The sequence below is a fragment of the Nocardiopsis sp. LDBS0036 genome, assembly GCF_041228755.1.
GTDB classification, from domain to species: Bacteria; Actinomycetota; Actinomycetes; order Streptosporangiales; family Streptosporangiaceae; genus Nocardiopsis; species Nocardiopsis dassonvillei.
On record NZ_CP141103.1, the window covers coordinates 1,026,989 to 1,082,622 of the forward strand.

Annotated in this window: 53 protein-coding genes (1 of these 53 cut by a window edge); 28 read left to right on the plus strand and 25 right to left on the minus strand. The window is 74.3% G+C overall.

What is annotated here, in order from left to right:
- Positions 1-55: 55 nt before the first annotated feature.
- Positions 56-553, plus strand: a complete 498-nt coding sequence (locus tag UIS43_RS04280; RefSeq protein ID WP_013153153.1) for a MarR family winged helix-turn-helix transcriptional regulator — start codon at positions 56-58, stop codon at positions 551-553.
- A 108-nt stretch (positions 554-661) separates the two neighbouring features.
- Here UIS43_RS04280 and UIS43_RS04285 read toward each other — a convergent pair whose 3' ends face one another.
- Positions 662-850, minus strand: coding sequence for a hypothetical protein (locus UIS43_RS04285; protein WP_370012528.1), 189 nt, complete (start codon positions 848-850; stop codon positions 662-664).
- Positions 851-957: 107 nt separating this feature from the next.
- Here UIS43_RS04285 and UIS43_RS04290 point away from each other — a divergent pair, with 107 nt between their 5' ends.
- The 3 genes from UIS43_RS04290 to UIS43_RS04300 all read left to right on the plus strand — a co-directional run bounded on the left by UIS43_RS04290 (position 958) and on the right by UIS43_RS04300 (position 4,141).
- Complete coding sequence (locus UIS43_RS04290; RefSeq protein ID WP_071622106.1) at positions 958-1,545, plus strand: TetR/AcrR family transcriptional regulator; 588 nt, start codon at positions 958-960, stop codon at positions 1,543-1,545.
- 239 nt (positions 1,546-1,784) lie between these two features.
- Positions 1,785-3,062: an MFS transporter gene (locus UIS43_RS04295; protein ID WP_370012531.1), complete on the plus strand. Its 1,278-nt coding sequence runs from the start codon at positions 1,785-1,787 to the stop codon at positions 3,060-3,062.
- A gap of 287 nt (positions 3,063-3,349) precedes the next feature.
- Positions 3,350-4,141: an alpha/beta fold hydrolase gene (locus tag UIS43_RS04300; RefSeq protein WP_013153157.1), complete on the plus strand. Its 792-nt coding sequence runs from the start codon at positions 3,350-3,352 to the stop codon at positions 4,139-4,141.
- Positions 4,142-4,204: 63 nt separating this feature from the next.
- On the opposite strand, the gene UIS43_RS04305 is transcribed toward UIS43_RS04300, so the two are convergent.
- Positions 4,205-5,077, minus strand: a complete 873-nt coding sequence (locus UIS43_RS04305) for a helix-turn-helix domain-containing protein (protein ID WP_013153158.1) — start codon at positions 5,075-5,077, stop codon at positions 4,205-4,207.
- Positions 5,078-5,353: 276 nt separating this feature from the next.
- Here UIS43_RS04305 and UIS43_RS04310 point away from each other — a divergent pair, with 276 nt between their 5' ends.
- Positions 5,354-6,502 carry a hypothetical protein gene (locus tag UIS43_RS04310; protein ID WP_013153159.1) on the plus strand — a complete coding sequence of 383 codons (1,149 nt, stop codon included), beginning with the start codon at positions 5,354-5,356 and terminating at the stop codon, positions 6,500-6,502.
- 159 nt (positions 6,503-6,661) lie between these two features.
- On the opposite strand, the gene UIS43_RS04315 is transcribed toward UIS43_RS04310, so the two are convergent.
- Positions 6,662-7,669, minus strand: a complete 1,008-nt coding sequence (locus tag UIS43_RS04315) for an exonuclease domain-containing protein (RefSeq protein WP_071622109.1) — start codon at positions 7,667-7,669, stop codon at positions 6,662-6,664.
- A 237-nt stretch (positions 7,670-7,906) separates the two neighbouring features.
- Between UIS43_RS04315 and UIS43_RS04320 the strand changes: the two genes are divergently transcribed.
- From UIS43_RS04320 to UIS43_RS04335, 4 genes are read left to right on the plus strand one after another with little or no spacing between them, the layout of a single operon-like run.
- Positions 7,907-8,824: an ATP-binding cassette domain-containing protein gene (locus UIS43_RS04320; RefSeq protein ID WP_370012533.1), complete on the plus strand. Its 918-nt coding sequence runs from the start codon at positions 7,907-7,909 to the stop codon at positions 8,822-8,824.
- Positions 8,821-9,687, plus strand: coding sequence for an ABC transporter permease (locus UIS43_RS04325; protein WP_370012534.1), 867 nt, complete (start codon positions 8,821-8,823; stop codon positions 9,685-9,687). Before UIS43_RS04320 ends, UIS43_RS04325 begins: the two co-directional genes overlap by 4 nt.
- A 44-nt stretch (positions 9,688-9,731) precedes the next feature.
- Positions 9,732-10,997: a sensor histidine kinase gene (locus tag UIS43_RS04330; protein WP_370012535.1), complete on the plus strand. Its 1,266-nt coding sequence runs from the start codon at positions 9,732-9,734 to the stop codon at positions 10,995-10,997.
- Positions 10,978-11,622 carry a response regulator transcription factor gene (locus tag UIS43_RS04335; protein ID WP_013153164.1) on the plus strand — a complete coding sequence of 215 codons (645 nt, stop codon included), beginning with the start codon at positions 10,978-10,980 and terminating at the stop codon, positions 11,620-11,622. The genes UIS43_RS04330 and UIS43_RS04335 overlap by 20 nt, the downstream gene beginning before the upstream one ends.
- Before the next feature lie 101 nt (positions 11,623-11,723).
- Here the strand turns inward: UIS43_RS04335 and UIS43_RS04340 are convergent, their stop codons facing one another.
- The 4 genes from UIS43_RS04340 to UIS43_RS04355 all read right to left on the minus strand — a co-directional run bounded on the left by UIS43_RS04340 (position 11,724) and on the right by UIS43_RS04355 (position 16,076).
- Positions 11,724-13,418: a serine/threonine-protein kinase gene (locus UIS43_RS04340; RefSeq protein ID WP_013153165.1), complete on the minus strand. Its 1,695-nt coding sequence runs from the start codon at positions 13,416-13,418 to the stop codon at positions 11,724-11,726.
- A 211-nt stretch (positions 13,419-13,629) separates the two neighbouring features.
- On the minus strand, positions 13,630-14,916 hold the full coding sequence (locus UIS43_RS04345; protein ID WP_370012536.1) for an RNA polymerase sigma factor: 1,287 nt from the start codon (positions 14,914-14,916) through the stop codon (positions 13,630-13,632).
- A gap of 15 nt (positions 14,917-14,931) precedes the next feature.
- A complete protein-coding gene (locus tag UIS43_RS04350; protein WP_013153167.1) occupies positions 14,932-15,351 on the minus strand; it encodes a YciI family protein in 420 nt (139 codons plus the stop codon).
- Positions 15,352-15,536: 185 nt separating this feature from the next.
- Positions 15,537-16,076: a TetR/AcrR family transcriptional regulator gene (locus UIS43_RS04355; RefSeq protein ID WP_370013227.1), complete on the minus strand. Its 540-nt coding sequence runs from the start codon at positions 16,074-16,076 to the stop codon at positions 15,537-15,539.
- Between the two features lie 68 nt (positions 16,077-16,144).
- On the opposite strand from UIS43_RS04355, the gene UIS43_RS04360 reads away from it, so the two are divergent.
- Positions 16,145-16,441: a hypothetical protein gene (locus tag UIS43_RS04360; protein ID WP_370012537.1), complete on the plus strand. Its 297-nt coding sequence runs from the start codon at positions 16,145-16,147 to the stop codon at positions 16,439-16,441.
- Between the two features lie 22 nt (positions 16,442-16,463).
- Here the strand turns inward: UIS43_RS04360 and UIS43_RS04365 are convergent, their stop codons facing one another.
- Positions 16,464-17,342, minus strand: coding sequence for an alpha/beta fold hydrolase (locus tag UIS43_RS04365; RefSeq protein WP_117198945.1), 879 nt, complete (start codon positions 17,340-17,342; stop codon positions 16,464-16,466).
- Positions 17,343-17,502: 160 nt separating this feature from the next.
- Here UIS43_RS04365 and UIS43_RS04370 point away from each other — a divergent pair, with 160 nt between their 5' ends.
- The 4 genes from UIS43_RS04370 (at position 17,503) to UIS43_RS04385 (ending at position 23,723) form a co-directional block, all read left to right on the plus strand.
- A complete protein-coding gene (locus tag UIS43_RS04370; RefSeq protein ID WP_370012540.1) occupies positions 17,503-20,964 on the plus strand; it encodes a BTAD domain-containing putative transcriptional regulator in 3,462 nt (1,153 codons plus the stop codon).
- Positions 20,965-21,130: 166 nt separating this feature from the next.
- On the plus strand, positions 21,131-22,078 hold the full coding sequence (locus UIS43_RS04375; RefSeq protein WP_013153170.1) for a metal ABC transporter substrate-binding protein: 948 nt from the start codon (positions 21,131-21,133) through the stop codon (positions 22,076-22,078).
- On the plus strand, positions 22,075-22,821 hold the full coding sequence (locus UIS43_RS04380) for a metal ABC transporter ATP-binding protein (RefSeq protein ID WP_013153171.1): 747 nt from the start codon (positions 22,075-22,077) through the stop codon (positions 22,819-22,821). The genes UIS43_RS04375 and UIS43_RS04380 overlap by 4 nt, the downstream gene beginning before the upstream one ends.
- A complete protein-coding gene (locus tag UIS43_RS04385) occupies positions 22,809-23,723 on the plus strand; it encodes a metal ABC transporter permease (RefSeq protein WP_370012541.1) in 915 nt (304 codons plus the stop codon). Before UIS43_RS04380 ends, UIS43_RS04385 begins: the two co-directional genes overlap by 13 nt.
- A 39-nt stretch (positions 23,724-23,762) precedes the next feature.
- Here the strand turns inward: UIS43_RS04385 and UIS43_RS04390 are convergent, their stop codons facing one another.
- The gene (locus UIS43_RS04390; RefSeq protein WP_013153173.1) at positions 23,763-24,719 is read right to left on the minus strand and encodes an NAD(P)-dependent alcohol dehydrogenase; all 957 of its coding nucleotides are present in this window, start codon (positions 24,717-24,719) and stop codon (positions 23,763-23,765) included.
- Between the two features lie 104 nt (positions 24,720-24,823).
- Here UIS43_RS04390 and UIS43_RS04395 point away from each other — a divergent pair, with 104 nt between their 5' ends.
- A complete protein-coding gene (locus UIS43_RS04395) occupies positions 24,824-25,432 on the plus strand; it encodes a TetR/AcrR family transcriptional regulator (RefSeq protein WP_071622117.1) in 609 nt (202 codons plus the stop codon).
- Positions 25,433-25,626: 194 nt separating this feature from the next.
- Here UIS43_RS04395 and UIS43_RS04400 read toward each other — a convergent pair whose 3' ends face one another.
- From UIS43_RS04400 to UIS43_RS04410, 3 genes are read right to left on the minus strand one after another with little or no spacing between them, the layout of a single operon-like run.
- A complete protein-coding gene (locus UIS43_RS04400; RefSeq protein ID WP_013153175.1) occupies positions 25,627-27,180 on the minus strand; it encodes a tripartite tricarboxylate transporter permease in 1,554 nt (517 codons plus the stop codon).
- Complete coding sequence (locus UIS43_RS04405) at positions 27,181-27,777, minus strand: tripartite tricarboxylate transporter TctB family protein (protein ID WP_370012544.1); 597 nt, start codon at positions 27,775-27,777, stop codon at positions 27,181-27,183. It lies immediately after the preceding gene.
- Complete coding sequence (locus UIS43_RS04410) at positions 27,774-28,766, minus strand: tripartite tricarboxylate transporter substrate binding protein (RefSeq protein ID WP_013153177.1); 993 nt, start codon at positions 28,764-28,766, stop codon at positions 27,774-27,776. The genes UIS43_RS04405 and UIS43_RS04410 overlap by 4 nt, the downstream gene beginning before the upstream one ends.
- Before the next feature lie 446 nt (positions 28,767-29,212).
- Here UIS43_RS04410 and UIS43_RS04415 point away from each other — a divergent pair, with 446 nt between their 5' ends.
- Positions 29,213-29,956, plus strand: a complete 744-nt coding sequence (locus UIS43_RS04415) for a metallophosphoesterase (protein ID WP_013153178.1) — start codon at positions 29,213-29,215, stop codon at positions 29,954-29,956.
- 185 nt (positions 29,957-30,141) lie between these two features.
- Here UIS43_RS04415 and UIS43_RS04420 read toward each other — a convergent pair whose 3' ends face one another.
- On the minus strand, positions 30,142-30,954 hold the full coding sequence (locus tag UIS43_RS04420) for a thioesterase family protein (RefSeq protein ID WP_370012545.1): 813 nt from the start codon (positions 30,952-30,954) through the stop codon (positions 30,142-30,144).
- Positions 30,955-31,091: 137 nt separating this feature from the next.
- On the opposite strand from UIS43_RS04420, the gene UIS43_RS04425 reads away from it, so the two are divergent.
- Positions 31,092-31,853: a MerR family transcriptional regulator gene (locus UIS43_RS04425; RefSeq protein ID WP_370012547.1), complete on the plus strand. Its 762-nt coding sequence runs from the start codon at positions 31,092-31,094 to the stop codon at positions 31,851-31,853.
- Positions 31,854-31,955: 102 nt separating this feature from the next.
- On the opposite strand, the gene UIS43_RS04430 is transcribed toward UIS43_RS04425, so the two are convergent.
- Positions 31,956-32,492 carry a hypothetical protein gene (locus tag UIS43_RS04430; RefSeq protein WP_013153181.1) on the minus strand — a complete coding sequence of 179 codons (537 nt, stop codon included), beginning with the start codon at positions 32,490-32,492 and terminating at the stop codon, positions 31,956-31,958.
- Between the two features lie 459 nt (positions 32,493-32,951).
- Here UIS43_RS04430 and UIS43_RS04435 point away from each other — a divergent pair, with 459 nt between their 5' ends.
- Together UIS43_RS04435 and UIS43_RS04440 are read left to right on the plus strand one after the other, a co-directional pair.
- Positions 32,952-33,482, plus strand: coding sequence for an NUDIX hydrolase (locus tag UIS43_RS04435; protein ID WP_013153182.1), 531 nt, complete (start codon positions 32,952-32,954; stop codon positions 33,480-33,482).
- A gap of 291 nt (positions 33,483-33,773) precedes the next feature.
- Positions 33,774-35,462, plus strand: a complete 1,689-nt coding sequence (locus tag UIS43_RS04440; RefSeq protein ID WP_358169129.1) for an ABC-F family ATP-binding cassette domain-containing protein — start codon at positions 33,774-33,776, stop codon at positions 35,460-35,462.
- 68 nt (positions 35,463-35,530) lie between these two features.
- Here UIS43_RS04440 and UIS43_RS04445 read toward each other — a convergent pair whose 3' ends face one another.
- Positions 35,531-36,505: a YafY family protein gene (locus UIS43_RS04445; protein WP_071622121.1), complete on the minus strand. Its 975-nt coding sequence runs from the start codon at positions 36,503-36,505 to the stop codon at positions 35,531-35,533.
- Between the two features lie 137 nt (positions 36,506-36,642).
- On the opposite strand from UIS43_RS04445, the gene UIS43_RS04450 reads away from it, so the two are divergent.
- On the plus strand, positions 36,643-37,038 hold the full coding sequence (locus tag UIS43_RS04450; RefSeq protein ID WP_013153185.1) for a RidA family protein: 396 nt from the start codon (positions 36,643-36,645) through the stop codon (positions 37,036-37,038).
- Between the two features lie 237 nt (positions 37,039-37,275).
- Positions 37,276-37,830, plus strand: coding sequence for a hypothetical protein (locus tag UIS43_RS04455; protein WP_013153186.1), 555 nt, complete (start codon positions 37,276-37,278; stop codon positions 37,828-37,830).
- Between the two features lie 169 nt (positions 37,831-37,999).
- Here the strand turns inward: UIS43_RS04455 and UIS43_RS04460 are convergent, their stop codons facing one another.
- Positions 38,000-38,410 (minus strand): DUF2000 domain-containing protein, encoded by a 411-nt coding sequence (locus tag UIS43_RS04460; protein ID WP_013153187.1) that lies wholly within the window; start codon positions 38,408-38,410, stop codon positions 38,000-38,002.
- 107 nt (positions 38,411-38,517) lie between these two features.
- Here UIS43_RS04460 and UIS43_RS04465 point away from each other — a divergent pair, with 107 nt between their 5' ends.
- Together UIS43_RS04465 and UIS43_RS04470 are read left to right on the plus strand one after the other, a co-directional pair.
- Positions 38,518-38,982, plus strand: coding sequence for an Lrp/AsnC family transcriptional regulator (locus UIS43_RS04465; RefSeq protein ID WP_036552214.1), 465 nt, complete (start codon positions 38,518-38,520; stop codon positions 38,980-38,982).
- Positions 38,983-39,058: 76 nt separating this feature from the next.
- Positions 39,059-39,232, plus strand: coding sequence for a hypothetical protein (locus UIS43_RS04470; RefSeq protein ID WP_013153189.1), 174 nt, complete (start codon positions 39,059-39,061; stop codon positions 39,230-39,232).
- A gap of 103 nt (positions 39,233-39,335) precedes the next feature.
- Here UIS43_RS04470 and UIS43_RS04475 read toward each other — a convergent pair whose 3' ends face one another.
- Entirely contained in the window at positions 39,336-39,998 is a 663-nt protein-coding gene (locus UIS43_RS04475; RefSeq protein ID WP_370012550.1) for a hypothetical protein, read from the minus strand.
- A 230-nt stretch (positions 39,999-40,228) separates the two neighbouring features.
- On the opposite strand from UIS43_RS04475, the gene UIS43_RS04480 reads away from it, so the two are divergent.
- Positions 40,229-41,236, plus strand: coding sequence for a MerR family transcriptional regulator (locus tag UIS43_RS04480; RefSeq protein ID WP_041552683.1), 1,008 nt, complete (start codon positions 40,229-40,231; stop codon positions 41,234-41,236).
- A 157-nt stretch (positions 41,237-41,393) separates the two neighbouring features.
- Here the strand turns inward: UIS43_RS04480 and UIS43_RS04485 are convergent, their stop codons facing one another.
- On the minus strand, positions 41,394-42,227 hold the full coding sequence (locus UIS43_RS04485) for a class I SAM-dependent methyltransferase (RefSeq protein WP_071622123.1): 834 nt from the start codon (positions 42,225-42,227) through the stop codon (positions 41,394-41,396).
- Positions 42,228-42,303: 76 nt separating this feature from the next.
- On the opposite strand from UIS43_RS04485, the gene UIS43_RS04490 reads away from it, so the two are divergent.
- Entirely contained in the window at positions 42,304-42,903 is a 600-nt protein-coding gene (locus UIS43_RS04490) for a TetR/AcrR family transcriptional regulator (protein WP_013153193.1), read from the plus strand.
- Between the two features lie 30 nt (positions 42,904-42,933).
- Here UIS43_RS04490 and UIS43_RS04495 read toward each other — a convergent pair whose 3' ends face one another.
- Positions 42,934-43,803, minus strand: a complete 870-nt coding sequence (locus UIS43_RS04495; RefSeq protein ID WP_117198276.1) for an NAD(P)H-binding protein — start codon at positions 43,801-43,803, stop codon at positions 42,934-42,936.
- Between the two features lie 404 nt (positions 43,804-44,207).
- Here UIS43_RS04495 and UIS43_RS04500 point away from each other — a divergent pair, with 404 nt between their 5' ends.
- From UIS43_RS04500 to UIS43_RS04510, 3 genes are read left to right on the plus strand one after another with little or no spacing between them, the layout of a single operon-like run.
- Positions 44,208-45,593 carry an MFS transporter gene (locus tag UIS43_RS04500; protein ID WP_071622125.1) on the plus strand — a complete coding sequence of 462 codons (1,386 nt, stop codon included), beginning with the start codon at positions 44,208-44,210 and terminating at the stop codon, positions 45,591-45,593.
- Positions 45,590-47,686, plus strand: coding sequence for a molybdopterin oxidoreductase family protein (locus tag UIS43_RS04505; RefSeq protein WP_013153196.1), 2,097 nt, complete (start codon positions 45,590-45,592; stop codon positions 47,684-47,686). The genes UIS43_RS04500 and UIS43_RS04505 overlap by 4 nt, the downstream gene beginning before the upstream one ends.
- Positions 47,683-49,134: an FAD-dependent oxidoreductase gene (locus UIS43_RS04510; protein WP_013153197.1), complete on the plus strand. Its 1,452-nt coding sequence runs from the start codon at positions 47,683-47,685 to the stop codon at positions 49,132-49,134. Before UIS43_RS04505 ends, UIS43_RS04510 begins: the two co-directional genes overlap by 4 nt.
- Before the next feature lie 111 nt (positions 49,135-49,245).
- Here UIS43_RS04510 and UIS43_RS04515 read toward each other — a convergent pair whose 3' ends face one another.
- The 6 genes from UIS43_RS04515 to UIS43_RS04540 form a co-directional block, all read right to left on the minus strand.
- On the minus strand, positions 49,246-49,809 hold the full coding sequence (locus UIS43_RS04515) for a DinB family protein (RefSeq protein ID WP_370012551.1): 564 nt from the start codon (positions 49,807-49,809) through the stop codon (positions 49,246-49,248).
- A gap of 130 nt (positions 49,810-49,939) precedes the next feature.
- Positions 49,940-50,422, minus strand: a complete 483-nt coding sequence (locus UIS43_RS04520; RefSeq protein WP_041552689.1) for a DUF1772 domain-containing protein — start codon at positions 50,420-50,422, stop codon at positions 49,940-49,942.
- A gap of 256 nt (positions 50,423-50,678) precedes the next feature.
- Entirely contained in the window at positions 50,679-51,848 is a 1,170-nt protein-coding gene (locus tag UIS43_RS04525) for a PP2C family protein-serine/threonine phosphatase (RefSeq protein WP_013153200.1), read from the minus strand.
- A 195-nt stretch (positions 51,849-52,043) separates the two neighbouring features.
- The gene (locus tag UIS43_RS04530) at positions 52,044-53,498 is read right to left on the minus strand and encodes an MFS transporter (protein WP_071622126.1); all 1,455 of its coding nucleotides are present in this window, start codon (positions 53,496-53,498) and stop codon (positions 52,044-52,046) included.
- 265 nt (positions 53,499-53,763) lie between these two features.
- On the minus strand, positions 53,764-54,924 hold the full coding sequence (locus UIS43_RS04535; RefSeq protein ID WP_013153202.1) for a hypothetical protein: 1,161 nt from the start codon (positions 54,922-54,924) through the stop codon (positions 53,764-53,766).
- A gap of 161 nt (positions 54,925-55,085) precedes the next feature.
- On the minus strand, positions 55,086-55,634 hold the 3' portion of the coding sequence (locus UIS43_RS04540; RefSeq protein ID WP_041552692.1) for a DsbA family oxidoreductase. 93 nt of this gene lie beyond the right edge of the window; the window shows 549 of its 642 coding nt (coding positions 94-642); its start codon lies beyond the right edge, outside the window; it ends in the stop codon at positions 55,086-55,088.

A 55,634-nucleotide genomic window follows, 5' to 3' on the forward strand; every position in this document is an offset into this window, starting at 1 on the left:
GTGCGCTTGAGTGGCTTCCCGATCCAACAGCAACAACCCCCGGTAGCATCGGCGCATGGAGCAGGGGGCGGGCCGGCAAGAGGCCGACGACACGCGCGTTCCGGACCGCGCGGCGGTGGAGGGGGCACTGCGCTTCGTGCCCCTGATCGAGACCTACTACCGCCGCGCCCACGCCGAGATGCCCGCCGAACTGCGGCGGCTGTTCACCGACCACCACCTGACCGCCCGACACGGCGCGGTGCTGTCCCAGCTCGTCCACGGCCAGGAACTCGGCATGGGCGAACTCTCCTCCCGTCTGGGGGTGGGCCCCTCCACCGTCAGCGAACTGGTCGGCGACCTGTCCCGGGTGGGGCTGGTGGTGCGCCGCGAGGACCCCGCCAACCGGCGGCGCGCCCTGGTGTCGCTGGCCGACGAGCACCGCGAGCTCATGCGCGCGTTCGTGGCCAGTCGAGCCCGGACCCTGCTGCGGGCCTTCGACCGGCTCTCTCCGGAGCAACGGGAGGGGTTCGCCGCCGGGCTGGAGGCCTGGGCCCGCGAGCTGCACGGGATCTGACCCGCGCCCCCTCCGGGGACGTCCGCTTTGCCAGGGGGCTCCCGGCGCTCACGTGCGGTCGCGCACGAGCCCGCGCGCTCCCCCTGGCCCCCACGGGGCGGTCGGGGCTCAGCGGACGCCGCCCGGCTTGGGCAGCGGCCTGGCGCGCCGCACCGAACGGGGCTTGGGGATCTCGTCGCGGTACCTGCGCCGGGGCTGGGGCTGGGGCTGGGGAGGGGTGAAGGGCAGGGTGATCTTCGGGCGGACCTCGGCGGACGGCGCGGCGGTCAGGTCCAGGCGGAGGGAATCGGCACGCATGGGGTTTCCTCTCAGTTCTACTCACTCCGTAGTACTCTGTGTGGAGTGGTAAGAACATAGTACTACGCTCGAAGTGGTGTCAACTTCGTTCTGAGGAGAGAACCGACATGAGGCAGAATCCGGCACGCCGGGCGGCCCTGCTCGACGCGGCCATCGAGGTGCTCGCCCGCGAGGGCGCGCGGGGGCTGACCTTCCGGGCCGTGGACACCGAGGCGGCCGTCCCCAACGGCACGGCGTCCAACTACTTCAACAACCGCGACGACCTGCTCACCCAGGTCGGCCACCGCTTCTACGAGCGTCTGGACCCCGACAACAACGTGATCGCCGCGGCCCAGGCGGGACCGCGCGACCGCGACAGGGTCGCCGAGCTGATGCACGAGATGGTGGGGCGCCTCACCGACTTCCCCTCCGGCTACCTGGCCCTGCTGGAACTGCGGCTGGAGGCCACCCGCCGACCGGAGCTGCGCCAGTTGCTCACCGAGCGCGTCCGCGCCGACCTGGACGCCAACATCGCCTTCCACACCGAGTCCGGCATGCCCGGCGACGCGTCCACCGTCGTCCTGCTCTACCTGGCGCTGAACTGGCTCATCCTGGAGCGGCTCACCCTGCCCGACCTCTTCTCCCAGGACCGGTTTCACGACCTGGTGACCGACGTGGTCGAGCGCATCGTCCCCGGCCCCGGCCGCGCGGACTGACGGCTGCGAGCGCGGGGCCGCGGGTGCGGGCACTCGGGCCCGCTCGGCGGCCCCGCGCACCCGTGCACGACGTCCGTGACCGGGTTGTCCACACCCCCTGTCGCTGCGGCTGGCGCACCCCTATCCTGGAGGCATGTTCCAGCGACATTAAGTCCCCAGCCGGTCCTCGGTCCGAGCACGCGGTCCACCCCGGGCGGTCCCCGCCCCGGTGCCCGTCTCCGCTCGACCGAAAGACCTCCATGACCACTCTGTCCCCGCGTGCCCCCGGCATGCGTGCGTCCCATCTGACCCGACCCCTGTACGCCTACGCGGCCCTGGGGGAGTTCGTCCTCCTCTACCCGCTGTACGCGCTGCTGTTCGACGAGACCGGCCTGACCGTCGCCCAGATCAGCTCCCTGTTCGTGATCTGGTCACTGTCCTCGGTCCTCGCGTCCGTCCCCGCCGGGGCCTGGGCCGACGTGGTGCCGAGGCGCTACCTGCTGGCCGCCGCGCCGCTCCTGGCCGCGTGCGCGTTCGTGCTGTGGCTGCTGTGGCCCGGCTACTGGACCTTCGCGCTCGGCTTCGTCCTGTGGGGCGCGGGCGGCGCGCTGTCCTCGGGCTCCCTCGAAGCCCTCGTCTACACCGAACTCGCCCGCCGCGACGCGTCCGACCGCTACGCCCGGGTCATGGGCGTGACCCGCGCCCTGGACGTGGCCGCCGTCGGCGCCGCCACCCTGCTGGCCATCCCCGTCATGGCCCACGGCGGCTACGCGGCGGTCGGCGCGGCCAGCGTCGCCGTCTGCGTGCTGTGCGCCCTGGCGGCCCTGGCCCTGCCCGAGCACCGCGCCGCCGAGGGCGGCCCCGCCTCCGCCGACGGCGCCGCGGAGGCCGGGGAAGCGGAGGAGGGGCCCTCCGGCTACCTGGACGCCCTGCGCGGCGGACTGGCCGAGGCCCGCTCCAGCCGGCGGGTGCGCGGCGCGATCGTGCTGGTGGTCGCGGTGACCGCGTTCTGGGAGGCGCTGGACGAGTACGTCCCCCTGCTCGTCGCCGAGTCCGGCGTCCCCGCCGCCACCGTTCCCGTGGCGGTCCTGGTGGTGTGGGCCTTCGTGCTCCTGGGCGGGCTGCTGGCCGGGCCCGCCTCCCGGCTGCCCGTGCGGGCCCTGGCCGTCCTGGTGGGCCTGGCCGCGCCCGCCATCGCCGCCGGAGCCCTGCTGGACGGCCCGGTGGGATGGGTGCTGATCGGCGTGGGCTTCGGCCTGTGCCAGACCGCGGGCGTGGTCGCCGACGCCCGCCTGCAGGACCGCATCACCGGGTCGAGCCGGGCCACGGTCACCTCCCTGGCAGGTCTGGGCACCGACGCCCTCACCACGGCCTCCTACCTGCTGTACGCGGGGGTGTTCGCGGTGACCGGGCACGCCCTGGCGTTCGCCCTGTTCGCACTGCCCTACCTGGTGGCGGCGCTCTTCCTGGGCCGCGGTACCCGCAGGGCCCGTCCGGTCCGCCGCTCCCCTGACCGGAAGGGGGAGGCGCGGCGGTGAACCGCGTCCGAACCCGACGGCGTCCGGGCGCGTCTTCCCCGTAGCCGGACGCTCCGCGTCCGGCGCCGTGTGGCGGGCGCGCCCGCCACGCCGTACCGCGCCCGAGAACGGCGGGACGCGGTACCACCCGCGGGCCGTAGGTGTCGAGGGACCACCTACGGCCCGGCCGTGACCCGGCTCTGGGGGACCCTCGGTGGCCAGGGCCCTTGCACGCCTGAATAGCATCGGTTCCTGTGGCACATCAGACGACGAACACGGCGAGCAGTGAAGGCCCGGGCATCGCCTCCGTGCGCGGGATCAACGTCACCTACACCGACCGCGGCGCCGGGTACCCCACCCTCCTGATCCACGGTCACCCCTTCGACCGCACCATGTGGGAACCCCAGGTCAGGGCCCTGGCGGGACGCGGTTACCGGGTGATCGCCCCCGACCTGCGCGGGTACGGGAGCAGCACCGTCGTCCCCGGGACCACGACCCTGGACACCTTCGCCCGCGACCTGGACGCGCTCCTGGACCACCTGGGCCTGGACGTGGTGAGCGTGGTGGGGCTGTCGATGGGCGGCCAGATCGCCCTGGAGCTGTACCGGCTCTTCCCCGACCGCGTCGACTCGCTGACCCTGGCGGCCACCAACCCCAGCGCCGAGACCGAGCGGGGCCGTGCCGCCCGCGTGGCGCTGGCCGAGCGGCTGCGCGCCGAGGGCATGCGCGGCTACGGCGACGAGGTGCTCGTGGGCATGATGACCGCCGACAACGTGCGCGAACTGCCCGCGGTGGCCGACCACGTGCGCGCGATGATGTACGCCGCCCCGCCCGAGGGCGCGGCGGCCGCCCTGCTGGGCCGCGCCAGACGCCAGGACTACGCGCCCCTGCTGCGCCGGGTGTCCGCGCCGACCCTGTTGGTGGGGGGCCAGCACGACGTGTTCACCCCGCCCGATCTCACCGAGTCCATGCACGTGCTGGTGCCGGACTCGGTCGTGGAGATCATCGAGGGCGCCGGGCACCTGCCCAACCTGGAGCGGCCCGAGCGGTTCAACGAGGTGCTGCGCCGCTTCCTGGACCGCTGCCGCACCCGCGTCTAGGAAACGGCCGCCACGGCCGGTCCCGTCAGCGGCCGCGCGCCCTCGCTGGGCCGCGGGGGCGCGTCAGAGGCGCTCGACGGGCAGCCACAGCTCGGCCTCGGCGGTGGCGCCGTCCTCGGTGTAGGAGACCCGCAGGATCTCCGGCCCCTCGGTGACCCGGTAGGCCGTGTTGGAGGGGAACCACCGGCCGAAGGCGTCCGCCCACATGTGCTGCAACCCCTCGGGGCACCGCTCCACGGGCACCGACTTGGGGAAGACCACCCAGGTACCGCTCGGCACCTCCAGCGCCTCCATGCCCTCCGCGCCACGGGCGGAGGTCGCCGCGGCCTCGTAGTAGTCGATCAGGCTCCCCTCCCCGCGGTCGGGGGACAGCGCGGCGGTGACGCCCAGGACACCGCGCGGTTCCTGGTCGGAGAGCTCCGCGACGCGCGCCCGGACCCCCTTGTCCAGGCTCCTGACGAACTCCTCCATGGCGTGGTTGCGGCCCTCGTGGACGATCGGCACCCGTGCCTTGGGGCCCACGAGGCGGAAGGCCTCCTTGTCCACGATCCGGTAACGCATGGTGGTACTCCCCTCGACGGTCAGGCGGAAGGACATCCTCGGTTGCGAGACGAGCACCGCGCCGGTCCGGCGCGCCTCGCCCGGCCCCACACCGTGCATGGCGCGAAAGGCCCGGGCGAAGGCCTCGGCCGACCCGTAGCCGTGGCGCACCGCGATGTCGAGCAGGCTGTCGCCGCCCCCGAGCACCTCGGCCCCGGCGAGGGTGAGCCTGCGCCGCCGAACGTACTCCGACAGGGGCATCCCCGCCAGCGCCGAGAACAGGCGGCGCAGGTGGTGCTCGGAGGTGAGCGCGATCCGCGCCATCTCCGCCACGTCCACCGGCCGCCCGGTGTCCTCCTCGACCTTCTCCAGGGCCCGGTTGAGCCGGTCCAGCATGGTGCCCTCCTCTGCTGCGTCACCGACGCTAGCGACGCGGGTCCCCTCCGCGCCCGACAGCCGGCGACCCTCTTCTGTGAGTTCGTTGTCCCTCTCCGCCCATGTCCGGCGGCCGACGGGGTAGGGGGCCCGTCCAAGGACAGGAAATCCTTGGGCAAGAAGCGCGTCTGTGCCGACGTGGCGTGCCCCGAGGCAAGCATCACGGGCCCGAGGATGGCCCGCAGACCGACCCCGAGAAGGAGGTGGGCGGGGCGGGGACACACGCCCCGCGGACACATGGACCTGGGTTTTCTGCGACCTCTGTACGAGAGCGACGCTCCGGTGGCCTCGGTGCACCTGGACACCAGCCGCGACAGGACCGACGCCGGCAAGGAACTCGAACTGCGCTGGCGCCACCTGCGGGACGAACTCTCCTCGCTGGGCACCGACAAGGCGACCCTGGACGTGCTGGAACAGGCGGTCAGGGACGGGTCCTCCCGGGCCTTCGGCAGTCACGGCCACTCCCTGTTCGCCTCCGAGGGGCGCCTGCTCGGCGCGTACACGCTCTCCGAACCGCCCGCGCAGAGCCGCGCCCTGCGCATGCCGGTTCCCGATCCCCTTCCCGTGGTCGTGGACCGGGGGCGCTACCTGCCCTACGTCCTGGTGGCGCTGGACCGGGTCAACGCCAAGGTGTTCTCCTACACCGGCCACCCCTCCAGCGAACCGGCCTCCGAGAAGGACTTCTCCGGTGCCGACCTGCGCAACATCGACCCGATGGGCCGCGGCGGGCCCGGTGTCCTGAGCGGGTACAACGGCCGCTTCGACGGCAAGCACTACCCCATGGAGACCTGGCGGGAGAACACCGCCCGGATCGCCCAGCAGGTGCGCGAGGCCGTCGCCGAGGTGGACGCCCGGATCATCTTCGTCGGCGGTGACGAGGAGGCCATCGCCTACCTGCGCGACAACCTGGGCGAGCGCAAGCTGAGCATCCCGATCAGGCTGGTGGCCGGCGGACGGGGCGGCCCCGACGCCGAGGAGCGCCTGCACGCGGCCGCGGCGGAGGCGCTGCGCGACTTCGTCATCGACGGCCATGACGACATCATCGCCGACTACCACCAGAAACTCGCCAACGACCAGGCGGTGCGCGGCACCGAGCCCACCCTGCCGATGCTGTCGGAGGCGCGGGTGCGCACCCTGCTGCTGGGCGCCGACCGCGACGGCGAACCCGAGCTGTGGGGCTCACCGGGCGAGCCGGTGCTGGTGTCGAAGAACCCGGCGGACCTGGACGACCCCGACGCGGCGTTCCGGGCACCGGCCAGCGCGCTGATGCTGCGTTCGGCGATGGCCGCCGACGCCGGTTTCGGCGAGGTCCTCGACCACGGCCACACCAGCAACGAGAACGGCGCCATCCTGCGCTTTCCCACGTCGCCGAACGAGAGGGTCTGACCGACTCCACGGGGCCGCCCGCGTCCGTCCCGGGGCGCGGGCGGCCCCGTGCGCACGGACCGGCGCGGCGCGGCACCCGGCGTCAGGCGGCCCCGGCCGGAAAGCGCACGTCGGTGACCACCGCCGTCCTCAGGCCCGCGGACGCGGGGCGCGCCCCGGTCAGGGGCGGGTGGTCATCCCCAGCAGGGCCAGCAGTTCGGCCTCGGTGACCAGGTCGATGCGCTGGCCTCGCTCGCGGTAGGTCTCGGCCCGCAGGTGCTTGGCGGTCTTTCCGGGGCCGCCGTGGCCCCCGAGGACGAGCATGTCGGTCTTCCTGGTGACGTTCTTGGCGGGCCGCCCGCCCGCCTCGGCCACGCGCCGCCACACCTCGGGCTTGTCCATGGACTCCAGGTCGCCGGAGACGCACACGGTGCGCCCGTACAGCGGCCCGGTGGGGTCGGCGTCCGGGGAGGGCTCGGGCAGCGGCGTCCGGGCGTCGCGCTGCCACCGTCCGAACCGGTCCTCGGGCGCGGCAGCCGCGGCGGACGCGGCGAGCAGCGCGGGCTGGACGGGCGCGGCGGCGGCCGGGACCGGGGCGGGCACCGCGCTCCCGGGCGAGGCCTCCACCCGGCGCAGGTCCGTCCGCGCGGCACGGGTCAGGTCGGCCAGCGACGGGGTGCCGTAGCGCTCCATGGCGGCGATCACGATGCGCGCGGCGGCCTCGGCGTCGGCGTCGGCGCGGTGGTGGTGCGTCACCCGGTGCCCGATGTGGGCGCACACGGTCGGCAGCTTGTGGTCGGGCAGCCCGCTCCAGGTGCGCCGGGACAGCGCCAGCGTGCACGCGTACTCCCACGCCGGGTGGGACAGCCCGGTGTGTCCGCAGGCCTGGCGCAGCACCCCCATGTCGAAGGCGGCGTTGTGCGCCACCAGGGGGCCGCCGTCGGCGAACTCCACGATGCGCGCGTGCGCCTGTTCCCAGGAGGGGGCGTCGGCGACGTCGGCCGCGGTGATGCCGTGCACGGCGATGTTGTGGCGGGAGAAGAAGTCCACCTGCCTCGGCGGCCGGATCAGCGTGGTGTACCGGTCCACGACCGCGCCGTCGCGCACCCGCACCAGGCCGACCGCGCACGCGCTGCCGCGGTCGTGGTTGGCGGTCTCGAAGTCGATCGCGGTCCAGGTCCGGGACACCGCGCACCTCCTGCAAACGGGGAACGGACCGAGGCTATCCGGGCCCGAACGCCTTCGGGGACGAAACGGCCCCACCGGTCCGGCGGCGACGGCGCGGCCTCGTCCCCTCCCTGAGGAAAACCCCACCCCCGCCCTGGCGCGCACCGCACCCGACCTGGCGGTACGCACCATGGCCCGGCCGGGGTCCGGGTTCCTAACGTGGTCACCGCCGCACGAACGACGAGACGAGGGCCGCACATGATCACCCTGCGGGGACTGACCAAGCGCTACGGGGAGACGCTCGCCGTGGACTCGCTGGACCTGGAGGTCCGCCCCGGCCGGGTGACCGGCTTCTTGGGTCCCAACGGCGCGGGCAAGACCACGACGATGCGGATGGTGCTGGGCCTGGACCGGCCCACTGCCGGACAGGCCCTGGTCGGGGGCCGCCCCTACCGGGAGCTGGACCGGCCCCTGCACCACGTGGGCGCCGTCCTGGACGCCCGCGCGGTGCACCCCGGACGCAGCGCCCGCTCCCACCTGCTGGGGCTGGCCCGCACCCACCGCATCCCCGACCGCCGCGTGGACGAGGTGCTGGAGGCCGTGGGGCTGGCCGAGGCGGCGCGCAGGCGCGCGGGGGCCTTCTCCCTGGGTATGAGCCAGCGCCTGGGCATCGCCGCCGCCCTGCTGGGCGATCCGGGTCTGCTGCTGTTCGACGAGCCCGTCAACGGCCTGGACCCCGACGGCGTGCGCTGGATCCGCGACCTGATGCGCTCCCTCGCGGACGAGGGGCGCACGGTGTTCGTCTCCAGCCACCTGATGAGCGAGATGCAGCTGACCGCCGACCACCTGGTGGTGCTCGGCCGGGGGAGGCTCATCACCGACGCGCCCCTGGCCGATGTGCTGGGCAACAGCGCGTGGACGGCCGTGCTGGTGCGCGCGCCCCACCCCGAGGACCTGGTCACCGCGCTGGAGGCGGAGGGGGCCGGGGTGGAGCGCCCCGGCCCGGGCGAACTGGTGGTCACCGGCGTACCCGTCGAACGGGTCGGGGAACTGGCCCACCGGGCGGGGGTGGCCCTGCACCGGCTGAGCACGCGCGACGCGTCCCTGGAGCAGGCCTACCGGGAGCTGACCGCCGACAGCGTGCAGTACACCACCGCGAACAGGAGCCGACCGTGACGACCTCCACCACGACCGGGCAGCCCCCGGCCCCCTCCGCCGACCGCGCCCCCGGCCCGGCCCGGGCCCTGTCCGACCTGGCCGCGGCCGCCTCGGCCGAGTGGGTCAAGCTCCGCTCGGTGCGCTCCACCTGGTGGGGCCTGGCCGCGGCCCTGCTGCTCATGGCCGTGGTGGCGCAGGGCGCGGCGGTCTCGACCGTCGGCAACATGCAGAACGGGAACCTGCCGACCGCCGAGGTCCCGGCGTCGGAGATGGCGGTCTACGCCGCCGTGTGGGCCGTGCAGTTCGCCGTCATCGCCGTGGCGCTTCCGGTGATCACCTCCGAGTACTCCTCCCGCTCCATCCACCCCACCCTCCAGGCGGTCCCGGTGCGGGTGCGCGTGCTCGCGGCGAAGGCCCTGGCCGTGGCCGCCACCGTGTTCGCGGCGTCGCTGGTGACGGGGGCGGTCGGTACGCTTCTGGCGCACCTGGTGATGCGGCACCCCTACCTGGAGGGGTACGGCACCCTGGACCCGGGGCAGGCCGCCGCGGACGTGGTGCGCACGGCCGTGTACCTGACCGCCGTGGCCGTGGCCACCGTGGGGGTCGGCTCCGCGCTGCGGTCGGCCGCCGCGGCGCTGACCACGGTGTTCATGCTGATTCTGGGCCTGCCGGTGATGTTGTTGCTGATGGGCAGCGAGGTGGGTGTCTACCTCGCCGGGCGCATGCCGTTCCTCGCCGGGATCTCGTTCGTGGACAGCGCCTTCGTGATCGGGCGGTTCGACCACGCGCTCACGCCCGCCGCGGGCGGCGCGGTGCTCGTGTACTGGACCGCGGCGAGCCTGGCGGCGGGCGCCCTGGTGCTCCGGCTCCGGGGCGCCTGAGGCGGCGGATGCGGACGGTCGGAAGGGAAGAGGGGGAGGGGCGGATGGCCGAGTGGGCCGGGGACGGGGACGGTCCCCGCGCCTGGGCGCGTGCGGCGGCCGCGCCGCTGGCACGGGCCGGGCGCGAGTTGACGGGCACCCTGCTGGGGCTGTGCACCGCCGTGCTCACGCTGGTGTGGGTCCTCGCGGCGGCCGCGGCGCTGGTGTGCGCCCCGTTCCTGACCTCCCGGGCCCGGCACCGGTTCCGCGGCGTGGTGACCCGGTGGGCGGTGCGCCTGGGCGACGCGGACCTGGCCCGCCTGGCCCGGTGGTCGGGGGGCGGCGTGGCCGGCCCGGGGGTCGAGGCCGCCCCGCGCGTGGCCTACCTGCTGCTGCGCCTTCCGGCGGCGCTGCTGTGCGGCTACCTGGCGCCCACGGCGCTGATGCTGGTGGTGGTCTTCGTCGGCGGGGCCGCACTGGAGCTGTTCACCGGGGGCGGCACCCACGTGCCGGTGCTCATGCCCGGCGCGCGGGTACACGTCTCCAGCATCAGCGTGGGCCTGCTCATGGGCCTGGTCGTCCTGGCGGCGACGTGGCTGGTGGTGGCGGTGGCCTCGGCCGCCGACCGCGCCCTGGCCCGCCGTCTGGTGGGTCCCAGCAGCGAGGACCTGCTGCACCGGCGCATCGACGAGCTGACCTCCACCCGGTCGGGCATCGTGCGGGCGGTGGACGAGGAGCGGCGGCGCATCGAACGCGACCTGCACGACGGGGTCCAGCAGCGCGTGGTGGCGCTGGCCATGCTGCTGGGGCGGGCCCAGCGCGGCCACGACCCCGAGCGCGCGGCGCGGCTGGTCCACCAGGCGCACACCGAGACCCGGGTACTGCTGGACGAGCTGCGGGAGGTGGCCTGGCGGGTCTACCCCACCGCGCTGGACACCCTGGGCCTGGAGGCGGCGCTGACCGAGGTGGCCGAACGCAGCCCGCTGCCGGTGCGGGTGCGCGCGCGCCTGTCGGCCCCGCCGCCCCGCGAACTGGCCACGGCGGTGTACTTCGTGGCGCGCGAGGCCATCACCAACGCCGTCAAGCACGCCGGGGCCGAGGTGGTGATCCTGCACCTGGACGACGCCGACGGCGTCCTGGACCTGCGGGTGCTCGACGACGGCCGCGGCGGCGCCGACCCCGCTGGCGGCGGACTGACCGGCCTGGCCAGGCGGGTGCGGGCCCTGGACGGCACACTGGCGGTACACAGTCCCCGGGGCGGTCCGACCACGGTACGCGCCGCGCTGCCCCTGACCACGATACGGAGCCCCCATGCGCCTGGTGATCGCTGACGACTCGGTCCTGCTCAGGGAGGGCCTGGTGCGGTTGTTGGAGGAGGAGGGCCACGAGGTGGCGGCGGCGGTCGGCGACGCCGACGCGCTGCTGGCCGCGGTCGCCGAGCACGCGCCCGACGCCGCCGTGGTGGACGTGCGGATGCCGCCCACCCACACCGACGAGGGGCTGCGGGCGGCGCTGCGCATCCGCGCCGAGCACGGGAGGGTCGCGGTGCTGGTGCTGTCGCAGTACGTGGAGCAGCGCTACGCCGCCGAACTGCTGGCCGGGGCCTCGGGAGGGGTGGGCTACCTGCTCAAGGACCGGGTGTCGGAGGTGGGGGAGTTCCTGGAGGCCCTGGAGCGGGTGCGCGCGGGCGGGGCGGCCTTCGACCCCGAGGTGGTGCGCCAGCTGCTGGCGCGCACCACCCACACCGACCCGCTGGCCCGGCTCACCCCGCGCGAGCGCGACGTCCTGGAGCACATGGCGCAGGGGCTGAGCAACGCCTCGATCGCCGAGCGGCTGTACGTGTCGCTGAGCGCGGTGGAGAAGCACGTCAACGCGATCTTCGACAAGCTGGGTCTGGGGCACGCCTCCGGTTACAGCCGCCGGGTGCTGGCGGTGCTGCGCTACCTGGGCAGCTGAGCGCGGCCGCGTCGCCGCTCCCGCCGACCCCGCACCACGGCGCCGGAGTCCGGGGAGCGGGGCGGGCGGACCGGACCGCGGTGGTGCGGGCCGGAGCGGGATCAGGCCGGGCCGAAGGACTCCATGGCGGCGGTGCGCTGGGCGCCCTGGTCGGCCCACGAGGCGTCGGTGGAGGCCCAGGCCAGCGCGTAGTACACCCCGGGCGCCACCGCGATGTTGCGGGTCAGCACGCGGCGCGTCTCGCCGGTCTCGTCCCGCCAGGTGAACTCCCACTCGGCGGCCGAGTGGAAGCCGGTGTCGTCGGTGACGTCGGTGATCCGCACCCGCTCGTAGCCCGGCAGCCGCCCCGAGTCGTACACGCCCTGCTCCTGGTCCAGGACGTGCTGGTACTCGTCGTCGGTGGGGTGCTCGGCCATGTCGATCTGGAGGTAGTCGGCGTTGTCGGGGGACTCGAAGAAGACGCTGCTGCCGTCCACCCGGCGGATCCAGCCCTCGGGGACGCTCAGACCGAAGCCCTCGGGGTCCTCGGTCCAGGTCGTCCCGGGCACGGGGGCGCCGTCGGCGCCGCCCTCCTGGGGCGTGCCGGTCTCCTCCGGGGCGGTGGCGTCCCCCTCGTTCCCGCCCCCGGCCTGCTGCTCTCCGGCACCGGGTTCGGGGGACTCCTCCGTGCCCGTCCCGGAGGCGGCGGCACCGGTGTCGGACCCCCACGGGTCGAGCACCACCACCAGCGCCGCCACCGCCACCAGCGAGGCCAGGCCCAGGGTGAGCACCACCATCGGCCAGGACAGCCGTCCGCCCCGCCGCGGTTCCGGCGCCGCCGTGACCGTGGTCTGCGGCGGGACCGCCGCGGGGCCCCGCGGAACCGGTCCCGGGGATCCGGGCGGGACCGGCCCCGGGGTGACCGCGCGTGCGGGCGCGCTCAACGGCCGTGTCGGCACGGACACGGTCGTGGCCGAGGGGGCCGCGGCGGCGGTGCCCGCCTCCGCCTCTGCGGTCAGCAGCGCGCGGCAGCGGTCGGCGTCGATCCGCCCGGCCGGGTCCTTCACCAGCAGGCCCCGTACCGCCTGGCCCAGCGGGCCCCGGCCCAGGACGTCGGGCGGCTCCTCGGAGGTGACGGCGTGCAGTGTGGCGGGGATGCCCTCGCGGCGGAACGGGGAGGTGCCGGTGGCCATGTGGTACAGGGTGGCGCCCAGGGACCACAGGTCGCTCGCCGGGGTCGCCGGACTCATCGCCAGCCGCTCGGGGGCCAGGTAGGCGGGGGAGCCCATCACCCCGGCCGTCTGGGTGACGGAGGAGGTGTCGGCGATGGTGGCGATGCCGAAGTCGGTGAGCACCACCCGCCCGGCGTCGGTGACCATGACGTTCTCGGGTTTGACGTCGCGGTGGGTGATCCCCTGCCCGTGCGCGGTGCTCAGCGCGCTGAGCAGGTCGAGCCCCCACCGGGCGGTCACGCGGGCGCCGCGCGGGCCCTCCTGGCGGACCAGCGCGTGCAGGGAGCGCCCGCTGAGGAACTCCATGACGATCCACGGGCGCCCGTCGTCCTGGACGATGTCGTGCACGGTGACGATGTTGGGGTGGCCGCCCATCGCGGTGGCCTGCGCCTCGCGCCGGGCCCTGGCGGCCATCCGGTCGCGCTCGTGGTCGTCCAGGCCCGGGCCCAGGAGGATCTCCTTGACCGCGACGGTGCGGTTGAGCTCGGTGTCGTGGGCGCGCCAGACCCGGCCCATCCCGCCCCGGCCGATCTCGGCCAGCAGCTGGTAGCGGCCACGCAGTGTGCGGTGCGGCTCGGCCCCCATCGGACTCCCTTGCGGTGCGGGCCGTCGTGACCCCGTGGACGTCGAAAAGCCCGCAGGGACAGCGGTCCTCCATGCGAGCGGAGCGACCATAGTACTGAGGTACGACGGTGCTCCGGCCTCGTGGGAGCCCCGTCCCTGGTCAGTCCGCAGCGCCGGAGTCCCGGGGCCGGCGCGGGCCGCGGCGCGGTGCTCCCCGGGGGGTGTGGAACGGTCAGCCCAGGTCGGCGAGTTTGCGCTCCAGCACCTCCCGCTCGCGCTCGTTGCCGCACCGGCGCACGGCCAGCTCCAGTTCGGTGCGCGCCTCACCGGTGCGCCCCAGGCGCACGAGCAGCTCCCCGCGCACGTTCGGCAGCAGGTGCGAGTCCGCCAGCGCCCCGGCCGCCGCCAGCTCGTCCACGATCCGCAGCGCCTCGGCCGGTCCCCGGGCCATGGAGACCGCCACCGCCCGGTTGAGGTCCACCACCGGGGAGGGCGCCAGACGGCCGAGCGCCTCGTAGAGCAGCACGATCCGCTCCCAGTCCGTCTCCCGCACCGAGGGGGCGAGCGCGTGGCACTCGGCGATCGCGGCCTGGAGGCCGTAGGCGCCCAGCCCCCGGCCGGTCCTCCCCGCGCGGGCCAGGGCGGCCCGTCCCCGGCGGATCGCGGCGCGGTCCCAGCGGCGGCGGTCCTGGTGCTCCAGCAGCACCGGCCGCCCGTCAGCCCCGGTCCGGGCGGGGAAGCGCGCCGCGGTCAGCTCCAGCAGCGCCAGCAGGCCGTGGACCTCGGGCTGGTCGGGGACCAGACGGGCCAGCACCCGGGCCAGGCGCTGGGCCTCGCCCGCGAGGTCGAGCCGGAGCAGGTCGCCGCCGGAGCTGGCCGAGGAGCCCTCGGTGAAGATCAGGTAGACCACGTTGAGCACCGAACCGAGCCGCTGGGGCCGTTCCTGGGCCGGGGGTACCCCGAAGGGCACCCGGGCCGCCCCGAGGGTCCTCTTGGCCCGGGTGATCCTGGCCTGCACGGTCGCGGTCGGGACCAGGAACGCCCTGGCGATCTCGTCGCTGGTCAGACCGCCGACCACCCGCAGGGTGAGCGCCACCCTGGCCTCCCGCGACAGCACGGGGTGGCAGGCGGTGAACATCAGCGCGAGCACGTCGTCGTCGATCCGGTCCGGATCCCACAGCACGTCGTCGGCCTCCCGTGCGGGGTCGGCGGGCGCGCTGCCCGAGGCGGCGCCGCCCTCGCCCAGGTCACGGGCGAGGACGGCGTACCTGTCGTCCAGGGCGGAGCGGCGGCGGAACGCGTCGATCGCGCGGCGGCGGCCGACGGTGAGCAGCCACCCCGCCGGGTTGCGGGGCACGCCCTCGCGCGGCCAGGTCACCAGCGCCTCGGCCAGCGCCTCCTGGCCCAGGTCCTCGGCCAGGGCGAAGTCGCCGGTGTAGCGCGCGAGCGCGCCGACGATCCGCGCCGAGTCGATCCGCCAGACGGCGGCTACGGCCTCGCGGCCGGTGGGGTCAGCCATCTCCGGTCGGTCCGCTCAGAGCTGGCCGGTGGCCTCGCGCCAGGCCCGCTCCCTCTGGATCCACTCGTTGTCCTGCGGGAACTCGTCGATCGTGGTGACCCGGCGGATCTCGGTCTTGAAACCGGGGCCGGTCATCGGCGACCGCTTGGCCCACTCCACGGCCTCCTCCTTGGAGGCCACGTTGAGGATGTAGAACCCGCCGAACAGCTCCTTGGTCTCGCCGTAGGGGCCGTCGGTGACCACGGGCGGCTCGGAGGAGTAGTCGACGACCACGCCCTCGGCGGCGTCGTCGAGGCCCTCCGCGGCGAGCAGCACCCCGGCGCGGATCATCTCCTCGTTGTACCGGCCCATGGTCGCGAGCATCTCGTCGAAGTCGATCTCGCCCATTCCCGCGAAGGCCTCGTCGGTGGCGCGCATGATCAGCATGTACTTCATGGCTCTGTCTCCCTGGGTGTCGCGGACCCCTTCCGGGCCCTTCCACCCCTAGGTCGAACGGGGGTGCCGCGGATCGACACGTCCACCGATCTTTTTCCGAGGAATTCTGACAGAGTCCGGATCCGCTGGTGGGGCGACGCCCCGCCGGACCGCGCCAACCGCCCTCCAGGGCACTGGCGCCCAGCTCAGGGCGTGCCGGTGAGCCTGCCCATGACGTCGTACACCTGCCGGGGAGTCATCGGGGCGCCGGGAAGCGGTCCCCGGGCGGCGTCCGCGCGCAGTCCGCCGAGCACGAGGGCCAGCCCGCGGCGCCAGGCGTCGGGCGCGGCGTCCCCGGCCGCACGGGCGAGCAGGGCGTCGGTGCCGAAGACGATCAGGAGGTCCTCGCCGGTGAAGTCCGGGCGCAGGGCGCCGGCCCGCCGCGCGCGCTCGACGATCCGCGTGGTGGCGTCCTGTGCCCTGGCGCAGACGGACATCAGGCGTTCGGCACGCGGATAGCGACCGCTGGCCACGTCGGCGAGCGCGGGGTCGGTGACCTGGAGTTCGCAGACCCTCTCGACGTAGTACACGAACCCCTCCCAGGCCCCCTCGAAGGCCAGGGCGTGCTCGGCTGCCTGGTCGAGGCGGTCGGCGGCCAGGTCGGTCACCACTTCGTCGATGAGCGCCTCGCGGGTGCCGAAGAGGTTGCAGAGGGTGCCGTGGCTCACGCCCGCCCGGCGGGCGATCTCCTTAGTGGACCGAACGCGGCGACGGCGCCTTCCTGCTGGCCCGGGGCTACTCGGCGGCGCGACCGATGCCCGACCTCAGCGGCCTGGGCCCGGTGATGGCGGCCACCCGCAACTACCTGTGCTCCCTCCACGCCGAACTGGCCGACAAGGGCGTCTACGCCGGCGCCCTGACCATCGCCTCCCTGATCGACCGCAGCGAGGTGTCCGCCGCGGCCCGGGCCGCCTTCGACGCGGCCGACGGCCCGCGGTTCCCGGTCGCCGACCCCGACGACCTCGCCGAGCACTGCTGGAACATGTACACGGTCCGTGACCGCGCCGAGCGGTTCCACCCCGAGTCGCTGACTCCGCCGACCACGGCGTAGCAGCCGCAGACGCCGGGGGCGCCTACCGGGCCAGCAGGCCGCGCAGCGCCCCGACCACCTCGGCCGGGGCCTCCTCGGCCATGAAGTGGCCGCAGGTCACCGTGCTGTGGTGCAGGTCGGGGGCCCAGGCCCGCCACACCGCGGCGGCGTCGTAGCCCAGCGCCGCGCCCCAGTCCTGCTGGAGCACCGTCACCGGCATGGCCAGGCGCCGCCCGGCCGCGCGGTCGGCCTCGTCGTGTTCGACGTCGATCCCGGCCGAGGCCCGGTAGTCGGCCACGATCGAGGGCACGGCCTCGCGCGAGGCCCGCAGGTAGGCGGCGCGCACCTCGGCGGGGATCGCCTCGGGGTCGCGCGTCCAGATGTCCAGGAAGTGTCCGAAGAACGCGTCCGGGCTGGCGCCGATCAGCTGCTCGGGCAGGCCCGGGGGCTGGGCCATGAGGTACAGGTGGAAGCCCACCGCTGCCGAGGCCCCGCGCATGACCTCCCACATGTCCAGGGTCGGCAGCACGTCGAGCGAGGCCAGGTGCGTGACGGCGCCGGGGTGGTCCAGCCCGGCGCGGATCGCGACCAGGGCGCCCCGGTCGTGGCCCGCCAGGGCGAAGCGCTCGTGGCCCAGGGCGCGGGCCAGGGCGACGACGTCGGCGGCCATGGTGCGCTTGGCGTAGCCGTGGCCGTCGGTGTCGGCGGGCTTGTCGCTGTCGCCGTAGCCGCGCAGGTCCGGGCAGATGACGGTGTGGTCGGCGGCCAGGTCGGCCGCGACGTGCCGCCACATCAGGTGGGTCTGGGGGAAGCCGTGCAGCAGCACGAGGGGGCTGCCCGAGCCGCCGACGGCGGCGTTGAGCGCCACGCCCTCGGCGACGGGCACGCGCTGGTAGTCGAATCCCGGGATCCTGGGTTCCACGGTGGTCTCCTCCGTCGGGTTGGAGTCGGGTCCCCGGCGGTCGCCGGGGAACTCGGTCGTCCACGAGCCTGCCGGGAGCCGATGAGCAGCCGATGAGCAGCGGTTGAGCGGGGGCGTCGGCGGCCCCGTCCGGCGCGGACGGCCGGATAGATTGGCTGCCATGGGGGGAGAGGCGACGCAGGCGGCGGTGTCCTTCCGCGTGCTGGGCCCTCTGGAGGCCGTCGGCGCGCACGGGCCGCTCGCCCTCAAGGGGCCGCGGCACCGCGCGGTGCTGGCTCGGCTCCTGGTCGCCGAGGGCCGTGCCGTGCCCGTGGACCGCCTCGTGGACGACCTGTGGGAGGCGCCCGCCGAGGGCTCCGTGGCGGCGGTGCGCACCTTCGTCTCCGCGCTGCGCCGGTCCCTGGAACCGGACCGGCCCGCGCGGCGACCCGCCCGGCTGCTGGTGACCGCGCCACCGGGTTACGCGCTGCGGGCCGGACCCGACGCGGTCGACGCCCGGCGCTTCGCCGCGGCCGTGGCCCGCGGCGGAGCACTGCTCACCGAGGACCGGCCCGGAGCGGCGCTGGACGGGCTGGAGGAGGCCCTCGGGTGGTGGCGGGGGCCCGCCTACGCCGAGTTCGCCGCCTACCCCTGGGCGCGGGCCGAGGCCGACCGGATGGAGGGGCTGCGGCTGCTGGCGGTGGAGCGGCACGCCGAGGCCCTCCTGGCGCTGGGCCGTGCGGGCGACGCCGTGCCCACCCTGGAGGCGCACGCCCTGGCCCACCCCCTGCGCGAGAACGCCTGGCGGCAGTGGGCGCTGGCCCTGTACCGCTCGGGCCGCCAGGGTGACGCGCTGGCCGCCCTGCGCCGCGCCCGCCGGACCCTGGCGGACGAACTGGGGGTGGACCCCGGCCCCGAACTGCGGCGGTTGGAGTCCGACGTCCTGGCCCAGGCTCCCCACCTCATCCCGCGTGCTGCCACCGCGGTTCCGGCACGGGTGGAGAGCGCGCCCGAACGCGCCCAGCGTCCCTTCGTGGGCCGGGCCCGGGAGCTGGAACTGCTGGAGGGGGCCGCCGCCTCCGCCGCGCCGCGCGCTCCGGCCCGGGTCGCGCTGGTCTCCGGCGACGCCGGGGCGGGTAAGACGGCCCTGGCCGAGGAACTCGCGCGGCGGCTGGCCGGGCGCGGGTGGACCGCGGCCTGGGGGCGCGGCCCCGAGCACGAGGGGGCGCCCGCGGTCTGGCCCTGGACGCAGATCGCCGCCGTGCTGACGGCGGCCGCGGACACCGCGACCCACGGGGTCGCCACCGGCCCGGCACAGGCCGCGGAACACGCCGCCGACCCCGGCGCCCCGCGCGCTGCCACCACCGACCCCACCGGCACCGGATCCGGGGCCCCGCGCATCGATACCGCCACGGCCACGGGCATCACAGCGCCCAGCGGCACCGCTGCTCCCGCCCGGGACGACGACACCACAGCGCCCGGGGTCGCCAGCGCGGACCCCGCCGCGGCCCGGTTCGGCGTCCTGCGCCGGGCCGCCCGCCTCCTCGCCTCGGCCGCGCGGCGCGGCCCCGTCCTGCTGGTCTTCGACGACCTGCACCGGGCGGCGGAGGAGACCCTGGAACTGTTCACCTTCCTGGCCGCCGAACCGCTCCCCGGGCCCGTGCTGCTCGTGGGGACCTACCGGACCGGCGAGGTCCTGCCCGCGCTGACCGCGGCCCTGGCCCGGCTCGCCCCCGGCGAACCGGCCCGCGCCTACCTGGGCGGGCTGGCCGAGGACGCGACCGGCGCGCTCGTACGGGCCCTGGTCGGCCGCGACGTCGACGGGCGGGCGCTGCGCACCGTCCACCGGCGCAGCGGCGGCAACCCCTTCTTCGTCCGTGAGCTGGCCCGGTTGCTGTCCGACGGGGACGGCGCCGCGCTCGACGCGGTCCCCGCCGGGGTGCGCGACGTCATCCGCCACCGCCTGGGCTCCCTCATGCCCGGGGCCCGGGCCCTGCTGCGGCAGGCCTCGGTGATCGGCCGCGACATCGACCCCGACGTCCTGTCGGCCCTGTCCCCGGACGGGGACGCCCTGCTCGACGCCCTGGACGAGGCGCTGGAGGCGGGCTTCCTCACCGACCGCGCCGAACCGGACGAGCCCGACGGCGCCCCCGGCCTGCGCTTCGCGCACGTGCTGGTGCGCGACACCCTCTACCAGGACCTCTCCCGACCGCGCCGGGCGCACTGGCACACGGCGGTGGCCGAGGCCGTCGAGGCGCTGCACCCCGACCGGGCCGACCTGCTCGCGCACCACTTCGGGCGGGCGGGAACCCGCGCCACCGCGACCCGGGCCGCCCACCACGCCCGCACAGCCGCCCTGCGGGCCGAGGAGCGCTTCGCCCCGCACGAGGCGGCCCGGCTGTGGCGGGAGGCCGTCGCCGCCCACGACCGCTCCGGCGAGGACCAGCCCCGCGAACGCCTGGAGGCGGTCATGGGCATGGTGCGGGCGCTGGCCGTCACCGGCCGCCTGGAGGAGGCCCGCCACCACCGCGCCCGGGCGGTCGCCGCGGCCGAGGAGCTGGGTGACGCGGAACTGACGGCGCAGGTCATCACCGCCTTCGACGTGCCCGCCCTGTGGCCGCGCAACGACGACGAGGAGCTGGCCCGCCAGATCGCCGGGGCCGCCGAGCGCACCCTGGCCGCGCTGCCCGAGGACCGCCCCGAGCAGCGCGTCCGCCTGCTGTGCGCCCTGGCCCTGGAACTGCGCGGCACCGCCACCGGCCGGGGCCCGGACGCGGCCCGCCGGGCCGAGGAGGCCGCCCGCGGGCTCGGCGACCCCGCCCTGCTGTGCCTGGCGCTCAACGCCCGCTTCATGCAGTCCTTCCAGGGCTCCGGGCGGGCCCCGCAGCGCGTGGAGATCGGCGCGGAGCTGGTCGACCTGGCCTCTCGGCACGGCCTGGTGACCTTCGAGGTGCTGGGCCACCTCGTCCTGGTCCAGGCGCACTCCGCGCTCGCCGACTTCGGTGCCGCCGACGCCCACGCGGCCGACGCCGACCGGCTGGGCTCGCGCTACGGGATTCCGCTGGTGGGGGTGTTCACCCGCTGGTACGAGGCACTGCGCACGGCCGCGCGGGGGGCCGTCGAGGAGGCCGAGGCCGCCTACCGTGCCGCGAGCGTGCGGCTCGCCGACACCGGCATGCCCGGTGTGGAACAGGGCATCCTGCCCCTGGCGCTGCTGTGTCTGCGCCTTCAGGGCGGCCGACCCGCACCGGTGGACCCGCGCCAGGACTGGGGCCCCTACGCGCCCTGGGCCGACGCCCTGGCCTCGCCCGAGTCCGCGCCCCCGCCGCCCGACGCACCGCCCGGCCTGCTCGGGGAGGCTCTGACCTGTCTGGCCGCCCGGGCCGCCACCGCCGTCGGCGACCACCCCGCGATGGAGCGCGCCCACCGCCTGCTCTCACCCGCCGCCGGGGAGCTGGCCGGTGCGGGCAGCGGTCTGTTGACCCTGGGACCGGTCGCGCACCAGCTCGGCGACCTCGACCGCGCGCTCGGACGCCGTGAGCGGGCCGCGGAGCACTACCGGCTGGCCCTGCGCGTGGCCATCCGGGCCGGGTCGCCGCACTGGACAGCCGCGGCCCGGGCGGCCCTGGCCGACCTGGACTGAGCCGCGCGCCGTACCGGTGGCGGGGTTCGCGGGGCCCGCCGCTTCCGCGCCGTCTGCTCCATCGGCGCGGGCGGGACGGCGCCGTCCAGGACACGAGGCCCGGGCGACGACCGCGACACGCCCGCCGCGATGTGTAGTTTGGCCCTGTTGTGGTAAAAAGTTAGGCGTGCCGAACTTTCAAGATGAGGCTTCTTCACACTCCTGGTCGGCGAAGCTCCCCGCCGCCTCCCTCGCCCTGGTCCTGGGCCTGACCGCCTGTTCCTCCTCCGCCGGGCAGGAGCGCGACGACGGACGGCCCCTGGTCCTGACCACGTTCACCGTCCTGGCGGACATGGCACGCAACGTCGCCGACGGACGCGTGGAGGTCGCCTCGCTCACCCGGCCCGGAGCCGAGATCCACGGCTACGAACCCACCCCCGACGACCTCGTCCGCGGCCGGGACGCCGACCTGATCCTGGAGAACGGGCTCGGCCTGGAGGCATGGTTCAGCCAGTTCACCGAACGCGTGCAGGCCCCCACCGCCGTGCTCAGCGACGGTGTCGAGACCATCCCCATCTCCGCGGGGGAGTACGAGGGCCAGCCCAACCCCCACGCCTGGATGTCACCCGACAACGCCCCCGTCTACGTCGACAACATCCGCGACGCCCTCACCGAACTCGACCCCGAGGGCGAACGGGTCTACGCCGAGGCGGCCGAGGCCTACAAGGACGAGATCAGCGGGGTCGGCGACTACCTGGAGGACGAACTCGCCGGGGTCCCCGACAGCTCCCGCGCCCTGGTCACCTGCGAGGGCGCCTTCTCCTACCTGGCGCGCGACGCGGGGCTGACCGAGATGTACCTGTGGCCGGTCAACGCCGAGACCCAGGGCACCCCCCGGCAGACCGCCGCCGTCACCGAGTTCGTCCGCGACAACCAGGTGCCCGCCGTCTTCTGCGAGAGCACCGTCAACGACGGCTCCCAGCGCTCGGTGGCGCGCGAGACCGGCGCCGCCATGGGCCGGACCCTCTACGTCGACTCCCTGTCCGAGGAGGGCGGTCCCGTCCCCACCTACCTGGACCTGCTGCGCCACGACGCCGAGGCCATCGTGGCCGGGCTGCGGGGGGAGGAGCGGTGAACGCCGCCATCGAGGTCACCGACGCCACCGTCCGCTACGGCGACGTCCTGGCGCTGGACGGCGTGAGCCTGTCCGTCGCCCCCGGCCGCGTCTGCGGCCTGCTGGGCACCAACGGGTCGGGCAAGTCCACCCTGTTCAAGACCGTGCTGGGCCTCGTCCCCGCCGACGGGGGGCGGGTGCGGATTTTGGGGCACACCGGGGCCGCCGCCCGCCGCCGCGGGCTGGTGGGCTACGTGCCCCAGTCCGAACAGGTCGACTGGGCCTTCCCGGTCCGCGTGCGCGACGTGGTGATGATGGGCCGCTACGGACGCATGGGACAGCGGCGGCGCCCCCGCCCCGCCGACCGGGAGGCGGTCGAGCACGCCCTGGACCGCACCCACCTGGGCGACCTGGCCGACCGCCAGATCGGCGCGCTCTCCGGCGGCCAGCGCAAACGCGCCTTCGTGGCCCGCGCCATCGCCCAGGGCGCCGACGTGCTCCTGCTCGACGAGCCCTTCGCCGGGGTCGACAAGCGTTCGGAGGGGCGCATCACCGAACTGCTGCTGCAACTGCGCGGCGAGGGCCACACCCTGCTCGTGTCCACCCACGACCTGGCCCAGGTGCCCGCCCTGTGCGACGAGGCGGTGCTGCTCCAGCGCCGCGTCGTGGCGCACGGCGCCCCCGAGGAGGTCCTGCGCCCGGAGACCCTCATGGAGGCCTTCGGGGTCCACACCGACGAGGAGGGAACGGCATGGACGCGCTGACCGCGGTCGCGGAGTGGTTCACGGTGCCCCTGGGCTTCGACTTCGTCCGGCGCGCCCTGCTGGTCAGCGTGGTCGCCGGAGTGGCGTGCGCCGTGCTGTCGTGCTGGATGACGCTGGTGGGCTGGTCGCTGATGGGCGACGCCGTCTCCCACGCCGTCCTGCCCGGGGTGGTGCTGTCCTACCTGTTCGGGCTGCCCTTCGCCGTGGGCGCGCTGGTCTTCGGAGCCGGGTCGGTCTCCCTGATCGGGGTGGTCAACCGCACCTCCCGGGTCAAGGAGGACGCCGTCATCGGGGTGGTCTTCACGGCCATGTTCGCCCTGGGCCTGGTCCTGGTCTCGCGCGTGCCCAGCCAGACCGACCTGGGTCACATCCTGTTCGGCAACGTGCTGGGGGTGTCGGACACCGACATCTGGCAGGTGCTCGTCCTGGCCGGGGTGGTGCTGGCGGTGGTCTGGTACAAGCACCGCGACCTGACCCTGTACGCCTTCGACCCGGTCCACGCGCACGCGGTGGGCATCAACCCCCGCCTGCTGGAGACGCTGCTGCTGGGGCTGCTGTCGGTCACGGTGGTGGTGGCCCTCCAGGCGGTGGGGATCATCCTGGTCGTGGCCATGGTCATCGTCCCCGGAGCGACCGCCTACCTGCTCACCGACCGCTTCGAGCGGATGCTGGTCATCTCCGCTGCGGTGGCCGTGGCGGCGGCCGTGGCGGGGGTGTTCCTCAGCTTCCACCTGAACGTGTCCACCGGCGGGGCGATCGTGCTGGCCCAGTCGTCGGCCTTCACCCTGGCCTACCTGTTCTCGCCCCGCCAGGGCGTGCTCCGGCGGCGCCGCGCCGCACGGGGGGCCGGGGGCCGCGCGGTCGGCCGTGGGCGGACCCGCCCCGCGAAGGAACCGTCCTAGGTCCACCGCCGCCGACGGGCGCGGCCCGCCGCGTCGCCGCTAGGGGCGCCGCACGTCGATGACGTACTTCCCGCGGACGCCGCCCGCCTCCAGCCCGCGGTGGGCCTCCGCGATGTCGGCCATCGGGAGGACCGTGTCGACCATGGGACGGATCTTCCCCTCCTCGACGGCCCGGGTGAGCTCGGCGATGCGCTCCGCCGACGGGTCGTTGCTGAAGAGCTTGGTCCGGCCGGGCCGTACGACGGCCCGGAGCCCGGTGCCGAGCAGGGACCTGAGGACGCGGTCCGGGTCGAAGGCGAGCGCGACCATGCGCCCGCGCCGGTGCAGCCGCGCCTGGTAGGCGCCGAGGTCGGTGCCGACCAGGTCGACGATGACGTCGAAGCGGCCGAGGTCCTGCGGCCGGGTCGTGCGGTAGTCCAGGGCCTCGTCGGCGCCGAGTCCTCGGATCCAGTCGAGGTTGCGGGCCCCGGCGAGGGCGGTGACCTCGGCGCCGAGCGCCTTGCCCAGCTGCACCGCGACGTTGCCGACGCCTCCGGTGGCACCGCGGACCAGGAGCCGTTCACCGGGCGCGAGGCGGGCCTTGTCCGTCAGCGCGGTCAGGGCGGTGGTGCCCGCCCCCGGAAGGGCGGCGGCCTCCAGGAGGCCGAGGTTCCCGGGCGCGCTGGCGAGCCGCCGCTCGGGGACGACGACGTGGTCGGCGACGGCCCCGAAGACGAAGTGCGGCATGAGCCCCCACACCGCGTCCCCCGCCCGCCAGGCGCGCACTCCGGCGCCCACCGACGCGACGCGGCCCGTGAAGTCGACGCCCACGCCCCGGGGGAACCGGGCGCGGGTGATCCCGCGCATCCTGCCCGAGCGGAAGGCGAGCTCTGCCGCGTCCACGCTCGCGGCGTGCACCTCGACGAGCACCTCGCCCTCTCCCGGGCTCGGCGTGGGCACCTCGTCGACGCGCAACACCTCGGGCGGGCCGAATCGGTCGTACCGCACAGCGCGCATGGTCGTTCTCCCCGGTCTCTCGACAAGGAAGTGGGGTGGCACCCCACTTCGTTCCGCTAAGATAACCGGAGAACCACCCCACTTAGCAAGCGCAGGAGGTCACGGTGGTCGAGAGCGCAGCGCGAAGGCCCTTGCGCGCGGACGCCCGGCGCAACTACGAACGCATCGTCGCCGTGGCCGAGGAGGTGTTCGCGGCGCACGGGGTCGACGCCTCACTGGAGGAGATCGCCCGCCGGGCCGGAGTGGGCTCGGCGACCCTGCACCGGCACTTCCCCTCCCGCCGCCGCCTGCTGGAGGTGGTCTTCCACGACCGCGTCGAAGCGCTCTGCGCGGGGGCGCGGGAGCATGCCCGCACCAGCGGGCCCGGCCCCGCCCTCTTCGCCTGGCTGCGGGACCTCCACGCCTACGCCGAGGCCAGCCGCGGACTGGCCGCCTCGCTGCTGCGGGACGGCCGCGACGCCGACCTGCTGGAACGCGACGACGGCTGCGCGGCGATGATCACCGCCGCGGCCGGTGAACTCCTGGAGCGCGCCCGTCGGGCGCGGGCGGTGCGCCCCGGTGTGCGCGCCGAGGACCTGGTCGCGCTCGTCAGCGCCATCTCGCTCGCCACGGAGGACCACCCAGACGGCGCGCGGGCGGGCCGTCTGCTGGACATCGCGATCGCGGGGGTACGCCCGCAGGGGCCGGCGGCCGCGACCGGCGGGACCTCCTGAGGCCGGGGCCGGAAGTGGTCGCGGCCTGACGCGGGGACGTCACGCGGCACGTTCGGAGGCGGTGTCCCCCGCCGGGCGCGCGGGCCCGGCGGGACAGCGGTCGGCGGCCGACCGGGCACGGGCCCGAACAGAAACGGCGCGGCGGCACGGGGGAGTGGGTCCGTGCCGCCGCGCCCGAGGGGGCCGGGCGGGAGTCAGCCGCGGCCCGCCTCCACCGGGGTGTGGTCCTTACGCGCGGCCCGCCGGGCGCGCAGTCGGCCGACGGCCACGACCAGGCCGATCGTCAGCAGCAGCCCGTAGATGCCCAGGGTGATCCCGCTGTCCACGAGCACCGACACGTCGCCCTGCCCCACGGCCAGGGCGCGGCGCAGCTCCGTCTCGGCCACCGGGCCCAGGACGACCGCGATCAGCACCGGAGCCAGCGGAATGTCGAAGCGGCGCATCATCAGAGCCACCAGGCCCAGGATCAGCATCAGCCACAGGTCCACCATGGACGACGCGGCCGCGTACACGCCCAGGGACGAGAACACCGCGATCCCGGCGTACATGTACGGCTTGGGGACCAGCAGCAGCTTGGCCCACAGCGGCGCGAAGGGCAGGTTGAGGATGAGCAGCATGACGCTGCCGATGAACAGGCTGGCCAGCAGCGCCCAGACCAGGTCGCCGTCGCGCTCGAACAGCAGCGGACCGGGCTGCATCCCGTACTGCTGGAAGGCGGCCAGCATGATCGCGGCGGTCGCCGACGTGGGCAGGCCCAGACCCAGCAGGGTGCCCATCGCGGTTCCGGCGGTGGCGCTGGCGGCCGCCTCCGGCGCGGCCACGCCCTCGATCGCGCCGTCGCCGAACTCGTCCTCGCCCTTGCCGCGCCGGGCGCGCCGCGCGGCGAGCTTGCGCTCGGTGCCGTAGGCCAGGAAGGTCGGGATCTCCGAGCCGCCCGCCGGGATGGACCCGAACGGCAGGCCGAACAGGGTTCCGCGCATCCAGGCCGGAAGCGTGCGCCGCAGGTCGCGTCGGCTCAGCCAGGGAGTGCCGGTGCGCCGCAGGCCACCGCTGGCCGCGTCGCCCGCGTGGGCGGTGGCGGCCACGTGCAGCACCTCGCCGATCGCCAGCAGCGCCACGGTCACCGTGATGATGCTGAAGCCCTCGAAGAGCTGGGGCACGCCCAGGGTGAAGCGCTCGGCGCCGCTGAGGCCGTCGATGCCCACCATCGAGATGGCCAGGCCGATGCCCAGGGCGATCAGGCCGCGCACGGCCGAGTCCGAGACCACCGCGGAGGTGGCCACGAACGCGAAGACGGTGAGCGCGAAGTACTCGGCGGGACCGAACTGCAGCGCCAGCTGCACGATGACCGGTGAGAAGAACGCCACCAGCGCCGTGGACACGATCGCGCCGATGAACGCGCCGATCGCCGCCGTGGCCAGAGCCTGCGGAGCCCGCCCGCGCTTGGCCATCTTGTGGCCCTCGATGGCGGTGGCGATGGCCGAGGCCTGCCCGGGCGTGTTCATCAGGATGGCGGCGGTGGAGTCGCCGAACAGCCCGCCGTAGTACACACCGGCGAACATGATGAACGCGCCGGTGGGGTCGAGGTGGAAGGTGACCGGCAGCAGCAGCGCGACGGCCATGGAGGAGCCCAGGCCGGGCACCACGCCCACGGCCGTGCCGAGCATGACGCCCAGCAGCGCCAGGAAGAGGTACTCGGGGCTCAGCGCGTTGGCGAACCCCGCCATGAGGTTGGTGAGAACGTCCATTTAGAAGATGCCCCCGAGGATTCCGGCCGGCAGGTTCAGGCCCAGACCGGCGACGAAGGCGAGCTGGATGATGGAGGAGAACACCAGCGACAGCACGGCGTCGAACAGGTACCGGCGGCTGCCCAGGGCGTAGGCCACGCCGAAGAACAGCAGTGCCGCGGACAGCAGCCAGCCCACCGGCTGGAGCAGCAGGATGAACACCGTCAGCGAGGCGACGACGATCCCCAGGCAGCTCCAGTCGATGCGCACGGGCCCCGCCTCGCCGGCCGGGGCGCCCCCGTCGTCGGCGGTGGCGTCGGCGTTCTCACCGGTGGTCGGCGCCTCGGCGGTGCGGGCCGGGCGCAGGAAGACCTGTACGGCCAGGGCGACGCCCGTGACGCCCATGAAGATCGCGACCAGGGTGGGGAAGAAGCGCGGGCCGGGAGGTTCGGTGCCCGGCGGCACCGGCATGGCGGCGGTCTGCACGGCGATGAACCCGGCGATGCCCAGCACCAGGGCGGCGACCAGCAGTTCGGACCGGCCCCGCCACCAGGAGGGGCGGGGCGGCGGGGCGACGGGCTCCGTCGCCCGGGTGGGGGTGGTGGCGTCGGTACTCAAGACAGGCCCAGTTCCTCGGTGATGGTGGTGATGCGCTCGGTCTCCAGGGCGAGGAACTCCTCGAACTCCTCGCCGGTCTGGAAGGTGTCGTCCCAGCGGTTGCGCTCCAGCGTCTGCGCCCACTCGGGGGTGTCGTGCATCTCGGTGACGATCGCGGTCAGCTCGGCGCGCTCCTCCTCGGTGATGCCGGCCGGGGCCACGAACCCCCGCCAGTTGGGCAGGACCGCGTCGATGTCCTGCTCGGCCAGGGTGGGGACGTCGATGCCCTCGACGCGCTCGTGCGCGGAGACGCCCAGGGCGCGCACGTTGCCCGCCTCGATCTGGTCGCTGAACTCGTTGTAGCCGCTGATGCCCACGTCGACGCTGCCCGACAGCAGCGAGGTCAGCGCCTCACCGCCGCCGGAGAAGGCGATGTAGTTGACGTCCTGGGGGTCGACGTCGACGTCGGAGGCGATGAGTCCGGCCAGCAGGTGGTCGGTGCCGCCCAGGGAGCCGCCGCCGATCGCCATCCCGCCCGGGTCCTCGCGCCAGGCCTCGGCCAGGTCGCCCATGTCCTGGTACGGGGAGTCGTCGGGGACCACGACCACCTCGTAGTCGTCGGCCAGCCGGGCGATGGGGGTGACGTCCTGCAGGTCGTGCGAGGAGTTGTTGACGATGATGCTGCCGATCATGACCGTGCCGGTCACCATCAGCATGTTGGCCCGGCCCTCCTGGCGGACCGCCTGGGCCAGGCCGATGGTTCCACCCGCGCCGGGAACGTTGACCACCTGGTTGTTGGCGACGATCTCTCCCTCGCGGAAGGCGTTCTGCGCCTCGCGCCCCACCAGGTCCCAGCCGCCGCCGGGCGCGGCGGGCACGATCGTGGTCAGTCGGCTGCGTACGGCCTCGGCGCCGTCGCCGCCGGTCGACGAGGCGTTGACCGCCGCGGCGCCGATGACGACGGCCGCGGCGACCGCGCCGCCGACGCGCAGAATGCGCTGGATGCTCATGGGGTGGCTCTCTCCGTTGCTGCGGGTCCGCGGTGCGGGCGGGCGCTCGCGGGCCGACGGACCGCCCGAGGCGGGAGCGTGGCGGCCGTTACACCGCTCCGTGGCGCCGGTCGCATCCGCACCGGTTTCGAGAGCATGACCCACGGTTTGCCGACCGGTAAATCTTCTGGTCGTTTTGAACACAGAGATTGTTGTGGTCGCCCCGGGTTTCCGCCCGAGGCAGCGGCCGCGATGGCGGGCGGACAACCACCCTGTCCCGCTCGCGATGCGCGCAATAGCCTCGTTTCACCCGACGGGAAACGGCCGGTCAACGGCCTGGGGCGGGCACGGGGCTGCGGCCGGGGGTTCCCGGCCGCACGGGCTCCGTGCGCCCTCCCAGCGGCGGAACCGGCAGGTCCGCGCGGTCCCGGAGGGCGCAACGCACCCGCGACCGACGAAGGACGGCCATGACGCTCCTGCTCGCCCACATCAGCGACCTGCACCTGGACGGGACCGACCGCACCACCGGGCGCGCCGCCCGGACCGCGGAGTACCTGCGCGGCCTGGCCCAGGCGCCGGACGCGCTCCTGGTCACCGGTGACATCGCCGACCACGCCACCGCTGAGGAGTACCGCGAGGCGGCCCGGCTGCTGGACCTGCCCTTCCCGGTGCTGGTCTGCCCCGGCAACCACGACGACCGCGGGCGGATGCGCGCGTCGCTGCTGGGCCGGGAGCCGTCCGACGCGCCTTTCAACCAGGTGCACGAGGTGGGCGGCGCGGCGGTGCTGACCTGCGACTCGACGGTCCCGGGCGAGGACGGCGGCCACCTGGACACGGCCACCCTGGTGTGGATCAACGAGACGCTGAGCGCCCTGCCCGACGACCGGCCCGCCCTGCTGGCCCTGCACCACCCGCCCGTGCGGGTCCACCACCCGCTGCCCGACTCCATGCGGCTGGACAACGCCGACGACCTGGCCGGGCTGCTGCGGGCCCACCCCCGGGTGGCGGGGATCCTGGTCGGGCACGCCCACACCGGCGGGGCGACCACCTTCGCCGGGCGGCCCCTGCTGCTGGCGCCCGGCGTGACGTGGACGCTGAGCATGCCCTGGGAGGGCGGGCCCGCGGCCAACCGCGACCAGCCCCCGGGTGTGGCCTTCCACATCCTGGACGAGGACCGGCGCCTGACCACGCACTTCCGCGCGGTGGTCTGAGTTCGGGCTGGGACCCCGCCGAGGCCCGGTCGATGGTCCACGACCGGAACCGGGCGGGTCGGCTCCTCGGGCGGTGACGAGAGCAGCCATCGGCTGGCCCGGTCCGGTCAGGGGAAGCGTTCTCGGCGCGGCGCGGGTCGGCCCGCGCCGCGCCGAGAGCCTCCGCGCACCAAGGGGAGCTCCGATCAGAGGAGCATGGCCAGCTGGCGGCACTGGGCGACCAGGGTGCCCGTGCTGTCCCAGATCTCCATGTCCTCCTCGTGCAGGCCGCCGGAGACGTGCTTGGTGAAGACCCGGCAGGCCAGCCACCCCGGGGCGGGCCTGGCGCGCACGTGCACGCTCAGCTCGACGGTGATCGTCGCGAACTCGCCGATCTCCAGGACCGCGGGCGGAGCGAAGTCCACCATCGAGGCCAGCGCGTGGGTGTCGGGTTCGCGCCCGTCGGCGAAGCGCATCCAGAACTCGGCGTGCGGGCGGCCGTCCCTCCTGCCGTCCAACCAGCCCGGACGCCCGGGGTAGCGGTAGTCGACGCTGCGCGCGATGCCCAGGCCCTCGGGGTTGTCGAACTCGGGCGGAACGGGGCAGTCCTCGGGGACGGGCAGGCGCGGGGGCTCGTCCAGGGTCAGCACGCGGGCCGAGGGGTCGGGGGACAGGTCGCCGTAGGTGGCGGTGGCGCGCAGGATCTCCTTGCCGCCCTGCTCCAGGCGGACCTGGCCGGTGGCGGTGCGGCGCCCCTCGCGTACCACCTCGGTGCGCGCGGTGGCCGCGCCGGGGGCGGCGGGGCGCAGGAAGAACGCCGAGACGGCCAGGGGGTCGGGCTGGCTCAGGTTCTGGCGCAGCGCGTTGAGGGCGGCGCCCAGGACGTAGCCCCCGTTGGGGTGGGAGGTGAAGGTGGTCCAGGCGTCGGTGAGGGTGGCGGCGAACTCGCCGTCAGTCAGTTTCTCGACGCGGGTGTCCCGGTCGAACCGGAAGTCCTCGGTGGTGCGGTCAGGGCTCATGCCCCCAGATGTTACCGGCGAGTAAGGCCCGGTGGTGGACGCGGGACGGCCCGTCCGGGGAAAGTGGTTGACCCTGACGCGGCGTCAGGCCCTAGCTTCGGGCACACGTCACCACCAGCGAGGAAGCACCAGGACAGATGGGACACACCGTCGGCGAGGCCGCCCGGATGAGCGGGCAGACCGTCCGGACCCTGCACCACTACGACCGGATCGGACTGCTCGTTCCCGCCGAACGCACCCGGGCGGGTTACCGCAGCTACAGCGACCAGGACCTGGAACGGCTCCGGCAGATCCTGACCTACCGGGAACTGGGCTTCGGCCTGGACCGGATCGCCGCCCTGCTCGACGACCCCGCCGCCGACACCCGCGCCCACCTGGCCCATCAGCACCGGCTGGTGACCGAACGCATCGAACGCCTGCGCACGATGGCGCGCGGCATCGAACGCCTGATGGAGGCCGACACCATGCAACTCGACCTGACCGCCGCCGAACGCCTCGAACTCTTCGGCGACTTCGACGTGGACGCACACTCCGAGGAGGCCCGCCGACGCTGGGGCGGCACCGAGGCCTACGCCCAGTCCCAGCGCAGGGTCGGCTCCTACACCAAGGCCGACTGGGAGCGGCTCAACGCCGAGGGCGAGGAGATCTACCTGGCCCTGGCCGCGGCCATGAACGACGGGCAGGCACCCGACAGCCCCGCCGTGATGGACCTGGCCGAGCGGCACCGCGCCCACATCACCCGCTGGTTCTACGACTGCACCACCTGCGTCCACCGGGGACTGGGACGGCTGTACGTGGACGACGAGCGCTTCACCGCCACCGTCGACGCCCACGCCGAGGGGCTGAGCGTGTACCTGCGCGAGGCCTTCGCCGCCAACGCCGCACGTCAGGAGGCGTGAAACGGCGGAGGCCGGTGACCGGGCGCCCGGTCACCGGCCTCCGCCGGATGAGCATGCGAGAGCGGGGTTCGCACGCTCCACTGTCTGTCTAGGAACGGTCCGCTACCAGAGCTGGTCCACGATGATCTCGGCGTCGTCGACCTGGTGCTGGTACCGGTCGGGGTAGGCCGAGCGCTGCACGTCCTGGGCGACCTCGCCCAGGGGGGTGTCGTCCCAGCTGCCCTCGGGGTAGACACGCTCGAGCTCGTCGAAGAAGGCGTTGGTGGCCCAGGTGGGGTCGAGACGGTCCTTCTGCGAGCCGTAGTGGTCGCGCTGCTGGAACAGGCCGACGCTGTCGCGGTCGCCCCAGTCGAGGTTGTCCAGGTGGGTCTCGACGATGGAGGTGGCCACCGCCATGGCGGCGGCGTCCTCGCCCAGGTCGCGGTCCTTGGCCGCGTCGACCATCGCCCGGGCGTTCTCGACGTGCTCCTCGGTCATGTGACCGGCCATGTCATCGTTCAGCTTGTCGTTGAGGGTGTCGGCGATCTCCTTGGCGGAAGCCGTGTCCGCGGCTGCGGCGCCCGGTCCGGCCAGAAGCAGCCCGCCGGTGATGAGCAGGCTGGAGGTCGCGGTAAACGTCAACTTGGGTATCGATCGCATAAAGTTCACTCGTGCAACGTATGCGCTGGTCAGGGCTTTGAAAAGTGTTTGAAACCACTTGGGTCTGGTGGGAAAGACAACACCAAGCCCGAGCAACCCCCTGGTCAGGCGGCATGGGGCCGCTTCCGGGCCTCTCCGGCGTCCTGCGGCGGGCCGGACCAGCGCGAACGTGACCGTGCCAACAGTGGGGCCCGAGCACACCCGGACCACACCGGCCGCCGAAAGCAGGAGGCCCGCGTAGCCGCGCCGCGACGCTCGCGGCGGGCGGGGCGGCCGGGTGACGGGCGGTAAAAAGCGCGCCGGAACCCGGCCGGACCGCGCGGACCGACTCCCGCACGCGCGCACGCGGGCCGCGCAGGTCGATGAGGTCGGTTCGCGGCTCGGCGCCGACGGCTTCGCGCGCACGCGGGGGCATGCCAGTCTGGTGGTCCCGCTCCCCGCCAACGGAAAGGGCCGCCCGTGCGCTGGACCGTCCACTCGGAGAAGCCCCTGTACACCGACCCGTGGATCGACGTGCGGGCCGCGGACGTCGAACTGCCCGACGGGCACCGGTTCGACCACCGGCTCATCCGCCGACCACCCGGGGCCGGTGCCGTGGTGCTCGACGGACGGGGCCGGGCGCTGCTGCTGTGGCGGCACCGGTTCATCACCGACACCTGGGGTTACGAGATCCCCATGGGCGGCGTGCACCCGGGGGAGAGCCCCGAGCGGGCGGCCGCGCGCGAGGTGCTGGAGGAGACCGGGTGGCGGCCGGGACCGCTGCGCCCGCTGGTGTACGTCCAGCCCTCCAGCGGGCTGACCGACAGCGAGCACCGCGTCTTCGTCGCCGACACGGCGGAGAGGGTCGGCGAACCCCAGGACGCCTGGGAGGCCGAGCGCGTGGAGTGGGTGGCGTTGGACCGGGTCCCCGAGCTGATCAGGCGACGCCAGCTGGTGAGCGGCACATCCATGAACGCGCTGCTGTATTTGTACGCCACCGGCCGGGACTGAGGGGGCGCACCGACTGCCCGGCGCTGAAGCCCTCGGCCAGCGCCACGTCGGGGGCACGGGGCGGGCGGCTCCCGGTAAACCCTTTTCCGTTCGCGCGGACCGGTTGCTACCGTGAACTCGTGCATCTACCTCTGTACCTCTGATCCGAGCCTGAGCGCCCGCCCCGCCTCCGCGTGGCCGCGGGTGCCCGACGTGTACACCGACCCGCTTCCCGGGTCCTTCCCGTCAGCTCGAAGAGCTCCCGCACACCCCGCCGCCACCGCGCCGGGCGGAGCTCTGTTCGGAGGAACAGTGACCACCCTCAACCCCAAACTCGTGCTGCCCGCCGGTGAACGGGCGCAACTGACCGCGAACGGCGTCCACATCGACCGCGGCGGCCGCACGGTCCTCTCCGGTGTCGACATGACCGTCACACCGCGATCCCGCTGGGGAGTCGTGGGCGAGAACGGCCGCGGCAAGTCCACGCTGCTGCACATCCTCGCCGGTGCGCTCGAACCCGACTCCGGGACCGTACAGCGCATCGGCACCCTCGGCGTCGCCGAACAGGAGATGCCGGCGACCGGCGGCCGCACCGTCGGGGACCTGGTCGACATCGAACTCGCCGACGCCCGCGCGGCCCTGGCCGCGCTCGACGCCAGCGCCGAGGGACTGGCCGAGGGCGATCCCCGGGCCGCCGAGGAGTACACCGCGGCCCTGAACGCCGCCGAGGTGCTGGACGCCTGGGACGCCGACCGGCGCGTCGACCTCGCCCTGGAGAACCTGGGCGCCGTCACCGACCGGTCCCGGCCGCTGGCGGAGCTGTCGGTGGGCCAGCGCTACCGCGTCCGGCTGGCCTGCCTGCTGGGCGCCTCGCACGACTTCCTTCTGCTGGACGAGCCCACGAACCACCTCGACGCCGCCGGGCTCGACTTCCTGACCGCCCAACTGCGCGGGCACGGCAACGGCGTGGTGCTCGTCAGCCACGACCGCGCCCTGCTCTCGGACGTGGCCACGACGATGCTCGACCTCGACCCGAGCCGCGACGGCAGGCCCCGCGTGTACGGCGGCGGGTTCGCCGGGTACCAGGAGGGACGGCGCGCCGAGCGCGAACGCTGGGCCGCCGAGTACGAGCAGCAGCGGGCCGAGCACGCCCGCCTCACCCAGGACCTGTCCGAGGCGCAGAACCGGCTGGTCAGCGGCTGGCGGCCGGACAAGGGCACCGGCAAGCACCAGCGGGCGACCCGCGCGCCCGGACTCGTGCGCTCCGTCCACCGTCGGCGCGACGACCTGGAGGCGCACGCGGTCACCATGCCGCCGCCACCGCTGCGGTTCCGGATGCCGGAACTGGCGGCGCTGCCCGGCGTGACGCTGGTCAGGGCCGACGAGGTCACCGTCGCGGGGCGGCTGGACCAGCCGGTCACCCTGGCCCTCGACTCCGGTTCGCGACTGGTGGTCACCGGGGCCAACGGGGCGGGCAAGTCGACGCTGCTGTCGGTGCTCGCCGGGCGGATCGAGCCGACCGGCGGCGGTGTGCGCACCGCGCGCACCGCACGGGTGCGACTGCTGGCCCAGGAGTCGCCGCGGGCGGGGGCACGCCGTGCCCGCCAGGTGTTCGCCGCCCACCTGGGACGGCTCGTCAGCGAGGGCGTGCTCAGGGAGAGCGAGACGGTGTCGTTGAGTTCTCTGGGGCTGCTCTCGTCGGCGGACGTCAACAAGCCGTTGCGTGAGTTGTCCATGGGGCAGCAGCGCAGGCTCGACCTGGCCCTGGCGCTGGCGTCCCGGCCGCACGTGCTGCTGCTGGACGAGCCGACGAACCATCTCTCGATCGCCCTGGTCGACGAGCTCACCGAGGGCCTCGGCGCCACCGGGGCGGCGGTGGTGCTCGCCACCCACGACCGGCAGCTCCAGCGCGACGTCGCCTCGTGGGACCGGCTCACGCTGGCCCCGCGGGCGTCCGCGTCCGATCTGGTCGGCCAGTCGGCCGCACACGGCGGCGGCTGATCCGGTCGGTTGACGTGACGTGTGGGCCCGGCGGCGTTCCGCCGGGTCCTCCACGGCGGGTCGGCCGATCAGAGCGGCATTCCGTAACGGGCGGCGATCGCGACGGCTCGGTCGCGCAGGCAGGCGCGCAGCCACTGCGGGTCCAGGGCCTCCGCGTCCGTGGCGAGCTGCCACAGCGCCCATTCGGCGTGCCTCGCGTCCTGGAAGGTCAACTCCAGCCGCAGCCAGCCGTCCGCGTCGACTTCTTCGGCGCGGACGGCCAGCGCCGTACCCACCAGGTCCTCCCGCCGCTCCGGGGCCGCCCGCACCAACACGGTGACCTGGTCACCGCCGGTCCGGAACCGCGTGCTGCGCTCCTGCCAGACCCGGTCCAGGTCGATCCGCTCCGGCCGCTGCGCGGGTTCGGGGAGCTCCTCGGCTTCCAGGACCCGGGACAGCTTGTAGGTGCGGTCCTGGCCGGACCTGGTGGCCAGCAGGTAGCCCCGGTCGCGCACGGTGACCAGACCGACCGGGTCCACAGTGCGCCACTTCGGGTCCTGGTCCACAGCCGCGTAGCGGATGCGCAGCCTGTGCCCGTCGAACACCGCCCGCCGGATCACGGCCACCACGGTGTCGGGCACCTCCTCGACAGCCGGTCGACGCGAGAGCAGATCGGTCTCCGGGTCGATGAGCAACCGCTGGGCCGCACCGGCCGCGGTGGCCCGATCGCCTTCGGGCAGCGCGTCGACCACCTTGCGCATGGCCGAGGCCAGCGCCGCCCCGAGGCCGAACGCCTGCGCGCCCCGCCGCGATCCGGCGACCAGCAGGGCGAGCGCCTCGTCGTGGTTCAAGCCGGTGAGCTCCGTCTGGAAACCGGGCAGCAACGCGAAACCGCCGTGCCGACCGCGTTCGGCGTAGACCGGCACACCGGCCGCGGACAGCGCCTCGATGTCGCGCAGCACGGTGCGTGTGGACACCTCCAGCTCGCGGGCCAGCGTGGCCGCTGACAGCCGACCGCGCTGGCGCAGCAGCAGAACCAGTGAGACCAGCCGGTCAGCTCGCACACGAAGAACCTACCGGAATACATGACACAGGATGTCGTGATTTTCCAGGAGGCTTGTCAGCACGACGTCGAAGAACGCGGCCGCCGAGCCGATGGACGTACGTGCCTGTCGATGAACCGAACGGAGCTGATGTGGCGATGGAGCGAACGGTGGTCAACCCGTGGACGTGGTCGGTGGGGATGGGGTACAACCAGGGCGAGATCGTGTCCGGGAACGCCCGGACCCTGTACTGCTCCGGGCAGACCGCGATGAGCGGCGAAGGCGAGCCCCAGCACGCCGACGACATGGCGGCGCAGTTGGCGCTGAGCCTGGAGAACCTGGAGGCCGTCCTCGGCGAGGCTGGGATGTCCCTCGTGAACCTGGTCCGGCTCAACGTCTACACCACCGACGTCGACCTGCTCTTCCAGCACTACGGCGTGCTGGCGTCGCGGTTGGGCGCGGCCGGGGTCGCGCCGACCACCACGATGCTCGGGGTGACACGGCTGGCGATCCCCACCCTGATGGTCGAACTGGAGGGAACCGCCGTCGCGTGATGCGACCTCACCGCCTCCGCTGCCCGTACTGGTCGAACCGGCACGGACAGCGGAGGCGGGCGGTTTCCGGAGCACAGGGAACGGCAGCGCCACGGGACGCGTGTGGACCTTCGGCCCCGAGCGCGGTTCCCTTTAGCGGTGCCGTCCGGTCCGGCGGGCGGAGGCGCGGGCGCCGGGCGGGGCAGAACAGGCAAAACCCGTGGCACTCGACGGTCCGAGCGGGTTAGCGTGCGGGGTATGTCCACCCGCGACGGCTGGCGCACCCCGGAACTGGCCGAGACGATGCGCCTCATCCGCGCGGAGACCGACCGCGCCTGGGCCGAGGCGTGCGCCGAGTGGGACGCCGAGCCGGGCGGCGACGCAGAACGCGACCTGGCCGAGCTCGTGCTCTCCGACCCCGGTCAGTTCGCCTGGCGGGTGGTGGACGCGGCCATGGACCGCCTGGTCTGCCCCGAGTGCGGGCGGGCCCTAGGGTCGGGCGAACCGGGCTGCGGGCCCTGCGACCTGGCCGACGGGCACCGCTACCTGGCCCGGGAGCCCGACCGTCCGAACGTTCCCCCGGGCAACGAGCACGCGATCCGGGTCGGCTCGGTGGTCGTGCGCCAGTGGTACCGCTACCCGGCCAGGGCGGTGTGCGGCTGGGAGTTGGCCCTGCCCGAGATCCACCGGGGCTTCCTGCCGACCGGGGCGCAGGGGCGGGCGGCCAAAGCCCGGATCAACCGACTCACCGAACAGCAGCTGCGCACGGTGTCCTCCTACCGGGAACTGGAGGAGCTCACCGGGGGCGCGTGAGCGGACCCCGGGCCCACGCCCGTCCGGCCCCGCCGCTTCCCCGGCCGCGTGGCCGCGGCAGGCACACCCGCCCGCCGGTGGTCCCGCCCGACGCCTCCTCCTCCCGGGATGAGGAGGCGCGGGTCCCCTGCCCGCGCCTCCTCGCCCCCTCACGCGAGGGCCACCGGACTCAGCGCATCAGCGCCAGCTTCCCGGTGAGCTTGTTGACGGCGTTGCGCGCCCCGAAGACGGCCACCCCCACGTACTCCACGTCCTGCGGCTCGGTGACCGCGAGGGCGTCCAGGTACTCCACGTAGTCGCGGGAGCGGCGGGCCACCTCGTTGAAGCCCACCACCGTCAGGTCGCGCTCGTCGGCCCCGGCCTTGAGCGCGCGCAACTGCTCCGCCGAGGCCACCAGGGTCGGCACCGGGTGCGGGTTGAGCCCGGCGTGCAGGCCGCCGCCCGCGTCCTTGCCGTCGGCGGCCAGCGAGTTCTCCATCCGTCCGCCCAGCGCCAGGCCGAGCACCACCCCCGCGTTGGCGGCGAGCGCGGGCTCCAGGCCCTCGCGCAGGACGACGACGATCTTGGTGGACATCCCCATGGTTACCCCGTTCATATGGCTTGTGAACGGTGCAGAACCTAGCCATACGGTCGCGCTCATGGTTGCGGGACCGAATACTATTCGACCGAGAGGCTACCGTGGGGGCCATGGACGAACTTGATTCGGCGATCGTGCGCGAACTCCAGCAGGACGCGCGGCAGACCAACCGCGCCCTCGCGCACAAGCTCGGCGTGGCACCCTCCACCTGCCTGGAACGCGTGCGCCTGCTGCACCGGCGCGGGGTCATCCGGGGCTACCACGCCGACATCGACCCGGCCGCGCTCAACCGGGAGGTGGAGGCCTTCGTGTCGGTGCAGCTGCGCCCGCCCAGCCGCCAGGTCATCGAGGGCTTCAAGGGCGCGATGTTCGCCCTGCCCGAGGTGCTGGCGGTCTACGTCGTGGCGGGGGAGCAGGACTTCCTGGTGCACGTGTCCGTGCCCTCCCTGGACGCGCTGCACAGCTTCCTCATCGACCGGCTCACCCAGCGCCGCGAGGTGGCCAGCTTCCGCAGCCAGATCATCTACGACAGCGCCCGCAAGCACGTCGCCGCGCCCCTGGAGCCGCCGCAGTGAGCCGGAGCCCCCTCGCCGGGAACCGTGGACGGCGCCCCCGCGTCCAAGAACCGACACACGGCCACAAAGGGGACAGATGAACAAGGGCAAGAACAACAACATCGCACTGGGACTGGCGCTCGGCGTCTGCTTCGGCACCTCCTTCGGCCTGCTCATGGACAACCTCGCACTCGGTGTGGCGCTGGGCCTGTGCATGGGCGTCGCCTTCGGCGTGGCCACCGGCAAGAAGACCACCGACAAGGGCGAGTAGCCGTCGCCGGAGGCCGTGCACCCGGCCTTCGGCCCCGGCCGGGGACACCGCGGACCACAACGGTGCAACCCCCACCCGGCCCCGCTGGCCCACCGGGCTTCCCTCACCCCTGGGCCGCGGTGTCCAGCAGCCAGTTGTAGCGCAGGCGCAGGGCGCGCTCCGTGCTGGCCGCCGCGGCGCCGAGCGTGAGCGCGGTGTTGAGCCACACGGGCAGGTGGACGGGCGAGGTGAACGTCCCGAAACGCTCGGCCACGGGAGGCACCCGGAAGACCGCCTCGGCGAGCTGGGGGACGAGCAACAGCGCGGGGACGACGAGTAGGAGCAGCGAGAGGACACCGATCCAGCGGCTCAGCACGGGGTGCCCGCGGTCCAACCGCGCGCGGCGCCCCTCGCCGGAGCGGCGGTCCGGGACGAGCTGGTGCTCGGTCCCCTCGTCGGTGACGTAGTGGCAGCGCCTGAGACCGAAGGCCGTCGCCGCCACCTCGATCACCCCGCCCCGCACGGGGAAGGCGGTGGGGAGCCCCGACTCGGCGTGGTGCCTGCCGTCGAGGTACAGGTGGGCCCTGCCCTTGCCGTCCTCCGAGAAGAACCGCTGCGTGTGGTCGACGTGGACGGCGTAGACCGTCCGCCGACCGTCGGCGTCGCCCAGCGCGAGGTAGAACAGGGCACGGGACGCCAGCTGCCACCACCGGAAGGGCTTCAGCGGACGACCGTTCCCGGGCCTGACCCGTCGCACGGCCCGACGCCGACGCCGCTCCTCGAACATCCGGGGCTCCCTGCCGTCTCGTGGACTATCGTTCCGTGTTTCGAACCTAGGCCGGAGCGGGCCTGTGACGGAGTGTCACGGATCATGTGTTCCCTGTGCGGTCCGCACGGGTCGGGCATGACAGATGTCATGCGGCGGGGGAGCGCGACCGTGCCGGTTCCGCGCCCGGCACGAACCCGCGCGTCCACCGGCTTGCATCTCAAGCCGCTTGAGGTACCACAGTGGCTCCCATGCACGACCACGAGCTGTACCCCATCGGAGACGCCGCGCGCCGCAGCGGCCTGAGCGTCAGCGCCGTCCGCTTCTACGCCGACGCCGGAGTCGTCGATCCCACGCACCTGACCGACGCGGGCCACCGCCTCTACGACATCGACACCATCGCCCGCCTGGAACTCGTCCGCACCCTGCGCGAGTTGGACACCGACCTGGAGGAGATCCGCCGGCTGCTCGCGGGCGGCACGACCCTGCACGACCTGCTCACCACCCACCTGGAGGTGGTCGAGCGCCAGGAGCGCACCATGCGGGCCAGGAGAGCGGTGCTGCGGACCCTGATCAAGCAGGGCGCCACGACCGCGCGGGCCGACCTGATGCACAAGCTCGTCTCGATGACCGACGAGGAGCGCGAGCAGGTCATCGACGACTTCTGGAACGACGTCGGCGAGGGCCTCGACGTCCCCGAGGGCTTCGTCGACCGGCTGCGCGAGATGCGCCCGGTCCTGCCCGCGGACCCCACGGCCGCCCAACTGGAGGCGTGGATCGAACTGGCCGACCTGGTGCGGGACCCGGAGTTCCGCGAGGCGGTCCGCACCTACCTGCGCGACACCTACTCCACGGACGTGGGCAGGAGCATCGCCAGCCCGCGGTTCCAGGACTTCATGTACGGGAGCGGGACCGAGCTCATGAAGGAGGTCCTGGCCGCGCACCGCGACGGCGAGTCCCCCCGCTCCCCCCGGGCCCAGGAGGCCATCACGCGCTTCATGGAGGAGGCCGCGGGGGTGTCCGACACCTCGCTCACCCGCGAGGTCCGCGACCGGATGGCCGAGGCGTTCCGGCAGATCCCCGATATCGAGCGCCAGATCGCCGAGGAGGACGCCGCCTCCGAGGACCCCGTCTACGACGACACCCACGGCCGGTACCTGTCCCTGGTGGCGGCGGTCAACGGGACCCCGCCCGAGGAGGACACGCTGCCCTACTCCTGGATCGCCGACGCCATGCGCGCCCCGGCCGCCGACTCCTGAGCACCGCACCGCCCCGGGCACGGCGCCCGGGGCGGTGTCCGCACGCGTCAAGGAGGGAAGAATAGGGAGTCCCGGCGTGAGAGTGCGGAACCGCGCCCGATCGTTGCGAGCCGCTTCCGGGACATGGGTTCAGCCCGCGGGAGCGGGCGCCGCGCCGTCAGGGCGTGGTCACCGTCCTGGACGCGGCCACCGCCACCGTCGTGTACCGCATGGTGAACGCGCCTCCCATGCCGTCGACGGCGGCGCCGACACCTTCCAGCACCCGCTCCTGGAGGTCCGGCGGAACCCAGGTGAGGATGCCGAAGGTGGGCATCTGGTCCAGCCACGCGTCCCGGGTGTAGGACCACTCCCAGTCCCACCGCCACCACTCGGGCTCACCGAACCCGCCCGCCTCCCGGATACCGTCGGCCACCCCGGAGAGCAGTCCGGTGTAGTCGCTCCGGCCCCGCGCCGTCATCCCCCGCGGGTCGAACGGCGAGTCGGGCACCACCCGCTGGTAGACGTCGGCGAAGGCCTGCGCCACCTCGGGCGGGAGCTCGAACACGTTCCAGAACGCCGCCAGCACACCGCCGGGGCGCAGCACCCGGGCAGCCTTGGCCGCTCCCGCGACCGGATCCGTCCAGTGCCAGGCCTGGGCGGCGACGACCGCGTCGAACTCCCGGCCGTCCGGGTCCCAGTCCTCCCAAGCGGCCACCTCCACCCCGACCCCGAGCCGACGCGCCAGCTCGGCCATCCGCTCGTCGGGGTCCACGCCCAGCACGCGGCAGCCCGCCGCCTGGAACTGCCGGGAGGCGATGCCGGTACCGCAGCCGACGTCGACGACGTCGGGCCCGGGTGCGGCGTCGGTGACGCGCTCCACCAGGGCGTCGGGATAGCGGGGCCGGGCGCGGTCGTAGCGTTCGGCGTCCGCACCGAAGGACTCCGCCATCCGTCGGTGCCGGTGGGGCTCGTGCGTGGAGGGCCGGGGCCCTTCCGGTGGTAGAGTGGGCATGTGCCCATTAATAGTGGGCATGTGCCCACTCGTCAACCGGGCGGGCTCGGGCGAGTCGGACGGAGGACACACGGTTATGCCCACAGGGACGGCCATGCGCGACGCGCGCGAGCGGCTGTTCGATGCCGCGGAACGCGTCCTGCTCAGGGACGGGCCGAGCGCGCTGACCAGCCGGGCGGTCACTGACGAGGCCGACTGCGCCAAGGGCGTCCTGCACCGGCACTTCGCCGACTTCGACGCCTTCCTCGCCGAACTCGTGGCCGACCGTATCGCCCGGGTCGAGACCTGCTCCGCCTCCCTGCGCGACCGCGCGGGGACCGGCACCGTCGCCGACAACCTCGCTGGCGCGCTAACGGACCTGTTCGGGCCGGTCGCCGTGACGATCGTCGGCCTGGTGACCTCCCGGGACGGCCTGCGCGCCCGGCTGCGCCGGACCACGCCGACCGGTGTTCCGCTCCTGACCGAGGCCGCCGCTGGAATCGCCGCCTACCTCGCCCGCGAGCGCGAACGGGGCCGCCTCGCGGACGAGGCCGACATCGACACACTCGCACCCACGCTGATCGGAGCCGGACACCTGCTCTTCGCCGACCGCGGGGGGACACCACCCGGCCCAGAGGCCGTCCACAGGGTCGTCACCGCGGTCATCGCCGATGTCGTGCGCGAACCTCCGCCGTGACCGGGAGGGGAGGGCGCGGCCCCGGGACGGTCACAGCAGGGGCCGCAGCTCGTCCTGGCACCAGGCGGCCAGGGTGGTCGGCGTCGTGGTCGCCGCGGTACGGGGCTGCTCGGGGGTGAAGTCCTCACGCAGCCCGGTGGACATGCCCATGACCGCCTCGACGGAGCCCGGCCCCAGGCCCGCGCCCGCGAGCACCTCGCGCATGCGCTCGTCGGGAACGCGTTGGGCGCGCACGCGGCGGCCCGTCACCTCGGTGACCACGGCCGCGGCCCGCTCCCAGCTCAGGTCGGCGGGTCCGTGCACGGCCCGCACGGTCCGGCCCGCCAGATCGGGGTTGAGCAGCAGGCCCACGGCCGTGTCGGCGATGTCGCGCGGCGCCACCCAGGGCATCGGACGGTCCACGGGCAGCACCACCGAGACGGTGCCGGAGCGGATGGCGTCCAGCTCCATCAGCAGGTTGGTGAAGAAGAAGCCGCACCGCAGGTGCGCCACGGTCGCGCCGGTGCCCTCCAGCAGCTGCTCGGTGCGGGCCAGCCCGTCGATCTCCCCGGCCCCGCCGCGCTTCTCCGCGCCGACGCTGCTCTGGAAGACGACGCGGGAGATCCCGTTGGCGGTGACGGCGCGGGCGGCGTGCGCGCCCATCCGGGCGTGCTCGGCGACCGGGTCCTCGGCCGGGACCGGCGGGCTCACCCAGTACAGCGCGTCCACGCCCGCGGTCGCGTCCAGGACCGCGTCCGCATCGCGCTGGTCCACGGCCACCGGGTCGACCCAGTCGGCCAATGCCGGGTCCAACCGGGCCGGGTCGCGCAGCAGCACCCGCGGGCGCACACCCGCGCGGACCAGGCCGGCCACCACGTGGCGGCCGACGTTGCCGGTGGGCGTGGTCACGGCGATACGCATGACGGACTCCTCGTGCTCGACACCAGTGCCCCCACGCTAGGAAGGAAAGCGGTCGGATTCCGGCCACAACCCACGCTTTCCGTTCCCTCGGCGGCGCGAATGTCCGGTACCTTCCGAGGGCGGCGCCCGCTCACGGCGGTCCGCCGCACCCGGGAGCCCCGGGACGGGAACGCCTGCGGGCGGCCCCGCCGCCGGCGGTGATCCGCACCACAACGCCCGCAAGGAGGCCCGCCGCGCCGTGAACGCCCCTACCCCCTCCCACCAGGCAGAACAGGGCTTCTCACCGCGGCCGCGCGCTTCGGGTGAGCCGACTGTTTCCCGCGTGTTACGGCTGGACACCTCCAGGCAACGCGGGCTCCCTACCTTCGGTTTCGTCAGCAGCCGTCGAGCAGGAAGGCACGGCCGTGGCCTCACAGACTGGCCCGCGCGCACCGCGCACCGGTAAGAGCTGGATCTCCGCCTGGGACCCCGAGGACGAAGGGTTCTGGAACAGCGGCGGACGACGCGTGGCCCGCCGCAACCTGTGGGCCTCCATCGCCTCCGAGCACATCGGCTTCTCGGTGTGGAGCATCTGGTCGGTACTCGTGCTCTTCATGATCCCCGAGCACGGCTTCTCCACCACCCCCGAGCAGAAGTTCCTGCTCCTGTCGGTGGTCACCCTGGTCGGCGCGATCCTGCGCGTGCCCTACACCCTGGCTGTGCCCGCCCTCGGCGGACGCAACTGGACGGTCATCTCCACCCTGACCCTGGCCGTGCCCACCGTCGCCGCCTTCTTCCTGGTCCGCGACCCCGACACCCCCTTCTGGCTGCTGCTGGTCCTGGCCGCCACCGCGGGCGTGGGCGGCGGCAACTTCTCCTCCTCCATGGCCAACATCAACTCCTACTTCCCCGAACGGGAGAAGGGGTGGGCGCTGGGCCTGAACGCGGGCGGCGGCAACATCGGCGTGGCCACCGTCCAACTCGTGGGCCTGGCCGTCATCGCCCTGTTCACCACCTCCGCCGGACACCTGGTCCCGCTGTTCTACGCACCGCTGATCCTGCTGGCCGCCTGGTGGGCGTACCGGGCCATGAACAACCTGGTCCACGTGCGCAACGACGTCTCCGCGCAGCTGTCGGCCGTCCGCGACCGCCACTTCTGGATCATGTCGCTGCTGTACGTGGGCACCTTCGGCTCCTTCATCGGCACCGGGTTCGCCTTCGGCCTGCTGCTGCAGTCCCAGTTCGGGCTGGCGCCCGTGCAGTCCGCCGCGATCGCCGTGCTCGGCCCGGTCATCGGCTCCCTGATCCGCCCCGTGGGCGGCAGGATGGCCGACTCCCTGGGCGGGGCCCGCGTCACCCTGTGGGTCTTCCTGGCCATGGCCGCCTGCGCCGCCGTCCTGGTGCTCTCCGTCCAGGCCGCCCACCTGGCCCTGTTCATCGGCGCGTTCGCGGTGATGTTCGTCCTCACCGGCCTGGGCAACGGCTCCACCTACAAGATGATCCCCTCCCTGTACGCCGCACGCGCCGAGGACGCCATCGCCGCCGGGGAACCCCGGGAACAGGCCCTGGCCCGCACCAAGCGCGTGGCCTCCTCCGTGCTCGGCCTCATCGGCGCGGTCGGCGCCCTGGGCGGGGTGGGAGTCAACATCGCCTTCCGCGAGTCCTTCGCCGCCACCGGCTCCACCGCCCCGGCCTTCGTCGTCTTCGGCGCCTTCTACCTGGTGTGCGCCGCCGTCACCTGGGCGGTCTACCTGCGCCGCCCCGCCGCCGCCCCGGTCGGCGCCGCCAGCGTGGAGAGCGCCGACCGATGACCACCACGCACTGCCCCTACTGCGCGCTCCAGTGCGCCATGCACCTGGAGCCCGGCCCCGACGGGCGCCTGGCCGCCCGCCCCGCACCCTTCCCCACCAACCGCGGGGGACTGTGCCGCAAGGGCTGGACCTCCGCCGAGGTCCTCACCGTCCCCGACCGCCTCACCCGCCCCCTGGTACGCAAGGACCGCGGCGCCGACCTGGTCGAGACCGACTGGGACACCGCCCTGGACCACGTCGCCGAACGCCTGCTGGCCCTGCGCGCCGAGTCCGGCCCCGACACCGTCGCGGTCTTCGGCAGCGGCGGCCTGACCAACGAGAAGTCCTACACCCTGGGCAAGTTCGCCCGCCTGGCCCTGGGCACCTCCCAGATCGACTACAACGGCCGGTTCTGCATGTCCTCGGCCGCGGCCGGGGGCACGCGGGCCTTCGGCCTGGACCGGGGGATGCCCTTCCCGCTGACCGACGTCGGCGAGGCCGAGGTGGTCCTGCTGGCCGGGGCCAACCCGGCCGAGACCATGCCGCCGATGATGGGCCACCTGTCCGCGCCCGCCCTCATCGTCATCGACCCCCGCCGCTCGGCCACCGCCCAGGTCGCGCTCTCCGACGGCGGCATGCACCTGGCCCCCCGCCCCGGCACCGACCTGGCCCTGGCCCTGGGGCTGCTGCACGCCGCCCGCGTCCAGGGCTGGTGCGACGAGGAGTTCCTCACCGAGCGCACCACCGGGTTCGAGGCCGCATGGGAGCACGCCGCCGCCTGGTGGCCCGAACGCACCGAACAGGTCACCGGGGTCCCGGCCGCCCGCATCCGCGCCGCCGCCGACCTGCTGGGCCGGGCCGCCCGCAACCGCTCCGCCTACGTCCTGACCGGACGCGGCGCCGAACAGCACGCCAAGGGCACCGACACCGTCTCGGCCTGGATCAACCTGGCCCTGGCGCTGGGCCTGCCCGGCCGCCGGGGCTCGGGGTACGGGTGCATCACCGGCCAGGGCAACGGCCAGGGCGGGCGCGAACACGGCCAGAAGGCCGACCAGCTCCCCGGCTACCGCAGGATCGACGACCCCGCCGCCCGCGCCCACGTGGCCGGGGTGTGGGGCGTGGACCCCGACGCCCTGCCCGGCCCGGGCCGCTCGGCCTTCGAACTCCTCGACGCCCTGGGCAGCGGCGGCGGACCGCGCGCCATGCTGCTGTTCGGATCCAACCCCGTGGTCTCGGCCCCCGACACCGCGCGCGTACGCGCCCGCCTGGCCTCCCTGGACCTGCTGGTGGCCGCCGACTTCGTGCTCTCCGAGACCGCCGCCACGGCCGACGTCGTGCTGCCCGTGGCCCAGTGGGCCGAGGAGGGCGGCACCATGACCAACCTGGAGGGGCGCGTCCTGCGCCGGACCCGGGCCGCCGCCCCGCCCGAGGGGGTGCGCACCGACCTGGAGGTGCTCTCCGCGCTGGCGGTGCGCCTGGGCCAGCCCGCCGACCGCTTCCCCACCGACCCCGACGCCGTCCTGGCCGAACTGGGCCGGGCCTCGGCCGGGGGAGCCGCCGACTACTCCGGCGTCACCCCCGAACGCCTGGCCTCGGGCGAGGCCCTGCACTGGCCCGTGCGCGCGCAGGAACCGCCCACGCCCCGGCTGTTCCTGGACGCCTTCGCCCACCCCGACGGGCGCGCCCGCCTCGTCCCGGTCGCCCACCGCCCGCCCGCCGAGGACACCGACGCCGACTACCCCCTCGTGGCGACCACCGGACGGCTGATGGGCCACTACCAGTCCGGCGCCCAGACCCGCCGCGTCGGCGAACTGGCCCGGGCCGAACCGGAGGCGTACGTGGAGGTGCACCCCGACACCGCCGCGCGCGCCGGACTCGCCGCGGGCGACTGGGCCCGCGTCACCTCCCGGCGCGGCCACACGCGCGCCCGGGTGCGGCTGGTGCCCACCGCACGCCTGGACACGGTGTTCCTGCCCTTCCACTACGCGGGCGCCCAGTCCGCCAACAATCTGACGAACCCGGCGCTGGACCCCACCAGCCGCATGCCCGAGTTCAAGGTGAGCGCGGTGCGGCTGGAACCCGAGGACACGCACACACCAGGAGGCAGCAGTTGAGCACCGTGCAGGGCGCGTCCCCGCGTCAGATCGTGGTCGTGGGCAACGGGATGGTCGGCGCCCGCTTCGCCGAGGAGACCGCACGCCTGGACCCCGACGGAGAACGGGTCCGCGTGAGCGTGGTCGGCGCCGAGCACCACCCCGCCTACAACCGGGTCCTGCTCTCGGGCGTGGTCGCCGGGGACTACACCCCCGAGCAGATCCGCCTGCCCGTCCCCGACACCCCCGGCGTCACCGTGCGCACCGGCACCACCGCCACCGCCCTGGACACCGAGCGGCGCACCGTCACCCTGGACGACGGCAGCACGCTGCCCTACGACGAACTCGTCCTGGCCACCGGGGCGCGCGCCTCCTTCCCACCGGTCACCGGGGTCGCCGGACCCGACGGCGCGCCCGGCGACGGGGTGACGGCCCTGCGCGACCTGGACGACTGCCAACGACTGCTCGCCCTGGCCCGCCCGGGCGCCCCCGTGGTGGTCCTGGGCGGAGGCGTCCTGGGCCTGGAGGCCGCCCGCGGCCTGGTCGGACGCGGCATGCGCGTGTCGGTGGTGGAGTCCTCGCCCTGGATCATGCGCCGCCAGATCGACCAGCCCGCCGCGCGCATCCTGGCCGAACGCTACGCCGCCCTGGGCGTGACCGTGCACTCCTGGCGGGTGGCCGCCCGCTGGGTTCCGGGCACCGGCCTGGAACTGGACGACGGCCGCGTGCTGCCCGGCGACGCCCTGGTGGTCACCGCCGGGGTGCGCGGCAACATCGAACTGGCCAAGGACGCCGGTATCGAGGTCGAGCACGGCGTCATCGTGGACGACCGCCTCGCGACCTCCGACGCCCGCGTGCACGCCATCGGCGACTGCGCCCAGCACCCCGGCGGCGGAGCCGGACTCATCCAGCCCGGCTGGGAGCAGGCCGCCGTCCTGGCCCGGCGCCTGACCGGCGCCGCGCCGCACGCCCTCTACTCCGGGGCCAGGCCGCTGACCCGGCTCAAGGCGGAGGGGATCGAGCTGACCGCGTTCGGGCGGGTGCACGAGGAGGACGCCGACGGCCTGGAGACGGTGACCATCAGCGACCCCTACGGCGGCCGCTACGCCAAGCTGTCGGTGAGCGAGGAGAAGGTGGTGGGCGCGGTGCTGCTGGGCTTCCCCGAGGCCGCCGCGACCCTGGCCCAGCTCTACGACACGGGCGCCCCGGTGCCCGCCGACCGGCTGGCGCTGCTCCAGGGGCTGCCGACCGCCGCTGCGGAGCAGGCCGACGGCGCGGCCGCCGATGCGCTGGTGTGCCGGTGCAACGCCGTCAGCCGCACCGAGATCGAACAGGCCTGGCTGGACGGGGCGCGCACCCGCGAGGCCATCGCCGAACGGACCCGGGCCACGACGGGCTGCGGGGGGTGCGTGCGGGACGTGCGGGCGCTGCTGTCGGGGATGCAGGGCCAGGCCACCGCGGGGGTCTGACCCCGGGGGACGCGGCCCGGGGGAGCCGGGCGCGCCCGGGCGGAGCGTCCGGCCCCGAAGGGGGCGGGAGGGGGAGGGCCGGGGTGTCGCGGAGCCTGAGCCGGGAGCCGACTACTGGCCCCGGCGGCCGTCGACGCGCTCGCGCAGAAGGTCGGCGTGCCCGTTGTGGCGGGCGTACTCCTCCACCATGTGCACCAGAACCTGACGCAGGTCCCACACCCGGTCGTTGTGGGGGTCGGTCCAGGCGGGGCTCTCCAGGTCGGGGGCGCCGGCCACGAACGCGTCGGCGTGGGCGCACTCGGCCCGCCATGTCGCCCAGGCCTCCTCCACCACGGCCGGATCGGCCACCGCACCGTCGAAGTCCCCGTCGGGTTCGGACGCGCTGGCGTAGAGCAGGGGCGCCTGCTCGCGGCTCCGCCCGCCCAGGCGGCACCGGAACCAGGCCCGCTCCACCTCCGACATGTGCCGCACCAGCCCCAGCAGGGACATGGTGGAGGGCGGCACCGAACGGCGGGCCAGCGCGTCGGCGTCCAGACCCGAGCACTTCAGTTCCAGGGTCGTGCGCTGCAGGTGCAGGAACTCGACCAGGACGGCGCGTTCGCCGACGGGGCGGGGGCGGCCCTCGCGGGGGTCCTCGTCCGGGGCCAGGAACATGTCCGCGCGCTGTGTGCTCATGGGGGGGAGCATCATCCACCCGCCGCCGGTGCGCAACGGGTTTTCCCGCCCCGCCCGGCCGCCGTCGGGGTTTCGGGGGTTCCGGCTGGGCACGAGCGGGGGAGAGTCTGGCGGTGGGCGTACGCCGGGGTCAGCGCAGCGCGAGGACCACGCACAGGAACGCGACCAGGGAGGCCAGGGTGCGCACGTTGTTCCAGCGCACCCACACCGGCTCGAAGTCGGCGCGCACGGCGGCCGGGTCCGCGATCCGCTCGGCCGGGCCCTGCCGGTCCAGGACGTTGTTGCGCGGGACGTTGACCGCGAAGGTGGACACCAGGGCCACGACCAGGCAGAGCAGCGCCGCCCCCGACCACACGGCGGAGGCGGTCGCGCCGACGCTGGCGTGGAGCACGGCGCAGGCCAGCACCGCCACCGGGGCGCCGATGAAGACCACGGCGAAGAACGGGTTGAGGATGGCGACGTTGATCCCCTGCATCGCCTCGATCATCGCCCGGTCTCCGGACCTGCGCAGACCCGGCATCACCGCGATCGAGAACGCGAAGAACAACCCGGCGAACAGACCTGTCGCCACCACGGCGAGTACCGGAACGACCACGTGCACCATCTCCGCCACGCCACACCCCGGATTCTGTTGTCCTGCCCGCGTGTTATGGGCGGATTCTACGTGCCGCGCGGAACATCCACGGCACTCCCGTCACGGGCGGCACCACCGGCCCGTCCCGCGTACCCGCCGCACCGCCCGCCCTTCGGGCGACGCACCGCGTACCACTCCCGCAGGCCGCACACCGCTCCGCGCGACACCCACCGCGGGTGAACGGAGAGGGCCGGCCGCCGCCCGCCGCGAACGGGACCGCGCCGGGAACTGCGGGTCAGCCGTGCCACTCGCAGAAGAGCACCGTGGCGTCGTCGCCGAACCTGCCGTGGTGGTACTCCAGCACCGCGTGCACCAGGCGCCGCAGCGTCTCGGGAACCGGCATGTTGTCGGCCTGGTGGCGGATGACGAAGTCCACGAACCGCTCCACACCGAACTCGCGCCCCTCGGAGTCGCGCGCCTCGATGATGCCGTCGGTGTACAGCAGCAGCCGGTCGCCGGGTTCGAGCTGTTCGCGGCACACCGTCACCGGCAGCCCCAGGTCCATCCCCAGCGGGTGGGAGGGCTCGCACTCCAGGTCGCGGACCTCCTCGCCCCGGATGAGCACCGGCGGCAGGTGCCCGCAGTTGACCCAGTACAGCTCCCCGGTGGCCATGTTCAGCTCGGCCAGGATCGCGGTGGCGAATCGGGTGCGCACGAACTCCTGGATCAGGGTGTGCTCCACCCCCCGGCACACGTCGACCAGCGGGGTGCCCTTGCGGCGCTCGTTGCGAAAGGCCCCCACGGCCAGGTTCGCGATGAGCCCGGCGGCGGTGTCGTGGCCCATGGCGTCGAACATCGCCAGGTGGGCGGTCTCCCCGTCCAGGGCGTAGTCGAAGGAGTCCCCGGCGTTGTCGTAGGCCGGTTCGGTGGCGGCCGAGATCGTCACCCGCGAGTCGGCGAAGGTGCCGGGCGGCATGAGCGTCCACTGCATCTCCGCCGAGACCGACATGGGCTTGGTGCGGATCAGCCGGGCGTAGGCGTCGCTGTTGGAGCGCTTGGCGATGACCAGCAGCGCCACCATGGAGGCCAGGTCGCGCATCGCCGAGCGGTCGGGGTCGCCCGGGTAGCTCACGTGCAGCACGCCCAGGCGCTCGGCGCCGTCCAGGACCGGCACCCAGTAGCGCTGCTCGTCCTCCATCCGCACCGTCACACCCGTGACGTAGGCCTGACCGGCCGGGGAGTCGTCCACCAGCAGGTCCTCACCACCCCGGTGGGCGTCGATGCCCTCTCCCGTGACCTCGCGCAGGACCTGCTGCTGGTGGTCGGCCAGGTAGATGCGCGCCTGGGAGAGCCCGGCGCTGTCGGCCTTCTTGGCCACGAGTGCGGGTAGTTCCTCGAAGGTGGCCAGGTGTCCGGCCCGCACGAGGGAGACCATCAGCTCGTTGGACGCGTGTTGCACCGTCATGGCAGCACCCCGGAATCCGGCACGGCAGCCGTTCGTCTCACGACTCCCCGCCCGCCGTGCCATCTTTCGACCAGAAAATACATCTTCGCACGTGAGAGCCTGACCGAACAGGCCACGGCCCTCATCGAAACCTCCCTCGGAGCGCCCAGTCCGAAACCGCTCCCCCCTCGGAAAGAGCGGCGACTCCACGCCCGCTCACCGGTCGGCGGTGCGTTCCCCGCGTTCCCCCACCGCGCGGACGTCCGGCGCGTGGGGGACGGTGTCCGCGAGCGCGAGTTCGGGGGACGTCCGTTCCCGGGGCCGCGGACGCCCTTCGGGGCCGACCGGCTCCCGCCCCCGCGGGTCGTCCAGCGAGCGGAACACCGGGGCGACCAGGGCGGCGACCGCCGTGACGCCCGCCAGCACGGCGAGGACGGCTCCGGCGACGGGCAGCCCGGCCGCGGCGGCCACGGCCGCGAGCGGGGCGCTGGTGAGGGCGGGCGCGGCGAGCATGACCGTGTTCTGCGCCCCCAGGACCCGGCCGCGCATGCGGTCCGGGGTGGCCTCGACGGTCAGGACGCCGAGCACCGCCGAGGCCGGTGCGAAGGTCATCCCCACCAGGGCCGCGGCGCCCAGCACCAGCCACGGGGAGGCCATGGTGCCGACCGCGCCGAACCCGACCAGGGTGCCGCTCATGCCGAGGACGAACCAGCTGCGGCGGCGGACCCGCCCGGCGGTGGCGGCGTAGAGCGCGGACCCGGCGATGCTGCCCGCCGCGAGCGCGCTCAGCGTCAGCCCGGTGAGCCCGGGAAGCCCCTGACCGGTGAAGTAGGCGGGCATGAGGGTGGTCTGCAGCGAACTCAGGACGGCGACGAGCACCGCGCCGATCACAGTGGTGCCGAGCAGGAGCCGGGTGCGGCCCAGGAACCGCCATCCCTCCAGCAGGTCGGTCACCGCCCGGCGCACCGAGCCGCCAGGTGCGGCCGCGCCGGAGGCCTCAGCGGTGTCGGCCGGATCGGGGCGCCGACGGTCGATCCGACCGGTCCGCGGGTCCAGCAGGAGGGTCGTGGCCGCGGCGAGCAGGCTCGTGACGGCGGTCACCAGCAGCAGCGCCGAGGACAGCCCGAGCAGCCCCACGAGCAGCCCGCCCAGGCCGGGACCGGCCAGCAGCAGGACGCTGCCCATGGTCTCGCGGGTGGCGATCAGCCGGTCCAGCCTCCCCGGACCGGCGGCGCCACCCCGACCACCCCGACCACCCGGCCGGTCGGCTCCGAGTCGGGCCAGGGCGGGCAGCAGCGTCTCCTGAGCCGTCATCCCGGGCACGCGGATCACCGCCCCCACGACGGCCAGGGCCAGGAACCAGGCCATGTTCAGGCCCCACAGGGCGTCGACGACCGGCAGCGCCGCCACCGACAGGGCGGCGAGCAGGTCGGAGACCACCGAGACCCAGCGGCGGTCGATCCGGTCCACGATCAGACCGCAGACGAGCCCCGCCAGGGCGGAGGCCGCCGTGGACGCGGTCGCGAGCACGCCCGCCGCCAGCACGTCGCCGGTGCGTTCCAGGACGAGCAGCGGCATCACCACGCCGGCGATGCCCTTGCCCAACAACGACAGCCCGTACGAGGCGAAGTAGACCGTGGCGCTGCGGCGCATGACCGTCTGGCCTCCCATCGGTGTTCGGGTCGGGTGGTGCCGTTCCCCCCGCCTCCCGGCCGTGCCGGGAACGCGGGGTGAACCGTGTTCCAGCAAAGGCTGTGCCGTCGCGGCACACTCAAGACCCCGAACCTGTGGCGTGGGCCACTGCGCCGAAGAGAACCGACGATGCCCCGCCCGAACCGGGGAAGGCCCGCGCCCGGCGTGAGCCGGACACGGGCCTTCCCCGGGGACGCGGTCGTCAGGACGTGCGCGTGTCGGGCGCCGTACGCGCCGCTCCGACTCAGCGGGCCCCGGATGCCCTGAGGATGTCACCGGGCAGCACCTCGGGCAGCCCGCGCCCGCACCCCGCGCACTCCGCCCGGCGCCGCACCGCGTAGGCGGCCGTGGCCACCCCCAGCGCCGCGCCCCACACCGCCATCGACGCGAACGCCACCGTGTGCAGCGGCTCGGCGGTCAGCAGCGAACGCGCCTGCGCGTCCAGGAGCTCCACCACGACGCTGCGGCCCATCGCCACCAGCGCCACCGCCACCAGGGTCGCGGGCACCACCGCCAGCCCCACCGGCACCCGGCGACCGGCCAGACCGGCCGTCCACCACGGGAAGCGCACGCCCCAGCGCTGCACGAGCCCCAGCATCAGCACCACGCCCACCAGGCCGGCCGTGCCCAGCCCCACCCCGATGACGATCGTGCCGCCGTCGGCCGCCATGGCGTCGAACTGCTCCCGGCCGACCCCCACCGGGATCCCGAAGAGCCAGGGCAGACGCAGCGACGGGTAGAACAGGGCCACCACACAGGCCAGGGCCACCGCGATCCGGCCCACCCGCAGCGCCCGGGTCCGCGCCGCGCGCTCACGCCCGGCGTTCCACTCCGGCGCGCGCCCGCAGCGCTGGCAGGCGCCGCGCACCGCACGGCGGTGGGTGAGCGCCGCCGCCACCCACACCGCCACGCCCGCCGCGAAAAACAGGGTGGACAGGTGGGAGGCGGTGAAGGTCGCCTCCGCCCACAGCCGCAACAGGTCGGGCACGGCCCACCCCGCCACCGGCAGGATCATCGAGTACCCCAGCCAGGACAGCAGCTGACTGTCCACGAACACCAGCAGCACCACCGCGCCCAGCGTCCAGCAGACCGCCTCGACCACACGGCCCCCGGCTCCCCGCGGGCGCAGCATGAGCACGGCGCACACCGCGCCCACCGCGCCCAGCAGCAGGGACACCGCCCCCGGGACCGTCCGGGCGTTCAGCGGCCCCGAGGCGTCCGGGGCGACCAGGGAGAACAGCGAGCCGAACCCGCCCTGCCCGGGGACGCCCGCCGGGACCACCCCGCTCAGCCAGGCCAGCCCCAGGGCCAGGGCCACCGCCGACCAGGCCAGGGCCGTCCAGGGGGCGGCGGTGGGCCGCAGGTGTTCGTGGCGGGTCCGGGTGACAGATGGTGGGGCGGCCATGGCCTGCTCCTCGTCTCAGGTGCGGTCGTTACCACCCACACCCTCGCGCGCACGGCACCGGGCGCACCTCACCGTGCAGCGGGATCCGCCTCCCCCGGGCGGGGGAGATCGGGCGCCCCGCGCGGACGCCGCCCCGTGCCCGGCCCCGCCGTCGCGTCGGTCTACCCCCGGCCGGTCCGGTGGGCCTTGTCCAGGGCGGACAGCACCACCTCCACGGACTGGGCCCCCGAGATGCCGACCGCGCGGTCCATGACGAAGAAGGGCACCCCGGTCGCACCCAACCGGCGGGCCAGGGCGATGTCCTCGCGCACGTCCTCGGCGTGCTCCTCGCCCTCCAGCACCCGCCGCGCCTCCTGGGGCTCCAGCCCGGCCTCGGCCGCCACCTCCACCAGGACGTCGGCGTCGCTGAGGTCGCGGGCCTCCACCAGCTGGGCGCGCATGAACCGCTCCTGCGCCCGGCCCTCCAGGCCGCGGGTCCGGGCCAGGTGGATCAGGCGGTGGACGTCGAAGGTGTTGACCATGAACCCGCCCGCGAAGTCGTAGTCCAGGCCCTCCTGGGCGGCCACCCGCGTGACCTGCTCGGTCATCGACCGCACCTGCTCGCGGGGCGCCCCCATCTTGCGCGAGAGCGAGTCGTAGACCGGCTCACTCACCCCCGGCGGGAAGGAGGGGTCCAGCTGGAAGCTGCGCCAGCGCACCCGGACCCGGTC

Excerpts from the sequence above, each read along its gene's own strand:
- UIS43_RS04280 (WP_013153153.1), top strand. The coding sequence starts at position 56 with ATGGAGCAGGGGGCGGGCCGGCAAGAGGCCGACGACACGCGCGTTCCG.
- UIS43_RS04285 (WP_370012528.1), bottom strand. The coding sequence starts at position 850 with ATGCGTGCCGATTCCCTCCGCCTGGACCTGACCGCCGCGCCGTCCGCC.
- UIS43_RS04290 (WP_071622106.1), top strand. The coding sequence starts at position 958 with ATGAGGCAGAATCCGGCACGCCGGGCGGCCCTGCTCGACGCGGCCATC.
- UIS43_RS04295 (WP_370012531.1), top strand. The coding sequence starts at position 1,785 with ATGACCACTCTGTCCCCGCGTGCCCCCGGCATGCGTGCGTCCCATCTG.
- UIS43_RS04305 (WP_013153158.1), bottom strand. The coding sequence starts at position 5,077 with ATGCTGGACCGGCTCAACCGGGCCCTGGAGAAGGTCGAGGAGGACACC.
- UIS43_RS04310 (WP_013153159.1), top strand. The coding sequence starts at position 5,354 with ATGGACCTGGGTTTTCTGCGACCTCTGTACGAGAGCGACGCTCCGGTG.
- UIS43_RS04320 (WP_370012533.1), top strand. The coding sequence starts at position 7,907 with ATGATCACCCTGCGGGGACTGACCAAGCGCTACGGGGAGACGCTCGCC.
- UIS43_RS04330 (WP_370012535.1), top strand. The coding sequence starts at position 9,732 with ATGGCCGAGTGGGCCGGGGACGGGGACGGTCCCCGCGCCTGGGCGCGT.
- UIS43_RS04335 (WP_013153164.1), top strand. The coding sequence starts at position 10,978 with ATGCGCCTGGTGATCGCTGACGACTCGGTCCTGCTCAGGGAGGGCCTG.
- UIS43_RS04340 (WP_013153165.1), bottom strand. The coding sequence starts at position 13,418 with ATGGGGGCCGAGCCGCACCGCACACTGCGTGGCCGCTACCAGCTGCTG.
- UIS43_RS04345 (WP_370012536.1), bottom strand. The coding sequence starts at position 14,916 with ATGGCTGACCCCACCGGCCGCGAGGCCGTAGCCGCCGTCTGGCGGATC.
- UIS43_RS04350 (WP_013153167.1), bottom strand. The coding sequence starts at position 15,351 with ATGAAGTACATGCTGATCATGCGCGCCACCGACGAGGCCTTCGCGGGA.
- UIS43_RS04360 (WP_370012537.1), top strand. The coding sequence starts at position 16,145 with ATGCCCGACCTCAGCGGCCTGGGCCCGGTGATGGCGGCCACCCGCAAC.
- UIS43_RS04370 (WP_370012540.1), top strand. The coding sequence starts at position 17,503 with ATGGGGGGAGAGGCGACGCAGGCGGCGGTGTCCTTCCGCGTGCTGGGC.
- UIS43_RS04385 (WP_370012541.1), top strand. The coding sequence starts at position 22,809 with ATGGACGCGCTGACCGCGGTCGCGGAGTGGTTCACGGTGCCCCTGGGC.
- UIS43_RS04390 (WP_013153173.1), bottom strand. The coding sequence starts at position 24,719 with ATGCGCGCTGTGCGGTACGACCGATTCGGCCCGCCCGAGGTGTTGCGC.
- UIS43_RS04400 (WP_013153175.1), bottom strand. The coding sequence starts at position 27,180 with ATGGACGTTCTCACCAACCTCATGGCGGGGTTCGCCAACGCGCTGAGC.
- UIS43_RS04410 (WP_013153177.1), bottom strand. The coding sequence starts at position 28,766 with ATGAGCATCCAGCGCATTCTGCGCGTCGGCGGCGCGGTCGCCGCGGCC.
- UIS43_RS04415 (WP_013153178.1), top strand. The coding sequence starts at position 29,213 with ATGACGCTCCTGCTCGCCCACATCAGCGACCTGCACCTGGACGGGACC.
- UIS43_RS04420 (WP_370012545.1), bottom strand. The coding sequence starts at position 30,954 with ATGAGCCCTGACCGCACCACCGAGGACTTCCGGTTCGACCGGGACACC.
- UIS43_RS04425 (WP_370012547.1), top strand. The coding sequence starts at position 31,092 with ATGGGACACACCGTCGGCGAGGCCGCCCGGATGAGCGGGCAGACCGTC.
- UIS43_RS04430 (WP_013153181.1), bottom strand. The coding sequence starts at position 32,492 with ATGCGATCGATACCCAAGTTGACGTTTACCGCGACCTCCAGCCTGCTC.
- UIS43_RS04450 (WP_013153185.1), top strand. The coding sequence starts at position 36,643 with ATGGAGCGAACGGTGGTCAACCCGTGGACGTGGTCGGTGGGGATGGGG.
- UIS43_RS04455 (WP_013153186.1), top strand. The coding sequence starts at position 37,276 with ATGTCCACCCGCGACGGCTGGCGCACCCCGGAACTGGCCGAGACGATG.
- UIS43_RS04460 (WP_013153187.1), bottom strand. The coding sequence starts at position 38,410 with ATGGGGATGTCCACCAAGATCGTCGTCGTCCTGCGCGAGGGCCTGGAG.
- UIS43_RS04465 (WP_036552214.1), top strand. The coding sequence starts at position 38,518 with ATGGACGAACTTGATTCGGCGATCGTGCGCGAACTCCAGCAGGACGCG.
- UIS43_RS04470 (WP_013153189.1), top strand. The coding sequence starts at position 39,059 with ATGAACAAGGGCAAGAACAACAACATCGCACTGGGACTGGCGCTCGGC.
- UIS43_RS04475 (WP_370012550.1), bottom strand. The coding sequence starts at position 39,998 with ATGTTCGAGGAGCGGCGTCGGCGTCGGGCCGTGCGACGGGTCAGGCCC.
- UIS43_RS04480 (WP_041552683.1), top strand. The coding sequence starts at position 40,229 with ATGCACGACCACGAGCTGTACCCCATCGGAGACGCCGCGCGCCGCAGC.
- UIS43_RS04485 (WP_071622123.1), bottom strand. The coding sequence starts at position 42,227 with ATGCCCACTCTACCACCGGAAGGGCCCCGGCCCTCCACGCACGAGCCC.
- UIS43_RS04490 (WP_013153193.1), top strand. The coding sequence starts at position 42,304 with ATGCCCACAGGGACGGCCATGCGCGACGCGCGCGAGCGGCTGTTCGAT.
- UIS43_RS04495 (WP_117198276.1), bottom strand. The coding sequence starts at position 43,803 with ATGCGTATCGCCGTGACCACGCCCACCGGCAACGTCGGCCGCCACGTG.
- UIS43_RS04505 (WP_013153196.1), top strand. The coding sequence starts at position 45,590 with ATGACCACCACGCACTGCCCCTACTGCGCGCTCCAGTGCGCCATGCAC.
- UIS43_RS04515 (WP_370012551.1), bottom strand. The coding sequence starts at position 49,809 with ATGAGCACACAGCGCGCGGACATGTTCCTGGCCCCGGACGAGGACCCC.
- UIS43_RS04525 (WP_013153200.1), bottom strand. The coding sequence starts at position 51,848 with ATGACGGTGCAACACGCGTCCAACGAGCTGATGGTCTCCCTCGTGCGG.
- UIS43_RS04530 (WP_071622126.1), bottom strand. The coding sequence starts at position 53,498 with ATGGGAGGCCAGACGGTCATGCGCCGCAGCGCCACGGTCTACTTCGCC.
- UIS43_RS04535 (WP_013153202.1), bottom strand. The coding sequence starts at position 54,924 with ATGGCCGCCCCACCATCTGTCACCCGGACCCGCCACGAACACCTGCGG.